At 71.6% G+C, this 57,671-nt stretch carries 39 protein-coding genes (1 of these 39 running past the window's edge); 12 read left to right on the top strand and 27 right to left on the bottom strand.

The window, feature by feature from the left end:
* The 15 genes from QC385_RS12100 to QC385_RS12030 all read right to left on the bottom strand — a co-directional run.
* Positions 1–10,807 carry the 5' portion of a non-ribosomal peptide synthetase gene (locus QC385_RS12100; RefSeq protein ID WP_279541292.1) on the bottom strand. The gene continues 1,019 nt to the left of window position 1, outside the view, so only the first 10,807 of its 11,826 coding nucleotides appear in the window; its start codon is at positions 10,805–10,807; the stop codon falls past the left edge of the window.
* A gap of 212 nt (positions 10,808–11,019) precedes the next feature.
* The gene (locus QC385_RS12095) at positions 11,020–11,727 is read right to left on the bottom strand and encodes a 2-hydroxychromene-2-carboxylate isomerase (RefSeq protein ID WP_279541291.1); all 708 of its coding nucleotides are present in this window, start codon (positions 11,725–11,727) and stop codon (positions 11,020–11,022) included.
* 15 nt (positions 11,728–11,742) lie between these two features.
* Positions 11,743–12,489: a 3-oxoacyl-ACP reductase FabG gene (gene fabG / locus QC385_RS12090; RefSeq protein ID WP_279541290.1), complete on the bottom strand. Its 747-nt coding sequence runs from the start codon at positions 12,487–12,489 to the stop codon at positions 11,743–11,745.
* On the bottom strand, positions 12,490–13,590 hold the full coding sequence (locus QC385_RS12085) for a beta-ketoacyl synthase N-terminal-like domain-containing protein (protein ID WP_279541289.1): 1,101 nt from the start codon (positions 13,588–13,590) through the stop codon (positions 12,490–12,492). It abuts the gene before it with no gap.
* Complete coding sequence (locus QC385_RS12080) at positions 13,590–14,822, bottom strand: beta-ketoacyl-[acyl-carrier-protein] synthase family protein (protein ID WP_279541288.1); 1,233 nt, start codon at positions 14,820–14,822, stop codon at positions 13,590–13,592. Before QC385_RS12080 ends, QC385_RS12085 begins: the two co-directional genes overlap by 1 nt.
* 45 nt (positions 14,823–14,867) lie before the next feature.
* Positions 14,868–15,125, bottom strand: coding sequence for an acyl carrier protein (locus QC385_RS12075; protein WP_279541287.1), 258 nt, complete (start codon positions 15,123–15,125; stop codon positions 14,868–14,870).
* Between the two features lie 78 nt (positions 15,126–15,203).
* The gene (locus QC385_RS12070) at positions 15,204–16,193 is read right to left on the bottom strand and encodes a LysR family transcriptional regulator (protein ID WP_279541286.1); all 990 of its coding nucleotides are present in this window, start codon (positions 16,191–16,193) and stop codon (positions 15,204–15,206) included.
* A 147-nt stretch (positions 16,194–16,340) separates the two neighbouring features.
* Positions 16,341–17,072 (bottom strand): AfsR/SARP family transcriptional regulator, encoded by a 732-nt coding sequence (locus tag QC385_RS12065; RefSeq protein ID WP_279541285.1) that lies wholly within the window; start codon positions 17,070–17,072, stop codon positions 16,341–16,343.
* A gap of 277 nt (positions 17,073–17,349) precedes the next feature.
* Positions 17,350–19,596, bottom strand: a complete 2,247-nt coding sequence (locus tag QC385_RS12060) for an MMPL family transporter (RefSeq protein ID WP_279541284.1) — start codon at positions 19,594–19,596, stop codon at positions 17,350–17,352.
* A 177-nt stretch (positions 19,597–19,773) separates the two neighbouring features.
* Entirely contained in the window at positions 19,774–19,950 is a 177-nt protein-coding gene (locus QC385_RS12055) for a hypothetical protein (protein WP_279541283.1), read from the bottom strand.
* Positions 19,947–20,888, bottom strand: a complete 942-nt coding sequence (locus QC385_RS12050; protein WP_279541282.1) for a hypothetical protein — start codon at positions 20,886–20,888, stop codon at positions 19,947–19,949. Before QC385_RS12050 ends, QC385_RS12055 begins: the two co-directional genes overlap by 4 nt.
* A gap of 68 nt (positions 20,889–20,956) precedes the next feature.
* Positions 20,957–23,212 (bottom strand): pyridoxal-phosphate dependent enzyme, encoded by a 2,256-nt coding sequence (locus tag QC385_RS12045; RefSeq protein ID WP_279541281.1) that lies wholly within the window; start codon positions 23,210–23,212, stop codon positions 20,957–20,959.
* A 48-nt stretch (positions 23,213–23,260) separates the two neighbouring features.
* Positions 23,261–24,118, bottom strand: a complete 858-nt coding sequence (locus QC385_RS12040; protein WP_279541280.1) for a GHMP family kinase ATP-binding protein — start codon at positions 24,116–24,118, stop codon at positions 23,261–23,263.
* A gap of 71 nt (positions 24,119–24,189) precedes the next feature.
* Entirely contained in the window at positions 24,190–25,728 is a 1,539-nt protein-coding gene (locus QC385_RS12035; protein ID WP_279541279.1) for an argininosuccinate lyase, read from the bottom strand.
* Positions 25,729–25,736: 8 nt separating this feature from the next.
* Positions 25,737–28,907: a non-ribosomal peptide synthetase gene (locus QC385_RS12030; protein WP_279541278.1), complete on the bottom strand. Its 3,171-nt coding sequence runs from the start codon at positions 28,905–28,907 to the stop codon at positions 25,737–25,739.
* Between the two features lie 402 nt (positions 28,908–29,309).
* Here QC385_RS12030 and trpC point away from each other — a divergent pair, with 402 nt between their 5' ends.
* Entirely contained in the window at positions 29,310–30,098 is a 789-nt protein-coding gene (gene trpC / locus QC385_RS12025; RefSeq protein WP_279541277.1) for an indole-3-glycerol phosphate synthase TrpC, read from the top strand.
* Positions 30,099–30,311: 213 nt separating this feature from the next.
* Here trpC and trpD read toward each other — a convergent pair whose 3' ends face one another.
* A complete protein-coding gene (gene trpD / locus QC385_RS12020; protein WP_279541276.1) occupies positions 30,312–31,388 on the bottom strand; it encodes an anthranilate phosphoribosyltransferase in 1,077 nt (358 codons plus the stop codon).
* A gap of 134 nt (positions 31,389–31,522) precedes the next feature.
* Here trpD and pdxR point away from each other — a divergent pair, with 134 nt between their 5' ends.
* Positions 31,523–32,911 carry a MocR-like pyridoxine biosynthesis transcription factor PdxR gene (gene pdxR / locus QC385_RS12015; RefSeq protein WP_279541275.1) on the top strand — a complete coding sequence of 463 codons (1,389 nt, stop codon included), beginning with the start codon at positions 31,523–31,525 and terminating at the stop codon, positions 32,909–32,911.
* Here the strand turns inward: pdxR and QC385_RS12010 are convergent.
* Both QC385_RS12010 and QC385_RS12005 read right to left on the bottom strand, forming a co-directional pair.
* Positions 32,898–33,503: an anthranilate synthase component II gene (locus tag QC385_RS12010; protein ID WP_279541274.1), complete on the bottom strand. Its 606-nt coding sequence runs from the start codon at positions 33,501–33,503 to the stop codon at positions 32,898–32,900. The genes pdxR and QC385_RS12010 overlap by 14 nt on opposite strands.
* Positions 33,500–35,017, bottom strand: coding sequence for an anthranilate synthase component I family protein (locus QC385_RS12005; RefSeq protein ID WP_279541273.1), 1,518 nt, complete (start codon positions 35,015–35,017; stop codon positions 33,500–33,502). Before QC385_RS12005 ends, QC385_RS12010 begins: the two co-directional genes overlap by 4 nt.
* A gap of 196 nt (positions 35,018–35,213) precedes the next feature.
* On the opposite strand from QC385_RS12005, the gene QC385_RS12000 reads away from it, so the two are divergent.
* Positions 35,214–36,593, top strand: coding sequence for a class II 3-deoxy-7-phosphoheptulonate synthase (locus QC385_RS12000; protein ID WP_279541272.1), 1,380 nt, complete (start codon positions 35,214–35,216; stop codon positions 36,591–36,593).
* 17 nt (positions 36,594–36,610) lie between these two features.
* Positions 36,611–37,168, top strand: a complete 558-nt coding sequence (locus tag QC385_RS11995; protein WP_279541271.1) for a hypothetical protein — start codon at positions 36,611–36,613, stop codon at positions 37,166–37,168.
* Here QC385_RS11995 and QC385_RS11990 read toward each other — a convergent pair.
* Together QC385_RS11990 and QC385_RS11985 are read right to left on the bottom strand one after the other, a co-directional pair.
* Positions 37,134–37,967, bottom strand: a complete 834-nt coding sequence (locus QC385_RS11990; RefSeq protein WP_279541270.1) for an alpha/beta fold hydrolase — start codon at positions 37,965–37,967, stop codon at positions 37,134–37,136. The genes QC385_RS11995 and QC385_RS11990 overlap by 35 nt on opposite strands.
* Before the next feature lie 95 nt (positions 37,968–38,062).
* A complete protein-coding gene (locus QC385_RS11985) occupies positions 38,063–38,902 on the bottom strand; it encodes an alpha/beta fold hydrolase (protein ID WP_279541269.1) in 840 nt (279 codons plus the stop codon).
* A 450-nt stretch (positions 38,903–39,352) separates the two neighbouring features.
* Between QC385_RS11985 and QC385_RS11980 the strand changes: the two genes are divergently transcribed.
* From QC385_RS11980 to QC385_RS11970, 3 genes are read left to right on the top strand one after another with little or no spacing between them, the layout of a single operon-like run.
* Positions 39,353–41,698 (top strand): sensor histidine kinase, encoded by a 2,346-nt coding sequence (locus QC385_RS11980; protein ID WP_279541268.1) that lies wholly within the window; start codon positions 39,353–39,355, stop codon positions 41,696–41,698.
* Positions 41,695–42,369, top strand: coding sequence for a response regulator transcription factor (locus QC385_RS11975; RefSeq protein ID WP_279541267.1), 675 nt, complete (start codon positions 41,695–41,697; stop codon positions 42,367–42,369). The genes QC385_RS11980 and QC385_RS11975 overlap by 4 nt, the downstream gene beginning before the upstream one ends.
* Positions 42,370–42,410: 41 nt before the next feature.
* Positions 42,411–42,722 (top strand): SCO4225 family membrane protein, encoded by a 312-nt coding sequence (locus tag QC385_RS11970; protein WP_279541266.1) that lies wholly within the window; start codon positions 42,411–42,413, stop codon positions 42,720–42,722.
* A 77-nt stretch (positions 42,723–42,799) separates the two neighbouring features.
* Here QC385_RS11970 and QC385_RS11965 read toward each other — a convergent pair whose 3' ends face one another.
* On the bottom strand, positions 42,800–43,948 hold the full coding sequence (locus QC385_RS11965) for a serine hydrolase domain-containing protein (protein WP_279541265.1): 1,149 nt from the start codon (positions 43,946–43,948) through the stop codon (positions 42,800–42,802).
* Positions 43,949–44,306: 358 nt separating this feature from the next.
* Here QC385_RS11965 and QC385_RS11960 point away from each other — a divergent pair, with 358 nt between their 5' ends.
* From QC385_RS11960 to QC385_RS11950, 3 genes are all read left to right on the top strand, one after another.
* Entirely contained in the window at positions 44,307–44,756 is a 450-nt protein-coding gene (locus QC385_RS11960; RefSeq protein ID WP_279541264.1) for a DUF5707 domain-containing protein, read from the top strand.
* Positions 44,757–45,075: 319 nt separating this feature from the next.
* Positions 45,076–48,207, top strand: a complete 3,132-nt coding sequence (locus QC385_RS11955) for an AfsR/SARP family transcriptional regulator (RefSeq protein ID WP_279541263.1) — start codon at positions 45,076–45,078, stop codon at positions 48,205–48,207.
* A 337-nt stretch (positions 48,208–48,544) separates the two neighbouring features.
* Entirely contained in the window at positions 48,545–49,126 is a 582-nt protein-coding gene (locus tag QC385_RS11950; protein WP_279541262.1) for a sigma-70 family RNA polymerase sigma factor, read from the top strand.
* 28 nt (positions 49,127–49,154) lie between these two features.
* Here QC385_RS11950 and QC385_RS11945 read toward each other — a convergent pair whose 3' ends face one another.
* The 6 genes from QC385_RS11945 to QC385_RS11920 form a co-directional block, all read right to left on the bottom strand.
* Positions 49,155–50,063 (bottom strand): helix-turn-helix domain-containing protein, encoded by a 909-nt coding sequence (locus QC385_RS11945; RefSeq protein ID WP_279541261.1) that lies wholly within the window; start codon positions 50,061–50,063, stop codon positions 49,155–49,157.
* 365 nt (positions 50,064–50,428) lie between these two features.
* Positions 50,429–50,821, bottom strand: coding sequence for a type II toxin-antitoxin system death-on-curing family toxin (locus QC385_RS11940; protein WP_279541260.1), 393 nt, complete (start codon positions 50,819–50,821; stop codon positions 50,429–50,431).
* Positions 50,818–51,012 (bottom strand): ribbon-helix-helix protein, CopG family, encoded by a 195-nt coding sequence (locus QC385_RS11935; RefSeq protein ID WP_279541259.1) that lies wholly within the window; start codon positions 51,010–51,012, stop codon positions 50,818–50,820. Before QC385_RS11935 ends, QC385_RS11940 begins: the two co-directional genes overlap by 4 nt.
* 214 nt (positions 51,013–51,226) lie before the next feature.
* Complete coding sequence (locus QC385_RS11930; RefSeq protein ID WP_279541258.1) at positions 51,227–52,555, bottom strand: class I SAM-dependent RNA methyltransferase; 1,329 nt, start codon at positions 52,553–52,555, stop codon at positions 51,227–51,229.
* 126 nt (positions 52,556–52,681) lie between these two features.
* The gene (locus tag QC385_RS11925) at positions 52,682–54,733 is read right to left on the bottom strand and encodes an APC family permease (RefSeq protein WP_279541257.1); all 2,052 of its coding nucleotides are present in this window, start codon (positions 54,731–54,733) and stop codon (positions 52,682–52,684) included.
* 299 nt (positions 54,734–55,032) lie between these two features.
* Positions 55,033–55,947, bottom strand: a complete 915-nt coding sequence (locus QC385_RS11920) for an adenosine kinase (protein ID WP_279541256.1) — start codon at positions 55,945–55,947, stop codon at positions 55,033–55,035.
* A gap of 248 nt (positions 55,948–56,195) precedes the next feature.
* On the opposite strand from QC385_RS11920, the gene QC385_RS11915 reads away from it, so the two are divergent.
* Entirely contained in the window at positions 56,196–56,867 is a 672-nt protein-coding gene (locus QC385_RS11915; RefSeq protein WP_150483447.1) for a potassium channel family protein, read from the top strand.
* Positions 56,867–57,544 carry a potassium channel family protein gene (locus tag QC385_RS11910; RefSeq protein WP_010035052.1) on the top strand — a complete coding sequence of 226 codons (678 nt, stop codon included), beginning with the start codon at positions 56,867–56,869 and terminating at the stop codon, positions 57,542–57,544. Before QC385_RS11915 ends, QC385_RS11910 begins: the two co-directional genes overlap by 1 nt.
* The last annotated feature ends 127 nt before the right edge of the window (positions 57,545–57,671 follow it).

Here is a 57,671-nt window from a genome sequence, read left to right as displayed (position 1 = left end):
GGGACTTCATGCTGTCCATGCCGGCGTCGAAGACGCTCTGCTCGACCCCGATCCGTGTCAGCCCCAGCACCTCGGTGACGACGTCGTGCAGCACGGCCTCGGTCTCGTCTCGCGGTGCGGTCCCGGCCGTGTCCCGCGCCGCCTCCGGGGCGGGCAGCGCGGCCCGGTCCACCCGGCCGTCCGCGGTCAGCGGGAGGGCGTCGAGCACCACGAAGGCGGAGGGCACCATGTACGCGGCGAGCGCCGAGCCCGCGGCCCCGGCGAGCGCGGCGGTGTCCACGACGGCCCCTTCGGCGGGAACCACGTACGCCACCAGCCGGACGTCGCCCGGACGGTCCTCACGGGCCACCACCGCGGCCCGCTCCACCGCGGCCTGCGACGCCAGCACCCGCTCGACCTCGCGCGGGGCGACCCGGAAGCCGCGCACGCGCACCTGGTCGTCCGAGCAGCCCACGTACCGCAGGTCGCCGTCCGCGCCCCACTTCACCAGGTCGCCGGTGCGGAACATCCGGGAACCGGGCGGGCCGTACGGGCACGCCGCGAAACGCTCGGCGGTCGCCGCCGGGCTGCCGGCGTAGCCGCGGGCCAGGCCGTCACCGGCGAGGTACAGCTCGCCGGCCACACCGGGGCCGACCGGCCTCAGCCAGGGGTCCAGTACGTACGCCCGTACGTTGCCGATCGGCCGGCCCAGCGGCAGGACGCCGGTGCCGGTCCGCTCGCCGGGCTCGACGGTCCGGGACAGGGCGCCGACCGTGGCCTCCGTCGGGCCGAACTCGGTCACCACCCGCACCCGCGGGTGGGCCGCACGCCACTCGTCCAGCCGCTGGGCCTGCACGGGCTCGTCGGCGAGGACCAGTTCGCCGGCCGGCGAGCAGCCGTCGGGCAGTGCGCCCAGCAGCGCGAGGTGGCTCGGGGTGCCCTTGAGGAACGCGGCTCCGGCGCGCGCCGTGGCGTCGTCCGCGGTCAGTTCCGCCAGGCGCACCGTGCCGCCGGTGATCAGCGGCAGGAACAGGCCCGTGACCGAGACGTCGAAGGACAGCGGGGTGGCCAGCAGCGCCTCGTCGCCGACGCAGCGGTAGGTGTCCCGGGCCCAGCTCAGGTAGTTGACCACCGCGCGGTGCTCGACGACGACGCCTCGGGGGCGGCCGCCCGCGCCGGCGGTGTGGACGACGTAGGCCGGATGCGCCGAGCGCAGGGGGTCCGTTCGGTCGGCGTCGGTGAGGCCCTCGGCCGACGCGGCCTTCACCGCCGGTCCGTCCACCACCACCGGGGTCGTCCCGGTGGCCAGCATCCGCCGGGCGAGAGCGCCCGTGGTGACCACCCTGAGCGGCGTGGCCTCGGCGAACATCCGCTTGATCCGCTCGACGGGTTCGTCGGCCTCGACGGGGAGGTAGGCCGCACCGGACTTCAGGACGCCGAGCACCGCGACGACCGCCTCCGGCGACCGGGGCAGGGCGAGCGCCACGACCTTCTCCGGGCCGGCGCCGGCCTCGATCAGGTGCCGGGCCAGCTGGTTGGAACGGGCGTCCAGCTCCGCGTAGGTGAGGGAACCCGACTCGGACAGGACCGCTGTGGCGTCCGGGGTGCGTGCCGCCTGCTCGGCGAGCAGCTCGGGCAGCGTGGCGTCGGGCACCTCCCGGGCGGTGTCGTTCCACCCGGTGAGCACCTGGGCCCGCCCTTCCTCGCCCAGTACGTCCAGCCCGCTCAGCCGGACGTGCGGGTCGGCGGCCACCGCGCGCAGCAGTCGCACGAAGCTCTCCGCGATCGCCTCGGCGGTGGCCCGGGTGAACAGGTCGGTGCTGTAGCCGAGCAGGCCCCGCATGGAGCCGTCCTCGGGCCATTCCAGCAGTTGCAGGGCGAGGTCGACCTTGATCCGGCCGGACTCGACGAAAGCGGGGCGCACGGTGAGTCCGGGCAGCACCAGCGGTGCGTCGTCGTTGTTCTGCAACGTCAGCAGCACCTGGAACAGCGGATGCCGGGCGAGCGAGCGCGGCGGGTTGAGCGCGTCCACGACCTGCTCGAACGGCACGTCCTGATGGGAGTAGGCGGCCAGGTCGCTCTCCCGGACCCGGGCCAGCAGTTCGGCGAAGTCCGGGTCGCCCGCGGTGTCGGTGCGCAGCACCAGGGAGTTGACGAAGAAGCCGACCAGGTCGCCCAGGGCGTCGTCGGTGCGGCCGGCCACCGAGGTGCCCACCGGGATGTCGGTGCCGGCGCCGAGCCTGGTGAGCAGGGCCGCGAACGCGGCCTGCAGCACCATGAACTCGGTGGCGCCGGCCTGCCGGGCGATGGCCACCAGGGCGGCGTAGAGCTCGGCGTCGAGCTCGAACATGACCTCGCCGCCGGAGTTGCCGCTCACGGCCGGCCGCGGAAAGTCGGCGGGCAGGGCCAGTTCGTCGGGCAGCCCGGCCAGCGTCTGCTTCCAGTACGCCAGCTGCCGGGAGAGATGGCTGCCCGGGTCGTCCGCGGAGCCGAGCAGGTTGCGCTCCCACAGCGCGTAGTCCGCGTACTGCACCGGAAGCGGCGCCCAGTCGGGGGCCCGGCCGGCGCACCGCGCGCGGTAGGCGGCGGACAGGTCGCCCAGCAGCGGCGCCATCGACCAGCCGTCGAAGGCGATGTGATGGAAGACCAGCACCAGCACGTGCTCGTCCTTGCCGAGGCTGAACAGCCGTACCCGCAGCGGCGTCTCGCGGGTCAGGTCGAAGCCGAGGTCGTACTCGGCGGCGAGGGCGGCGTCCAGGCCGTCCTCGGACAGGGCCTGCACCTTCAGCTCCGGACCGGCGCCGGCGCCGTCCAGCACCCGCAGCGACGGCACGCCGTCGGCCTCCGGGATCACGGTGCGCAGCACCTCGTGCCGGCTCGCGACGTCACGCAGCGCCGCCTGGAGGGCGTGGGCGTTCAGCCGCCCGGTGAGCCGGAAGGTCATCGGCGAGTTGTAGGTGCCGGTGGAGCGCCCCTCCCGACGGTTGAGGAACCAGAGCCGCTGCTGGGCGAAGGACAGCGGCCGGGCTGCGTCCGCGGGGGCCGGTGCCAGGGCCGGGCGGGCCGCGTCGACGGTGTCCAGCTGCCCGGCCAGGGCGGCCACCGTGCGAGCCTCGAACAGCGCCCGGATGGGCAGTTCCACGCCCAGCGCCGTGCGGGCCCGGCTGACCAGCCGGGTCGCCAGCAGCGAGTGGCCCCCGATGTCGAAGAAGTCCTCGTCGATGGTGACCCGGTCCAGGCCGAGTACGTCGGCGAACAGACTGCAGAGGATGTCCTCCACGGGGTTGCGGGGCTCACGGCCCTGCGCCGCCGAGTGCGCGCTCGGCGCGGGCAGCGCCTTGCGGTCGAGCTTGCCCTGGGGGGTCAGGGGCAGCTCGGGCAGGGCCACGACCGCGGAGGGGACCATGTAGTCGGGCAGTTCGCCGGCCAGCCGCTCGCGCAGGCCGTCTGCGACGGCGTCCGCGTCGGCCAGGACGACGTACGCCACCAGCCGCCGGTCCCCGTTCTCGTCCTCGCGCACGGTCACGGCCGCCTGGGTCACGCCCTCCTGGGCGAGCAGCGCGGAGGAGACCTCGCCGAGCTCGATACGGAAGCCGCGCAGCTGGACCTGGTCGTCGGAACGGCCGACGTAGTCCAGTTCGCCGTCGTCCAGTCGGCGCACCAGGTCGCCGGTGCGGTACATCCGCTCGCCGGGAGGGCCGTACGGGTCGGCCACGAACCGCTGGGCGGTGAGGTCCGCACGGCCCAGATAGCCGCGGGCGAGACCTCCGGACACGTACAGCTCGCCGGTGACGCCGACCGCGGCCGGCGCCAGGTCGCGGTCCAGGACGTAGACACGGTGCGCGGAGGTCGGGCGGCCGATGGGGGGCCGGCCGGCGCCGGACAGCGGGCCGGCGACCGTCGAGCTCACGACGGCCTCGGTCGGGCCGTACCCGTTGTACAGCCGCACGCTCGACGCCCAGCGTGCGACGATCTCGGCGGGAACGGCCTCGCCGGCGACCGCGAGGCGCAGATCGGCGGGGAGGGTACTGCCCTCGGGCAGGCGGCCCACCACCACCGGCGGCAGACCCGCCAGGTTGACACGGGCCTTGTCGATGAGGTCGACCAGCGGCCTGCCGGGCGTGCGGCACTCCTCGTCGGCGATCACCAGCGTGCCGCCGTTGAGCAGCGCCAGCATGATCTCCCAGACCGACGCGTCGAAGCTGAACGAGGCGAACTGGAGCACCCGGGTGTCGCTGTCCAGCCCGAAGCGCTCGGTCAGGCTGCTGACCATGGCGAGCAGGCCCTGGTGCGCCACGGCGACGCCCTTGGGGCGGCCGGTGGATCCGGAAGTGTAGATGACGTAGGCGAGGTGGCGGGCGTCCAGGGGGGTGCGGCGCTCGGCGTCCACGACGTCGTGGTCGTCGTACGTCGGTCCGCCGGGCGGGCCGACGTCGACGGTGACGACGGCTGCCTGTGTCGGCGGGAGGACGGCCGCGAGCTCCTCCGTGGTCAGCACCGCCGCCGGACGGGCGTCCTCCAGCATGTACGCGATGCGGTCCGCGGGGTAGGCGGAGTCGACCGGGAGGTAGCCGGCGCCGGCCTTGAGGACCGCGAGCGCGGCCACCACCATCGTGGCCGAGCGCGGCAGCGCCACCGCGACCAGGTCCTCGGGGCCGGCACCGCGGTCGATCAGCAGGCGGGCCAGCCGGTTGGCGCGGGCGTTGAGCTCCGCGTAGGTGACCTCCTGGTCGCCGTCGACGACCGCGACGGCGTGCGGTGTCCGGGCGGCGTGCTCCTCGAAGACGTCGGTGGCGGGGCGCGCCGCGACCGGCGCCGCGCGGCCGGCCCAGGTGTCGAGCAGGAGGCGACGCTCCTCGTCGCCCAGTGCGTCCACGGTGCTCAGCCGTGCGCCGGGCGCGGCGACCAGCGCCTCGAGGACATGCACGAAGCGCCTCACGATCGCGCCGACGCCCTGGGCGTCGAACACGTCGGAGCGGTACTGCGCCTCCAGCCGCAGGCGGTCGCCGGGGAACACGCCGAGCGCCAGCGGGTATTCGGCGATCACCCGGGCCTTCCAGTCGAGCATCGACAGCCCGGGGACGTACTCGCCGATGCGGTCGAGCACACCGGTCGGGTAGTTGTGGAAGCTCACGACGGTGTCGAAGAGTTCGCCCGCGCCGGCGAGTTGCTGCACGTCGGCCAGGCCCAGGTGCTGATGCGGTTCGAGGGCGAGCTGGCGGGACTGGAGGTCGACCAGCATCTCCTCCAGGGTGGTCTGCGGGGTCAGGGTCACCCGCACGGGCAGCGTGTGCATGAACGAGCCGACCATCTGTTCCACGCCCGGCAGTTCGGCGGGGCGCCCGGAGACGACCGCGCCGAAGGTGACGTCCCGGCGGCCGGTCAGCCGGCCGAGGGCCACCGCCCAGGCGCCCTGCGCGACGGTGTTCATCGTCAGGCCGCGCGCATGGGCCCAAGCGGTCAGCGCCTGTGTCAGGTCCTCGGGCAGCTCCGCGGTCCAGGTCTCGGGCAGCGACTCGACCCGGGCGCGGTCCGCGGGGCCGAGCCGGGTGGGCTCGTCCACCCCGGCCAGCTCCTGCCGCCATGCCGCTCGGGCGGCCTCCTGGTCCTGCGCCCCGGCCCACTCGAGGTAGCCACGCACCGAGGCGACCGGTGGCAGCGCCGAGGTGTCCGCGCCGTTGGACCACAGTGTGACCAGCTCGTGGGCGAGGACGGCCGACAGGGACCAGCCGTCCACCAGGATGTGGTGGGCGGTCCACACCACGCGGTGGCGCTGCGGTGCCAGTGTGTAGACGGTGAAACGGGTCAGCGGGGCCTGTGCCACGTCGAACCGGCGCAGCCACTCCTCGTCGGTCAGCCGGATCATCTCGGCCTCACGGCCGTCCTCCGCGACGCCGGTCAGGTCGACCTCGTGCCAGGGCACCTCGGCGGATCCGGGGATCACCTGCACGGGGTCGCCCGCGTCCCGGTCGCGGAAGCAGGCCCGCAGGGCGTCGTTGCGCTCCAGCAGGGCCACCACCGCCCGGCGCAGCGCGGCCTTGTCCAGCGGCCCCTGGACGTCCATGAGGACCTGGAGGGTGTAGGCGTCCATCCCGTGCCGGTCGAACTCGGCCTGGAACAGCAGACCGCGCTGCAACGGCGACAGCGGCAGGATGTCCGTCAGTTCCCCGACCTCGTGCTCGTATGCCTCGATCTCGTCCTGGCCGACGGCGACCAGCGGGAACTCGGAGGGGGTGCGGCCGCCCGTCCCCGGGCGCCGGGCGTGTTCGGCCAGCAGGCGCAGGGCGCGGAACCAGCCCTCGGCGAGGTCCCGGACGTCCTCCTCGCCGAGCAGGCCGCCGGCGTACGTCCAGGTCGCCGAGAGCACCGGGCCCCCGGGGCGGTCCTCGGTGACCGAGACGACCTCGACGGCGTGGCGCAGCGGGGTGTCCGGGTGCGCGCTCTGGCCGGAGGCGCCGGACTCCATCTGCCAGGCCTCGCCGGCGCCGGCGGTGAACCGGCCCAGGTAGTTGAAGCCGATCTGCGGGACCGGCCGCCGGGAGAGCACGCGGGCGGTCTGCGGGTTGACGTGCCGCAGCAGGCCGTGGCCGAGGCCGTGGCCCGGCACCGCGCGCAGTCGTTCCTTGACGCGCTTGAGCGCCCTGCCGCAGCTCGCGCCGGCGTCCGCGAACTCGCTCCAGTCGATGTCACCGACGTCCAGGGCGACCGGGTACACGCTGGTGAACCAGCCGACGGTGCGGGAGAGGTCGAGCTCGCCGGGGACGGGTTCGCGGCCGTGTCCCTCCAGCTCGACCACCGTGCCGGCGGCAGCGGCGCCGTGCCTCCGGCGCCGTTCGGCCACCGCCAGGGCCAGGCCGGTCAGCAGGACCTCGTCGACCTCCGCGTGGAAGGCCGCCGGGACGGTGGTGAGGAGCTCGGCGGTCTGCTCGGCGGACAGCTCGAGCGTGACCTCGCCGGCAGTCGCGTGGGTGTCCCGGGCCGGGTCGAGGGCGCGGCTGCCGAGCAGCGGCTCGTCGGCGCCCGACTGCTCGGTCCACCAGGCCAGTTCACCCGCTCGCCGGGCGGTGCGGGCCTCCTGCGACAAGGCCTGTGCCCAGCCGCGGTAGGAGGTGACGACCGGGTCGAGCCGCACCGGGCGGCCCGGCGCCGCCTGGTTCCACGCGGCCTCCAGGTCGGGCAGCAGTATGCGCCAGGAGACCCCGTCCACGGCCAGGTGATGGATCACGATCAGCAGACGTCCGGTCCGGTCCGGGCCCGCGTCGAGGAGCACGGCCTGCACCATCAGCCCGTCCTCGGGCCGCAGCCGGCCGCGGGCGGCGGCGAGTTGGGCGGGCAGTGGGTCCTCGGCGGCGCCGGAGACGTCGACCAGGGTGACGGCGTCCGCGGCGGACACGGCACCGACGGGCAGTGTTTCGAGGGACCAGAGCCCGGGGGCCGGGACGGACAGCCGCATCCGCAGGGTGTCGTGCGTGTCCAGCAGCGCCTGCACGGCGGTCGTGAGCCGTTCGGCGTCCGTTCCGGCCGGTGTCGTGACCGTCACGTACTGGCTGAACTCCCGTGCGGGGTCCGGGAGTCCGGCGAGTTCCTCGCGGAGCTGGTCGACGATCGGGGTGGGCTCGATCTCACCGACGCCGTCCTGGGCGGCCGCCGGAGCCCGGTCCTCGACGGGCCGTGCGGCCGCCGCGATGGCCGCCGGCGTGCGGTGCAGGAAGACGTCGCGGGAGGTGATGACCAGCCCGGCCTTGCGGGCCCGGCTGACCACCTGAATCGAGCTGATGCTGTCGCCGCCGAGGGCGAAGAAGCTGTCGTCCGGCCCGACCGAGGGCAGCCCGAGCACGTCGGCCAGCACCTGGGAGACGACCTGCTCCGTGTGGCTGCGGGGGGCCTCGGACGCGGCGGCGGTGGCGGTGGCGGTCGGCGCGGCGAAGTCGGGCACGGGCAGGGCCTTGCGGTCCACCTTGCCGTGTGCCGTCAGCGGCAGCCGGTCCAGGGCCACGAGGGCGGCCGGGACCATGTAGCCGGGCAGGACCCGGGCGAGACCGTCACGGACCGCGTCGGCGCTCGGGACGTGCTGCCCGGCAGGCTGTTCCGCGGTCTGCTCGGGCACGTAGTAGCCGATGAGTCGCTTCTGGCCGACCTGGTCGGCGCTCGCGGTCACCACCGCGTCCGAGACGCCGGGCAGCGCGCGCAGCGCCGCCTCCACCTCGCCCAGCTCGATCCGGTGGCCGCGGATCTTGACCTGGTGGTCGCGGCGCTCGATGAAGTCCAGCTGTCCGTCGGCGCGCAGCACCACCCGGTCACCGGTCCGGTACATGCGCGCGCCCCGGCCCACGAACGGGTCGGGCACGAACGTGGTGGCCGTACGGCACGGGTCGGCGAGGTAGCCGCGGCCCACGCCGGCGCCGCCGATGAAGAGTTCGCCCGGTACTCCCTGCGGCACCGGCCGCAGTTCGTCGCCCAGCACGTACAGGCGGGTGTTGCGCAGCGGCCGGCCGATCGGGACGTACGCCCCGTCCAGGACGTCGCCGTGGCGGACGTAGGCGTGCGTCACGTCGTCCGAGCACTCGGTCGGGCCGTACATGTTGACCAGCGGGATCGCCGGGTAGCGGGCGAACCAGCGGTCGCACAGACCGGGGGCGAGCGCCTCGCCGTTGGAGATCATCCAGCGCAGGGCGGGCAGCCGCGGGGCGCTGCCGGTGGTGTCCCAGGCGTCGAGGGTGGCGCGCAGCAGGGAGGGGACCACCTCCAGTACGGTCAGGCCCTCGTCGCCGATGACTCCGAACAGCGCGTCCGGGTCGGCCGCGGTCTCCCGGCTCACCACACGGACCCGGCCGCCGACCAGCAGGGTGGTCAGGGTCTGCCACACCGTGATGTCAAAGGTCACCGGCGCGTTGTGCACGAGGCTGTCCGCCCGGGTCAGGGAGAGCTCCTCGACCTTGGCCAGCAGGTGGTTGATCATGCCTCCGCGCTGCACCATCGCGCCCTTGGGCTTGCCCGTGGACCCGGACGTGAAGATGACGTACGCCAGGTCCTCGGGGCCGCCGGCGACCGGCGGCAGGTCCTCCGGCGCGTCCTCCGCATCGTCCAGGACGAGCAGGTCGAGCTCCCGCCCGGCCTCCGCCGTGAGCCGCTCCGCCAGTTCCCGGTTGGCCGCGTCGGCCAGCAGGCAGGTCGCCGAGCTGTCGTTGAGCAGCGCGGTCAGCCGGGCGTGCGGCGAGCGGGCGTCGAGCGGCAGGAAGGCGCGGCCGGCGCCCAGCACGCCCAGCTCAGCGACCACGAAGTCCCGTCCGGGCTCGACCAGCAGGGCCACCGGACCGGATCCGGTGAGACGTCGGGAGAGCGCGCCGGCCCGGCCGGTCAGCCGGGCGTAGGTCAGGCTGCCCGCGTCGTCGGTCACGGCCACGGCGTCCGGGCGCTCCGCTGCCCGGGCGCGTACCCGCTCGACGACGCCGACGTACGGTTCGGGCCGCTCGGGGCCGGTGAGAACGCGGGTGAGCCGCGCCTGCTCGCCGGGCGCCAGCAGGTCCAGGGCACCGAGCCGGTCGTCGGCACCGGCGGTCACGAAGCGGTCGAGCCAGGCGATGAACCGCTGAAGGTGGTCACGGGCCTCGTCGCGGTCGTAGCGGCTCTCGTTGGCGCTGAGGTCGACGCCGACGCCGGCCGTGCCCTTGTCGGCGACGGTGAACTCCAGGTCGTCCACCAGACCGGTGGAGGGGCTCTGCAGGACGGCCTCGCAGGGCCCGATGGTCAGCTTCTCGATCTGCGGCATCATGTTGAGGAACGGGCCGAAGGGGCGCCGGTCGTCGCTGGCCAGGCCCATTGCGCGCCGTACCTTGCTGACCCGGTGGCGCTGGTGTCTGAGTGCCCCGGTGACCTCCTTGTGCGCGGCGGCGAGCAGTTCGCCCCGAGTCGTCCCCGGCCCGGTCCGCAGCCGCAGCGGCAGGTAGTTGACGACCATGCCGGGGATGTTCTGCAGGGTGCCGCCCACCCGGGCGGTGACCGGCAGCGACAGCATGACCTCGTCCGTCCCGGTCATCCGCTGGGTGTAGGCGCCCAGCGCGGCGACCAGCACGGTCTGCCAGGTCACCCGGGCGTCCCAGGCCACGGCCCGCAGCCGCTCGGCGAGGTCGTCGGCGAGGACGGTCCCCTCACGCAGGAACGACTGGGCCGGCTCGGCGTCCCGGCGGGCCAGGGTCACCGGTTCCGGGGCGTCGGCGAAGTGCTCCTGCCAGTAGGCCCGGTCGCGCTCCCGGCGCGGGGAGCCGACGTAGGCGGCCTCCGCCTCGATCAGTGTGCTCAGCGGGGCGAAGCGCCCCTCGTCGAGCGAGGTGCCCGCCGTCATCGCCTCGTAGATGGCGGACAGCCGCTGCCAGTAGATGACGTAGCTGAAGCCGTCGGACGCCAGGTGGTGGTTGAGCAGGCAGAAGATCGTGCGGTCCGCGGCGAGCGTGAACACGCTGAAGCGGAACAGGGGCGCGTCGCCGCCCACCGTGAAAGGCACCCGCAGGTCGGCCCGGATGGCGTCGTTGGCGGCTGCCACGGGGTCGGCGGCGCCGCTGACGTCGGTGACGGTCAGCGGCAGTTCGGCGAGGTCCTCGACGACCTGGCGGGGCTCGCCGTCGACCTCGAAGAAGCGGGCCCGCAGGCACTCCGACTCCTCGGCGAGGCGGGCCAGCGCCGCCGTGAACCGCTCATGGTCCAGCGGGCCCTTGATGTCCCAGTAGATCGCGGTGTTGTACGTGGCACCGCCGCCGGTGAGCTTCTCGTCGAACCAGATGTCCTTCTGGCCAGCGGTGAGCGGCAAGCCGGCCGTCGGCACACGAGTCATTGCAATCCCCTCGGAAAGGTTCACCAGGTCCATGCAGCCGTCCCGGCCGTCGCAGCGCGGTCAGCGCTCGGCACTCAAGGGCTTGGGGCCATGCATGAAGCGCTGCCTCCGGGCCGGCTGTCGTAGCGGGCAGGGCAGCGTCGTGATCGATGGTGGCCGAGTGCGCTGACAGCGCACTGACCGAGAACTGACGGTTCGCGGCGGCGGCTCGGTCAGCCGCAGCCGCCCGCGTGGCCGTCGTCGGCCGAGCGGCCGATGCCCACCGCGCCGGCGGTGACGGGTGCCAGGGACGTCGCGGAGAGCGCCTTGGCACGCAGGTGTTCCACGAAGGCGTCCAGCCGGTCGAGCCCCCAGAAGCGGGTGAAGCCGTGCACGAGGAACGGCACTCCGAAGACACCGTCCTTGCAGACCTCCATAAGGATGTCCGCACCCCGCTCGCGCAGTTCGGGGTCCTCCGCGGCGCTGGAGATCACCTCGGGATCGATCCCGAGCTCGCGGCCGACGTCCGCGATGGTCGCCGGGTCGCAGATGTCGCGCCCCTCGCCGAACCGGGCCCGGTAGACCGCGGCGATGTAGTCGTGGCCCCGGCCCTCCCGGGCCGCCACCAGGTAACCCAGGTGCGGGACCTCCCAGACGGGGTCGACGTCCACGGGCCAGTTCACGGTGATGCCGCGTGCCTTGGTGATCCGGCCGACGTCCTGGAGGACGTACCGGTTCTTCTCCCGTGACATGTCCGAGTACGGGAACCGTCCGCCGCGTTCTCGCAGCATCCGCGCGCTGCTGTCGTCCGGTTCGAAGAACGGCAGCCACTCCAGCCGTTCCACCAGGTCCTTGTGATGCTCCGTCAGGTCCTGGTACGCGAGCCAGGAGTACGGGCTGCGCAGGGAGAAGTAGAAACGTGGGGTCTTGTTCTTGGGCATGGAGCTCCTTACCGGTCAGACGACCAGGCCGCCGTCGACGCCGAAGACCTGTCCGGTGACGTAGGCGGCGCGGTCGGATACGAGGAACGACACGAGGTCCGCCACCTCCCGGGGGTGGCCGAGGCGGCCGAGCGGGATGCGCTCGGTCATCTTCCGTGTGTGCTCCGGCGCCAGCCCGGAGAGCATGTCGGTGTCGATGAAGCCCGGCGCCACGGCGTTGACGCGCACGCCGTAGCGTCCGGACTCCTTGGCCAGTGCCTTGGTGAAGCCGATGATCCCGGCCTTGGACGCCGAGTAGTTCGTCTGTGTCGCGTTGCCGTACACCCCGGCGACGGACGACATGGTGACGACGGTGCCCGCCCGGCGCTTCATCATGGAGAAGACGGCGGCCTTGCACAGGTGGTAGGTGCCGTCCAGGTTGGTGCGCAGAACGGCGTCCCAGTCCTCCTCGGGCAGCATCACCAGCGGGTTGTCGCGGACGATGCCGGCGCACGAGACGGCCGCGTGCAGCGGGCCGAGCGCGTCCTCGGCGTTCCGTACAAAATCCCGTACGGCGCGGGCGTCGGCGACGTCGACGCGGGCGGTGAAGACGCCCGCGCCCTCCTTCTCGGCCTCCTGGGCGGCCTCCCGGGCCGCCTCCTCGTCGGACCGGTAGCAGAACGCGACGTCGAAGCCGTCCCGCGCGAGCCCGGTCACCACGTGCCGCCCGATGCCCCGGGAGCCCCCGGTCACCAGCGCCAGCCTGCGGGCGTTCGTCTCCACTCAGCTCTCCTCGTTCGTCGCGGCGGCGAGCAGCGCACAGCCGGCCGTGCCGTCCCGGTCGACCGCCGTCACGAGGGCGAGCGCGCCGGGTGGGGTTTCCTGGTCGTCGAGCACCGACAGCACCGACGCGAGTTGCAGGCTCGCGGTCGCCGCGGAGGTGTCGCCCAGCAGCGTGCGGTTGCCGAGCAGGCGGGGCGCGGTCGGGCCGAGTACGTCCCCGATCGCGGCCTCCTCGACGCCGGCCAGGCTCCCGCCCGTTTCGGCAGGGGCCGCCACGCGCACGTCCTCTGCGCGCGCACCGGCCTGCTTCAGGGCCTCGCGTACGCACTCCGCCAACGCCGCGCGGGCGTCGGCCGGTTCGGCGAAGGCACGGAACCGGGTGGTCAGGAGGCGGGCTCGCACACGCCGGCCGGCGGCCCTGGCGTCCTGTGCGGTCTCCAGGAGGAACACCGCGCCGCCCTCGCCCAGCGGGGACGTGCGGTCGTCACCGTCCCGGCCGTGCCATTCCAGCCAGGCGCGCTGTTCGGAGTACTCCTCGGCCGCCCCGCACAGCACCCGCGCGCAGTGGCCGCCGCGATGCAGCCGGGTGGCGTAGCTCAGCGCGGTCAGCCCGGTCAGGCGGCCGCCGGCGATGGTGGTGTTCGGCCCCTTGATGCCGTGCCAGATGGCGCTCTGCCCGGCGGCCCGGTTCATCACGGTGTTCGGGAAGCGGGCCGGGTCGACGTGGTACGGACGCTCCCCCGCGAGTGAGTCGCGGGTGAAGTCCATGATGCTCTGCACACTGCCCGAGCCGGTGCCCAGCACCAGCCCGGTGTCCTCGGGCCGGGACGTCAGCTCCGGTCCGCCGTCGGCCAGCAGCAGACCGACGGCGGTCACCGCGATGGCGGTGACCCGGTCCATGGTGCGGGTGCCCTTGCGGCCGATGTGCTCGGTGACGTCGAAGTCCGGCACCAGCGCGCCCTCGGTGAACGGTCCCGGGCAGGCCTCCCGGTCGAGTGCGGTGATCGCGCCGCGGCCGGCCCGGATGCCCGTGCGGAAGGGCTCGCTGCCCACGCCGTACGGGGACACCGCCGACCAGGAGGAGAAGACCAGTGCGGACATCAGGCGGCCTCCCGGTGCCGGCCCAGGATGAGCACGGCGTTGTTGCCCGCGAAGGCGAGCGCGTTGTTCTGCACCACGGACAGCTCGGCGGGACGCGCCTCGTTGGGCACGCAGTCCAGCCCGCAGTCCGGGTCGGTCTGCCGGTGGTTGATGGTGGGCGGGATGAAACCCTCGGCGATGGACAGGGCGCAGGCGGCCGAGCCGAGGGCACTCGCCGCGCCCATGCTGTGCCCGACCATCGACTTGATGGAGACGGTGGGCGGCGGGGCGTCGAAGACCTGGCGGATGGCGCCCGCCTCGGTCACGTCGTTGGCCTTGGTGCCGGTGCCATGGGCCGAGATGAAGTCGACGTCCGCCGCGGTGATCCCGGCGTTGCGGTGGGCCAGTGCCATGCAGCGGGCGAGGCTGTCCTGGTCGGGTGCGACGGGATGGTGGGCGTCGCAGGTGAGCCCGTACCCGAGGACCTCGGCGTAGATGCGGGCGCCGCGTGCCCGGGCGGACTCCAGGCTCTCCATCACGAGGATGCCCGCGCCCTCGCCGGTGAGGATGCCCTTGCGGTCCCGGTCGAAGGGCTGGCACACCTCGGGGGCGATGGTCCCGAGCCGGTAGAAGCCGGCGAAGGTCTTGCGGCACACGGCGTCGGCTCCGCCGCACAGCGCCACGTCGACGTCGCCGGCCCGGATCGCGTCGTAGCCGCTGCCGATCGCGTAGTTGCCGGCCGCGCAGGCGGTGGGGATGGTCAGGGCCTCGACGTCGGTCAGGCCGAGCTCGCGGACGATGCTCGAGGAGAGCCTGGCGGCGTGGGCCCGTCGTACGACACCTGGGGAGAGGTGCTCCGGGCCCTTGTCGAGCTGTTCGCCGGCCAGCAGGTCGAGGTCGCGGGACTCCGCGTCCGTGGTGCCGACCGACACCATGGCCCGCCGGCCGCGGAGTTCCTCCGGGTCGATCCCCGCGTCGGCGACCGCCATGTTGGCCGCCGCCACGGAGAACTGGGTCGCCCGGCCCAGTTCTTCCGGTTCGATGGTGCGGATCCATTCCGCCGGGTCGAAGTCGGCGACCTCGCACCCGTAGGAGTGCGCGAAACCGGTGGTGTCGAAGGCCGTGATGGGCTTGGCCCCGCTCCGGCCGGCCCGCAGTCCGGCCAGGAACTCCTCGGCCCCGAGGCCGATGCTGGTGACCAGGCCGAGTCCGGTGATCACCACCTGGCGCGGCCGCTGATCGTTGTCGTACACCCTGTACTCCAGTCCCTCACGCCCGGCCCGGCCGGGCAGTGCCGGCTACTTGTCGGCCACGGCCTGGTCGACGACGGCGACGACCGCGTCGAGGTGGACGAGGCGGGGCAGCACGCTCTGGTCGAGGTCGATGCCGTACGTCCGCTCAAGCGTGGAGAGGATCTCGATGGCACCCATCGAGTCGGCTTCGTGGTCCTCCTTGAACCGGCTGGTGCCGGTCATGTCGGACGGCTCGATCTCGAGGATGTCGCAGATGATGCCCTTGATCTCGGTACGCCGTTCGGCGTTGGTGGCAGTAGTCATGCACACGATGCTGGAGCAAGCGGCTGACAGCCCACTGACCGCGAACTGACGCGGTGTGGCGGGGAGTTCCGAAGCGGCTCAGCCCGGGCCGGGCAGGTCCTGGGGAGGATCCGTCAGAAAGGGCTGGACCTCCCGGAAGCCCTCGGGATGGGCGACCATCCACGACCAGTAGCGCGGTATCGTGCGGGCGTAGGCGCAGTAGTAGCTGCGTACGCTCTCCAGCAGCGTCCCCACGGTCGACCGGCTGATCGACCCCGTGCGCCACACCAGCAGCAGCTCGCAGGTGTGGGCGTCCAAGATCGGGACGAGGCTGACGTCCTTGGTGGCACCGGTCGGAACGGTCAGCGCGGCCACGCCGGCCTCGCGGACCCAGCTCATCGCCTCATGGTGCCCGCGGACCCGGTGCACCGACTCGGGCTGCTGGTCGAGGAGATCGGCGAAGGCCGCCTTCTCGTGGTCGTGGAACCAGTGGCCGCGCGCGTAGCGGACCCAGGCGAGCGAACGCAGCTGGGCCGCGCCGACGGGTTCCTGCCCGGCCAGCGGGTGGTCGGTCGGCAGGGCCAGCCACATCGGCTCACGGACCACGACCGCCGTGCTGAGCGGCAGTTTCTTGACGTCGATCGACTGACGGTTCGGCGGGCTGGGCACGAGTGCCAGGTTGAGCAGCCCCTCACCGACCGCGCTCATCGCGTCGGCCGGGTCGACCGTCTCCGTCTGCACCTCGACGGAGGGCAGGCACGCGGCGATCGCGTCCCTGAGGGCGGGCGGCGTCCATTCCACGTTCCCGACGCGCAGCGTGTTGGTGTTCTGCGCGGCCACCTCGGCGAGGAGGGCGTCACCGCGCCGGGCCAGGTCGACGAGCATCGGGATCAGCCGTTCGCCGAGCGGAGTGGGCACCACGCCGCTGTGCGACCGTATGAAGAGTTCTCCTCCGAACTCGCGCTCAAGGCGGCGTAGTTGGGAGGAGAGGGCGGGCTGCGGAAGACTGAGCTGGATTGCGGCGGCGGATATGCTCCCGGCGCTCGCGATGGCGGCTACGAGTCGGGCATGCCGTAACTCGACGCGCATAGCGGACCCAGCCCTCCCCGTTCCCCCGTACACAGCACCGCGCGTTTCACCCCGGGCAGGGGCGCACGCACGACTCACCGTAACACCGGCGTTATTGAATCACGGTGTTGACGGATGGGGCGGGAATTTCTGCTTCCGGTCGATGGATCAGCCGGCGAGCATCAGGGAGCCGTGGGGCCGCCCGAGGACGTCGTCCTGATGGAGGATCGCCTCGTACACGGCGTGCAGGGAACGTCCCGGCTCGACGCCGAGGTCCTCGGCCAGGCGGCGGCGGGTCCGGTGGAACACGTCGAGCGCCTCCGTCTGCCGTCCGTCTCGGTACAGGGCCAGCATGAGCAGTTCGCTGAGGCGTTCGCGGCCGGGATGCTCGGCGGCCAGCTGACGCAGCTCCGGCACCGGCACGCGTTCCACGCCGACCGCCAGTTTCGCGGTGACCAGGTCCTCGTAGGCGGTGAGCCGGCGCTCCTCCAGACGCACGGACGCCGTCCGGCAGCGGAACCCCTCGCTGACGTCCAGCAGGGCCGCGCCCCGCCACATGCCCAGTGCCTGTTCCAGCACGCGCACCGCCATCGCGGGATCCTGGCCGACCAGGGCGGCGCCCCGGTCCGCGAGGGCCATGAAGCGGTGGGCGTCGACCGACTCGGGGGCCACGTCGAGCAGATAGCCGGTGCCGACGGTGCGCACGAGCTCCCGGCCCTCTCTCCCGGCCACGGACGCCAGGAGTCTGCGCAGCCGGGTCACGTTGGCCTGCAAGGCGTTCTTCGCGTTGGTCATGCGCTCGTCGCCCCACAGTTCGTCCACGAGCTGGTCGAACGGAACGGGCTGGGCCGGGGCCAGGGCCAGCAGGGCGAGCACCGAGCTCACCCGCTTCGATGTCACGCCCCAGCTCTGTGCGCCTTGAGTGAGGACAAGTGATCCAAGTATGTGGATCTCCACGTTTTTATACCCCCGTCGTCGTCTGATCCAATCCTTGCCCGCCTGGAGGCCGATGAGAAATACCAACCCTGCGGTTTTGCCATACCTGGCAGATATGACTGCGGAATGCGTCATTCCAAAACATGGTGCTGGGCCGCTCAGCAGGTGAGCGGCCCAGCACCTGGCCTTCCCGGGGGATTAGAAGGCCGTTCGGACGGCTGCCGGTGAGGGCAGCCATGGTTCAGACGCGCCCGGATTCCCGCATTCCATACGAGGAGATACTCACAGAATCAGCCGCTCCGGTCTGATTCGGTTGTGCCGACCGCATCCCGCGGGACGGCCACCAACTCGCCTTGCCCAGCAGGGTCAGGACCGACGGGAGGATCATGATCCGCACGATGAAGGCGTCGAGCAGGACCGCGGCGGCGAGGACGAAGCCCATCTGCTTCATCTCGACCAGGCTGAGGAAGACGAAGCTGGCGAAGACGGTGACCATGACCACCGCCGCACTGGTCACCACGCCCGCGGAGCTGCCGATCCCTTCCAGTACGGCCCTGCGGGTGTCCAGACCGCGCATGACCGCTTCCCTGATCCGGCTGACCACGAAGACCTGATAGTCCATCGACAGCCCGAAGAGGATGACGAACAGGAACAGCGGTACCCGGGCCCCGATCGCTCCGGTGGAGTGGAAGTCGAGGATGCCCTCCGCCCATTGGCCCTGGAAGACCAGCACCAGCAGGCCGAAGGCGGACGCCGCCGAGAGCAGGTTGAGCAGGGTGCCGATGACGCCGATGACCACGGAGCGGAAGGCCAGCACCGTCACGGCGAACGTCACCAGCAGCAGGAAGCCGACGACCAGCGGGAGCTTGGAGTTCTGGTGATCCAGGTAGTCGACGTCGCGGGCGATGTCACCGGTGACGTACGCCTCGGCGCCGGGCAGTTCGCCGACGGTCGCGGGCATGAAGTCGTCGCGGACGCGGTCGAGCGACTGGAGCGCCTGGGGCGAGCTGGGCCTGAACGGCACGGAGAGCATCAGGCTGGTGATCCGCCGGTCGTCGGACGTGCTGACCTTGAACTCGACGTCCTTGGCGAACAGCGGGTCCGCCTGGGCCCGTCGGCGCAGGTCCTCCACCGCCTTCACCACCTGCGGTGAGCGGTCCGCGTCGGCGCGCACCACCACTTGGTGCTGGACGAGCCTCTCCGGGAAGGCGGCGGTCAGCCGGTCGTAGGTCTGCACCGAGGGGATCTCGCGGGAGAAGGTGTCCCTCCCCAGCACGCTCAGCTTCAGGTCGAGGGCGGGCGCCGCCAGGCCCAGCATGATGAGTACCGAGACCAGCAGGGTGACCCCGGGGCGCCGGGTCGCGGGCCGCAGCAGCGCGTTCCACGTCCTGCTCGTTCCACCGTGGTCCCTGGTCCGCTTGCCATGGGCCGCGCGACGGGCCGCACGGCGTTCGGAGCGGTCACCGAGCTTGGCCAGCAGGGCGGGCAGCACCGTCAGCGAGCTGGCCATGGCGACCAGGACGACGATGATGGCGCCGGTGGCGATGGACGAGAAGATGACGTCGGTCGCGAGGTAGAGCGTCGCGGTCGAGACGATCACCGCGAAACCGGAGACCACGACGGCCCGGCCGGCGGTGGCCGAGGCGAGTTCCACGACGGCCTGCGAACTGAGCCGGCCGCCGGCCTTGGCCCGCTCCTCACGGTCCCGCTTCAGGTAGAAGAGCGAGTAGTCGACGCCGACGGCCAGGCCGATCAGCAGGATGATGTTGTTGCCGACGCCCGCATCCGGTAAGAGGTGCGAGGCGAGGCCGGACAGGCCCATGGCCGCGGCGATGGAGGAGAGCGCCAGCAGGACCGGAACACCTGCCGCGATCACCGAACCGAAGGCGATCATCAGGGTGATGACGGTGACCGGCAGAGTGAGCATCTCGGAGAAGGCGAGGTCGTCACTGCGCTGCTGGTCGAGGCCCTTGCTCATCGAAGGGCCGCCGGTCTCCTCCACCCGTACGCCGGGGTGGGCCTTCTGCACGGCCTCGGTCTGCTCGACCAGCGGACCGACCTTCTTGCGCGCGGCCAGTTCCTCGCCCGTCATGACGACCTGGACCATGAGGACCTTGCCGTTGCGGGAGAGGACCGGCTCCTCGACCCGGTCGACCTCCTGGAGCTTCTCCATCCGCGCCGTGACGTCGGCGGCCGCGGCCCGGGCCGCGGACACGTCCAGCGCGCCGGACGGGGAGTCGATGACGATCTGCTCGACGGGCCGGCGCTGAAGGCCGCCCTCCGTAGCGATCGCCTCCGCCTTCCCGGCCTTGCCGACCCGGTAGTCCTCGGTGGTGGCGCTGTTGGTCCCCACGGCGGCCGACGCTCCGAGGCACAACGCGACGAAGACGAACCAGCCCACGATGGCGCGCCAGGGGTGAGCCGCGCTCCAACTCGCCACCCTGACGGTGACCGAGCGTTTCTCCACTGTCTCCAGCCCCTTACTCACGTCGGCAATCTCTTCTACATGTAAGTCCGAGCTTACAGGCGTAAGAGCGTGCGTCAATCGCTCTTCACGCCATCTCCCCCTCGCCGGACGGCAGTTGGGCCACATCCGGCCACACGACACGGAACCCCGCCCCCCGGATTCGGGGGCGGGGTCCGTGTCGGCATCCGAAAGGCCAGGTCAGGCAGCCGTCGGGAGCTTGGCGAAGAAGTAGCTACTGGACGACGAGGTTTCCTTGGAGCCAGCGACCCACAGGGCGCCGTCCGGGCCTGTCGCCAGCGCCCCCACGGTCAGCGGAGCTGCCGACGGGCCCTCCGCCTGGGACCAGGCGGAGCCGTTCCAGCGCTGCAACGTCACGCCCGCCCCCGCGACCCAACCTCCGTGGTGCCGTGCGCCGCCAGCTGCGTGACCTCCGAGATGCTGGAGGAAGCCGGGTTCCGGGCGGACCAGGCGCTTCCGTTCCAGACGGCCACGGAACCCCTGTTGGCGGCCGCCCCCGCGGCCCAGCACTGGCCGCCCCTGACGAGCAGCGAGGTCACCTGACCCACCGCGGTGCCGAACGGAGCGGGCAGCACGGTCCACGAGGACCCGTTCCAGCGCATCACCAGCGATCTGCGTGCGCTGCCGGTGCCGACGGAGCCGGCGACCCAGACGTCGTTGGCCGCCACGACCTGAACGGTCATCAGACCGGCGGTGCCGAGCGTGCTCGGCAGGCTCACCGGGGCCCAGCTCGAACCGTTCCGGCGCACCACGGCCGGTACGTCGACCGACTGTGTCGCCGTGCCGACCACCCAGACGTCCCTCCCGGTGCCGGAGACCTGGCGGGGCCGGGCGAAGGACTCGGCTCCGGCCATGCTCTCGGCCCAGGCCGTGCCGTCCCAGCGCAGCAGCTGGGGCACGTCCAGCATCTGCGCCTGGTCCCACTTCTCGCCCACCGCCCAGGCGTCGGCTGCGCCGGTGACCGTGATGCCGTTCAGTGGCCTGGTGTTCGCGGCGAACCCTCTCGCGCTCCACGCCGTCCCGTCGAAGCTCCAGACGAGCGGGTCCTGCTGGATCGGGCCCATGGGGCCGTCCACGAAGTAGTCGACGGTCCCAAGGGCCTTGGCGGTGCCGTTCGGAGCGAAGCTGATCCGGCTGAACCTGTACCACGCGCTCGAACCGGGGGTGACCGGGAAGACCTGCCACCGCGTCGCACGGGTCGCGGCGGACGCCGCGCCGGGCAGCGCACCGCCGATCACCATGGCCGGTAGGACGGCCGCGGCGGACCGCAGAACACCTCGTCTGCTGACTGTCATCGTCTCTTCTCCTTCGCTGATCGGCGCCGGTGGGCGCTGGTGCGCGAGCGGCCGCGAGCCGGTCCGGTTCACCGTCCCCGCAGTTCGACACGGATCAGTGCGACGGCCCGGTCGAGGGCCTCGACGACCGCCGCACGGCTCTCGCCGACGGCGACGACGTGCCCGATCCGCCCGTACGCGTCCGTGGGCGGAGCGATCTGCGTGCCCGCGGTGGCGGTGACCGTCACGCGCTCCACGCCCGGGACCGCCCGGGCCTCCTCCAGCCCGGCCACGCGCTCCAGCACGCCCTGCTCGGTGGGCAGGACGAACTGGATGCCGGCATGGCGCGCGAAGCCGTCGGGCAGCAGCGGTGCGGTTCCGCCCGCGTAGGTCACCTGGGCTGCGAGCAGGTCGACACCGGTGGCGAGGCGGTAGAGCTCGGGGATGAGGCCGCCCGCGAGCCTGGGATTGATCTCGACGACGGCACTGCCGGCCGGGGTGCGCTTCACCTCGGTGTGGCTCGGCCCGCGGCTGAGGCCGGTCGCGGCCAGTGCGGCCGACACCGTCCCGGTCATCTCCCGCGCCGCCTCGGCGGACAGATCGGCGGGCACGAGGTGCCGGGATTCCACGAAGTGCGGTGCGCCGGTCACGGTCTTCTCGGTGATGCCGATCAGCCGGTGCACGCCCTCGACGCCGAACATCTCCACGCTGTACTCGGGCGCGTCCAGATACTGCTCGACCAGTGCGCGACCCGCCATGGCCTGCCCACGTCCGTTGGTGGTCCGGGCCGTGATCTCCTCGGCCAGCTCGGCGGCCTGCCGCGCGGAGTCACAGCGGCGCACGCGCGTCGAGCCCGAGTCGTCGACCGGCTTGACCACGCAGGGCGTCCCGAGCCGGTCCGCCGCCGCGGCGGCGGTCGGTCCGTCCTCGACCACCTCGAACCGCGGCTGTCCGATCCCCGCCCGCAGCAGGGTCTCGCGCAGCCGCCCCTTGTCCCGGCAGCCGGCTATCGCCTCGGCACGCTCCGCGGGCAGCCCCACCGCGTTGGCCAGCGAGGCCGCCGCCACCAGGTAGAACTCGCTGGTCGTGGACACCCCGGCGATGCAGCCGGGCTCGAACGCCTTGGTCACCGCCCGGACCAGCGCGCCGGTGTCGTTGGTGTCGCAGTCCACGACGGTCGCGCCGGTGTCGGTCAGTCCCGCGTACCGGGTGGAGTCGCCGGTCACGAGCACCGGCTCGTAGCCGGCTTCCGCCGCGATCCGCAGCGCCAGCATGCCGGTCCCGGTGGTGTTGGACTCCACGAAGACGAACGCCGGTCGCGGCGCGTCCGCGCGGTTGCGGCGGAACGACCAGCTGTGCACCTCCGTGCCGTCGAGGACCTGACGCGGCACCGTGGCGACCGGCAGGCGCAGAAGCTCCTTCTCGGTCCAGTGCGCGTCACTGTGGACGGTGTCGGCGTAACGGTCCCCGCGGTCCGGGAAGATCCCGACGACGGTCGTGCCCGGCGTGGCCCGGGCGGCCATGGCGCCCAGCACCCGGTACACCGATCCGGAGGTGTTTCCGGCGAACAGCTTTTCCTCACGGGCCAGTTCGCGGGTGGCGCCGAAGGCCTCGTGGTCGTTGAGCCAGTGGACCTCGTCGATCAGGGAATGGTCGAGGTTCTTCGGATGCAGGCTGTTGCCCAGCCCGCTCTGGAGCCGCCGGGGCCGGTCGGGCTGGCCGAAGAGCACGCTGCCCACGCAGTCCACCCCGGCCACGTACAGCTCCGGCAGGGACTCGCGCAGGACACGTGAGGTGCCGCACAGCGACCCGCCGCTGCCCACCGCGCCGACCAGGACGTCCACCGTGTCCAGGTCGGCGAGCAGTTCCCCGGCCAGGTACCGGTAGGCCGCCGGGTTCTGCGGATTCTCGTACTGCCGCGGCCAGAACGCGCCCGGGTTGCTGTCCATGATCTCCCGCAGCCGGGTCAGCCGGGCGCCCTGCCAGCCGTGGGCGTCCATCGCGGGCACCACGTGCACCTCGCAGCCAAGTGCCTCCAGCTTGGCCAGCGTCGTACGGTCGATCCGCGGGTCGGTGACGATGTGCACCGGATGGCCGAGTGCGGTGCCCACCAGGGCGACTCCGAGGGCCATCGTGCCCGAGGAACTCTCCACGATCGGCGCGCCCTCGGCCAGCTCCCCCGTCCCGCGCGCCTCGGTGATGATCTGCTTGGCCACCCTGTCCTTCATCGCGAACAGGTTGTTCATCTCGAGTTTCGCGTAGACGCGGACGTCCCGGTCGGCCCCCAGCCCCAGACGCACCAGGGGTGTATGGCCGATGGCCTCGATCACGTTCTGGCTCAGCATGTAGCTCTCTCTTCCCATCCGTGCGCCGGGCCGGCGAAGCGCCGGATTTCATCGGTCGAAGCTCAAGGTCCGGTACACCGTGACGTTGCCGACCAGCTCGGAGCACGCGCTCGCGGCGGCCACCAGCCGCTGCGGATACGAGGGGTCGGCCGTGTCGAGGAGCACGCCCAGGCAGGTCCCGCTGTGGCCGACCACCACGCCCAGCCCGCCGACCTGCCGGCAGACGCCGATCATGTCGTCGAGCGTCCTCTTGGGGCGCAGCACCTGGTTCATCAGGGCACTGCGCGTGGCCACCGCCCCCACCTCGGCGAGGTTCGCACCGGCCACGGCCCCGGCCATCCGCGCCAGCAGCCGCGCGTACTCCGCCCGGTCCGCGGCGGAGAAGGGCTTCGGAATGCGGTTGAAGGCGATGGTGTCGATCTCGCCGCCCTCGTCTACGCCCACCACGGTCATCGACGGCAGGGACCCCAGCTCGGTGTGCAGTGCCACCCGGCGGTGGTAGAACGCCACGATGCCGGGGTACAGCACGCCGTCGGTGGGCTCGATCCGCGCCAGCAGCGACTCGATCCGCCGGGGCGGCATCGGTTCGCCCAGTGCGTTGGCCACTGCACGCGCCGTGGCCACGAGGTCCGCGGACGAGCTGGCCAGCCCCTTGCCCTCGGTCAGCGTGCTCGCGATGGTCAGCACCCCGCCCATCGGCGTCGCCGAGGACTCCATGATCATCTTGGTGAGCCGGAGCGCCTTGTGCTTGTGCGCCGGCTGCACCTCCAGCACGTCGGTGCCGGGCATGCCGTGGAAGGTCACCCGGGCCCAGCGGGCGATGGGCAGGGTGACGAGGAAGTCGCTGTCCTCCTCGGGCAGTACGCCCTGAAGCAGCTCGCCGAACGTGCCGGACGCGGTACTCATCCCCGTCATCGCGGCGAACGGCGCCGGGGGCCGCCCCGGGACGTCCTGCCTCAGGACGGTGTCAGGGGACCTCACCACTCCCGCCGCCCCTCCGGGCCGGCGAGCAACCGGTCGACTTCGACCGCCGCCGCCTCGATGTCCGCCCGCCTGCCGTCCCAGCGCTTCTCGAGCGCGTCGAACGCCGTCTCCTGTTCGGCCAGCAGGGACCGCACGGCGTCCGGGTGGGCCGAGCCGTCCGAGCGCTTCGCCGTCAGCCCGCCCGGCACGCTCATCGCCTCGGCGAGCAGGCCCGCGGCGTCCTCGGCCGCGTGCCCCTCCGCGGCCAGCACGGTGTCGAGCAACGCGCCGTCGGGCTCGGCGGGAGGCAGCCCGCGCTCGACGGCCAGGACGATGTAGCGCCCGGCGACCACCTGGGCGGTGCGCCAGGGAACCCCGGCGCGCAACGTCAGCAGGTTGGCGAGCGTGAACCCGCCCAGGTACTCGCTCTCACAAGCCTCGCGCATCCGGTCCTCCCGGAACCGCAGGTTCTCCAGCACCGCGCCGAACAGCCGTAGTACCGAGCCGACGGCGTCGAAGGCGGCGGGCACTCCCGCCCCTGCCTCTTTGGAGATCTCGACGGAGTTGCTGTAGGGGGTGGAGCGCTGCCCGGTGGCGATGGCCGTGTAGGCCGCACCGAGATGCGCCGTACGGGCCCGGATCCGCTCCAGCACCGGGTAGTTCTTCTTCTGCGGCATCGCCGAGGAGATGCCCGACCAGTGGTCCGGCAGGTCGATGAAGCCGTATCCCGCGCTGCCCCAGGACATCAGGTCGGTGACGAAGCGGCTCAACGCGACGCCCAGCAGTGAGAACTCCGCGCACGCCTCCAGCGCCCAGTCCCGCTGCGCCACCGCCCGCAGCGCGTGCGTACGGACGCCGGTGAAGCCCAGCAGGGAGGCCATCCGGCCCCGGTCCCAGGGGAGTTCCTGCCCTGCCATCGCTCCCGCGCCCATCGGCGAGGCGTCGGCGGTCCGGTACACCGACTCCAGCCGCTCCAGGGTGTGCAGCACCTGATCGCACAGTGCGGCGAAGTAGAACCCGGGGCTGATCACCTGGGCCGGCTGCATATGGGTGTAGCCGGGCATGGCCAGTCCGGCGCCGCGCCCGGCCGATCGGTGCGCGGCGCGGCCGAAGGCGATCAGCTCCTCGGCGCACTCCAGCAGTCGCGCACGGCCGTGCATCACCTGGGCGGTTGCCTGGAGGTCGTTGCGGCTGCGGTCGACGTGCCATGCCGGCGGCACCGCGGCCAGCCGGCGGGTGACATGGCGCTCCAGGGTGAAGGCGATGTCGCTCATGCTCTCCTCGGCCTCCCGGGCGATGGCCTCGGGAGTGACCCGGTCGAGCAGGTCGGCGATGGCGCCGACCTGGGCGCCGTCCAGCAGGCCGAGCCTGCGGTACTCCAGCAGCAGCACCTTCTCCAGTTGCACGTACCAGGGCAGCAGGGCGTCGATCTCGAAACGGAGCTGCGGCTCCAGCACCTCGGCGCGCAAGAGCGCGTCGGGGCCGGAGGCGATCCGTCCGGTCAACCCGCCCGGACCACTGGAACTCACCGTCGTCACATGGTCGTTGGGCATGCGTTTCCTCACGGGGACGAAGGGGCGGTTCGGTTCAGCGCGGTCAGCACCGCGTCTTTCACGTCGGCCGCCCGCGTGCGCGGGAAGTGCGCTCCCCCGCCCGGCAGCCGGCGGTGCGTCACCTCGTCGCAGAGGAGCCGCCAGTCCCAGTGACCGTGGCCCGGCTCTCCGGCCGCCGCGTCCGGGCCGTCCTCGACGACGAGTTCGATGCCCGCCTTGACGCGGTGGGCCTCCGGGTCCTGCCGGGCAGCCAGCAGGAAGGCTCCGGACGATCGCACGTCGTGCCGGTAGGCGGGCCCGAGTAGGCGGGCCCGCTCGTGCTTGAGCCCGTCGAACTCCACGTACGCGCCCTCACGCAGCAGGCCGGCGGCGACGTCCTGGTCGCTCATGGCACGGGACCGGTCCATGCGCGCCCGCGCCCCGGCCGGCCAGCCCGTGTCGACACCGCCGAGGAGGACCCGGCGTGGTGCCGACGGGCCGTCTTCCAGCAGCCGGGCCAGGGCGAGCGCGGGCGCCGCTCCCTCGCGCTGGCCCCACAGCACGAGCGGTACGGCGGTCAGCCGGCCCAGCTCATGCGCCACCCGACGCGCCACCTCCGGCACCTCCGCCAGGTCCTGCGCGCCGGGGACGAAGTCGTGTCCGGGCAGCTCCACGCCGTACACCTCGACGCCACTGGGAGCGAGTTCCCGGGCCAGTGCGAGGAAGTTGACGGCGTTGCCGCCCGCGCCGGGGAAGCAGACCAGGCGGCCCTTGGGCACGGCCCGGTCCGTGAGCGCACCCGTCAGCGGGCGGAGCAGGCCGGCTCCCGGCTCCTCGGGTGCCGCGCCCCGGCCCGCGTCGACGACGGCGGCGAGGTCGGACAGCATGGGGTGGGCGATGATCTGGGCCAGCGAGACGAGCCGGTCCAGCTTCACGACGAGCCACGTCGCCGCGAGCGACGTACCGCCGAGCGAGAAGAAGTCGTCGGCCCGCCCGATGCTCTGCAACGGGACGTTGAGCGCCTCCGCCCAGGCCATCGCGAGGCGCTGTTCGGTGGGCGTGGTGGGCGCCGTGCTGGGCACGCCGGCGTGCCCGAGCGTGGCGGCCAGCTCGGTGAGCACCTTTCGGTCCACCTTCCCGTTGTCGCTGACCGGTAGGGCGTCGAGCCAGTGGCAGTACGCGGGGATCATGTAGTCCGGCAGATGGTGGGCCAGGGCGGCCCGGACGCTGTCGGCCTCGCGGCGGACGGTGCCGACCAGGAAGGCGACCAGGATCCGGTGCCGGTCGTCCGTCCCCGAAGTGACGACCACCGCGTCCTTCACGTCGTCCAGGGCCAGGAGCCGGTTCTCGACCTCACCGGTCTCGACGCGGAATCCGCGGATCCTGACCTGCTGATCGCGGCGGCCGAGGAACTGGAGCCGGCCTCCGGGCAGCCAGCGCCCGAAGTCACCCGTCCGGTACATCCGCTGTCCCGGCCGGAACGGATCGGGCACGAACGCGGCCCGGGTCCGCTCGGGGTCGTTGACGTAGCCACGGCCGACCGCGACACCGGAGAAGACGATCTCTCCGGTCGCACCGAGCGGCGCCAGCCCGCCCTGCTCGTCCAGCACGTACCCGTGCACGTTGCGCCGCATCCGTCCGAGCGTGACGGGCCCGCGCTCCGGCATCCGGTCAAAGAACTCGTGCATGGTGTCGTCGGAGACCTCGGTCGCGCCGTACGCGTTGACCACCCGGATGCCCGGACGACACGCGAACCAGCGTCGCAGCAGCGCCGGTTTCAGTTCCTCCCCGGTCACCGAGACGGCGCGCACCCGGCCGAGGCCGCGAGGGCTCCGCTCCAGGGCCGTGATCAGCGCGTCGAAGTAGGACGGGACGAACTGTGCGACGGAGACCCGTGACGCGGTCAGTTCCGTGATGAAGCGGTCCACGTCCAGGAGCACGTCGGTGTCGACGATGCGTGAACTGCCACCGGTCAGGAGGGGGGCGATCAGCTGCCACAGCGAGATGTCCAGGGACTGTGCGGCGGTCTGCGCCACCACGTCGCCGGAGCCGAGTTCCAGGTCCGCGACCTTCATCAACAGGTGGTTCAGCAACCCCGCGTGCTCGCACATGACGCCCTTCGGCGTGCCGGTGGAGCCGGACGTGAAGTAGATGTAGGCGAGCCCGCGGGGCGCGAGTTGCCGGTCCGGGTTGCCGGTGGCCCGTGCGTCGGGACCGTGGCTCCCGGCTCCGGCGCACAGGGCCGCAACGTCCAGGGAGCGGGGCGCTTCCCCCTCGCTCCCGGTGGCATCGGGGCTTTCACCGTCTTCGAGCACGAACCTGCACCCCGCGCCGTCGAGTTGCGCGGCGATCCGGGCGGCCGGGAGGTCCGGCTGCACCGGGAGGTAGCAGCCACCCGACTTGAGCACGCCTATCGTGGCCGCCGCCCACTCCAGACCGCGCTCCATGACGACGGCCACCACGTCCTGGTCGCGCAGACCGTCCGCCAGGAGCGCGTGGGCGATGCGGTTGGCGCTCGCGTTGAGCCGCTCGTAGGTCCATGACCGGCTCCCGTGCGACACCGCGACCGCGTCGGGCGTCGACCGGACCTGTTCCTCGAACCGCTCGACGAACAGCCCCCCGTCGAAGGGCTCCGCCCGGCCCGCCAGCCCGTAGACCTGGAAGTGACGTTCGTCCTCGGCGAGCAGGCTGCGTTCGCCCGCCGGTGCGTCGGGATGGGCGGCCAGCAGTTCCAGGGCCCGTCCGTGGTAACCGACGATCCGGGCCAGGTGCTCCTCGGACATGACGTCCGTCCGGGACCGGGCGCTCACGGTGACACGGCCCGCGCGCAGGGCGATGCGCACCCACAACGGCGGTGTGTCCTGCGGGGCCGGATCCGTGGACGACACGTCCAGGACGGATTCGTGGTACGGCCCGGAGGCCATGCCCGGTGACGGGGCGCGCCGGCTCGCCTCCGCGGCCTGCCGGACGAGTTCGTGCCAGCTGTGGCGCAGCACGCCCCTGACGCCCAGCGAGCGTGGCGCGGCGGGGTCGCCGCCGGCGGGCACATACCCGGTGACCGGGTTCTGGTCGGAGGTCAGCGCCGCGACCACCCTCAGGTGCGCGGCCAGGAGCACGGCGTCCAGCGGGGCCGCGCACGCGGCGGCCACCGTGCGCAGCCGCGCGGTCAGGTCGGGGGGCAGGACGAGTCCGGCGGTCACTTGGACCCACCCGCCCGTCTCACCTGTGGTCCATCGCGGAACGCGTACGGCCGCCCCGACATCCCCCGCACCGCGCTCGTCCGTCGTCCCGACCGCGACTGAACAGCCCAAAGTCTTCGACACCGTGATCGCCAACCTACCGAGGAATGGACGGAAGAATGTGTTGCTCGGCATTGCCTTCGTGACCATGCTGTCGACAGGCACTGACAGGCCACTGACGTACCGCCACCGGCGTTCCCCCAGCCGGCCGTTGGCGGTGTCACGGTGACCGGAACGACTCGCCGCGCCGTTCGCGCGCCCTCACGTCGGAGTTTTCGCCGCTGCTTAAGGACGTGTTCCCGGCCTGGTCCGAACGCTTATCGTCCGGTCGGAGCCCGCAGGTCAGGGAGGGAACAGACAGCGATGAACGCTCTGGACGACATCCTCAGGGGCGTACGCGAGGACGTGGCGTCACGCCGGAAGCACAGGCCCGAAGCAGAGGTACGGGAGCAGGCCCTGGCACGGGGTGCCGGGCGGGACTGCGTGCCGCTGCTGCGCCGCGGGCCGCGGGTCCGTGTCATCGCGGAAGTGAAGCGCGCCAGCCCCTCGCGGGGACCGCTCGCCGAGATCCGTGACCCGGCCGCCCTCGCCGCCGACTACGCGGCAGGCGGCGCGGCCGCGGTCAGCGTCCTGACCGAGGGGCGCCGGTTCGCGGGCTCCCTGGCGGACCTGGAGGCGGTGAGCGCCCGGGTGGATGTCCCCGTGCTGCGCAAGGACTTCGTCGTGGACCCGTACCAGGTGTGGGAGGCGCGTGCGTACGGCGCCGAGTTGGTGCTCCTGATCGTCGCCGCCCTGGGCCGGACCCGGCTGGCCGAACTCGTCGCACTGTCGCGCGAGGCCGGCCTGACGCCGCTGGTGGAGGTGCACGACGAGGCGGAGGCGGAGCACGCGGTGGCCGTCGGCGCCAGGGTGATCGGCGTCAACGCGCGCGACCTGACGACGCTGGAGGTGGAGCGCGGCACCTTCGCGCGGGTCGCGCCGCACATCCCCGGGGACCTCGTGCGGATCGCCGAGTCCGGTGTCCGGGGGCCCGGGGACGTGGCGGCGTACGCCCGCGCGGGCGCGGACGCCGTCCTCGTCGGCGAGGCCCTGGTCACCCACGGCGACCCCCGAACGGCGGTGAGCGGACTCCTGTCCGCGCCGTGCGTCTAGGGGCTGGTCGGCTTGCGTGGCCAAGGGTGGTCGGCGGGTTTGGGACCCGGTGCGCGCGTCCTCGCGGGCGCGCCCACCGCACTTCGCTCACCCGTGCTCCTCGCGCGGCGCCGCGTCCCGCCAGTCGGGCGGTCCGCCGGGGCCCCGAGCCCCCGGGTGCCGCGGGGCGGAGCCCGGGTGCCGCGAGGCGAGACCCCGGACGCCGGCCGGGGTTCACCGGTGCGCCGGCTCCGCCGCTTGCGCCCGCTTGGTCGTTACGGCCGCCCACCGTTCCAGCACGGCTGCCGCCGTCCCCGAGTCGACCGACTCCGCCGCCCGCTCCATCCCCGCCGCCAGTCGTTCCGTGACCGACCGCGCACCGCCTGGCTCCAGCGCGGCGAGACCGGCCGCCGCCGACAGCAGCACCGCGTCGCGCACCGGGCCGCGCGCACCGGCAAGAACCTCACGCGCCACCCGGGCGTTGTGCGCCCGGTCGCCGCCCCGCAGGGCGCCGGGCGCGGCGAGCGCGATGCCGACGTCCCGCGGATCGAAGGTCTCCCTGCGCACACCGGAGTCCGTGACCGACCAGATCGTGGAGGTTGTGGTGACCGTCAGTTCGTCCATCCCGTCGTCGCCCCGGAACACGAGCCCGTTGGACCCGCGCCGGGCGAGGACCCCTGACAGCAGCGGCCCGAGCCGCGCCTCCGCCACCCCGATCGCCGTACCGGTGGGCGAGGCCGGATTGAGCAGCGGGCCCAGGGCGTTGAAGACGGTGCGCACCCCGAGTTCGCGGCGCGGCCCCGCCGCGTGCCGCATGGCGGGGTGGAACGCCGGCGCGAAACAGAACGTGATGCCGACCTCCTCGGCGACGGCGGCGGTGTCGTCCGCGGGCAGCTTCAGCGCCACCCCCAGCTCCTCCAGGACGTCGGCCGATCCACAGGCGGAGGACGCGGACCGGTTGCCGTGCTTGACGACCCGCGCACCGGCCCCGGCAGCCACGATCGCCGAGAGGGTGGAGATGTTGACACTGTTCGAGCCGTCCCCGCCCGTGCCCACGATGTCCACCGTGGGGCCCGGCACGTCGAGCGGTACCGAGTGCCGCCGCATGGCGCTGACCAGACCCTCGATCTCCTCGACGGTCTCGCCCTTCGCCCGCAGCGCCACCAGGAGCCCGGCCAGCCGGACCGGCCCCGCGACGCCGGACATCACCTGATCCATCGCCCAGTCGCTCTCCCGCGCGGAAAGGTCCTTCAGGTCGAGCAGCGAATTCAGCAATTCGGGCCAACTGAAACTCTGCGGTCCAGCTGTCATGTGAATTCTCCTCGGACGTCTGCGGGGCGAATCGAACGTCGATCGGTGCGACCAGTTTCGCGTCCGGTCGCAGACCGCGGCCAGACCACTGGCGCATGAGAGATGCAGTCCAATTCAGAAGGAGAGAAAAGGTCATGTCCCTGCACATGGCGGTCGCGGTCGTCCGGGATTCCGAGGTCTCTCTGACCGCCCAGATACAGAGCTTCATCAAGAGCGAGATAGCGGCGGGCAGCCTGCACGCGGGAACGCGTCTGCCCTCCAGCCGCCGTCTCGCCGGCGACCTGGACGTCTCGCGCAGCGTGGTCGTGGAGGCGTACGGCCAACTCGTCGCCGAGGGATACCTGGAGGCCGTCCAGGGCGCCGGCACCCGGGTCGTCGGACACGTGACCACCCCGGCGGTCGTGCCGACGCTCCTCGGGGCGGACCGGGTGCCCGAGGTCCGCTGGGACCTGCGGCCCGGCGGCGGCAACCTGCCCGACTTCCCGCGCCGCGAGTGGCTCACCTGCTATGAGCGCGCGCTGCGGTCGGCCACCCCCTCGGCGCACGCCTATCCGCCACTGGCCGGAGCCCCCGCGCTGCGCCTCGAGCTCGCCCAGTACCTGGGCCGGACACGCGGCGTACGGACCACGGCCGAGCGTCTGGCCGTGGTGGGCGGGTTCTCCCAGGGGCTGGACCTGCTGTGTTCGGTGCTCCGCCGGGACGGGGGCGTGGCGATCGGCGTGGAGGACCCGGGCCATCCCGGACAGCGGCAGTTCCTCCAGGAATGCGGAATGCGTCCTGTGCCACTGCCCGTCGACGAGGCGGGCCTGGACGTGGCGGCGCTGGCCGCGACGGACCTGCGCGCCGTCCTCGTGACCCCGGCGCATCAGTTCCCGACCGGCGTGACCCTGAGCGAGGACCGTCGCGAGCAGCTCGTGCGCTGGAGCCGGGACGTCGACGGCCTGATCATCGAGGACGACTACGACGGGGGCCTGTGGTACGAACAGGGGCCCCGCCCCCTGGCGCTGCAACGCCTCGCCCCCGAACGCGTCGTGTACGCGGGCACCGCGAGCAAGTCCCTCGCCCCGGGGCTGCGGCTCGGCTGGCTGGCCGCACCGCCCGACCTGCTGGACCGGCTGCTGCGTGAGCGTGCCCGGCACGACCTGGGCACCGAGACCCTCACCCAGCTGGCCTTCGCCGAGCTGCTGCGCAGCGGACTGCTCGACCGTCACCTGCGAAGACTCAACTCCCGGGCGGGCAGCCGCCGTCACGCCCTCGAAGAGGCGGTCCGCCGGCATCTGCCCGGCGCCGACGTGCTCGGCCGGGCGGCGGGGCTGCACACGTACGTCAGGCTGCCCCGGCACACCGACGAGGCGGCGCTGGTGGCCGGGGCGCTGCGCCGCTCCGTAGCGGTGCGTGGTGGCGCGGCCTTCCACGCCCGTCCAGGACGGGGCGCGCCCGCACTCGTCGTGGGCCACGCCCATCTGCCGCGCTCGGGCATCACCGAGGCCGTCCGGGTGCTGGCGGACGTCAGATCCCGCTGAGCGGCCGCTGCCGGCCGCGGTCATCCGCTGTCATGGCCAGGAAGTTCTCCATCAGGGTCAGGCCCCCGGTGGTCATCACGGACTCGGGGTGGAACTGGACGCCCTCCACGGGCAGGGTGCGGTGCCGCAGGCCCATCACATAGCCGTGGTCGACGGCGACGGCCGTGGTCACCAGGGCGTCCGGGAGCGGCTCGGCGACCACGAGGGAGTGGTACCGGGTGGCCTGGAGCGTGTGCCCGAGCCCGGTGAACAGGCCCGTGCCGTCGTGCTGCACGGTGCTGATCCGCCCGTGCATCACCTGGTCGGCCACCTCGATCCGCCCTCCGTACGCCAGGGCGATGGCCTGGTGCCCCAGGCACACGCCGAGCAACGGCACCCGGCCGGCGAACTCGTGCACCAGCTCGACGTGGCCCGAGTCGGCCGGATGCCCGGGCCCCGGCCCGAGCACCACGGCATCCGGTTCGTACCCGGCCAGTTCGGCGGCGGAGCGGGTCATCGAGCGCACGACCCGCGTCTGCGCGCCGAGGTGGCGCAGATACTGGTCGATGATGTGCACGAAACTGTCGTACGCGTCGATCAGCAGGACCTTCATCGCAACTCCTCCCCGGTGAGCGCCCAGTAGGCGGCACCCATCTTCGCCAGCGTCTCGCGCCACTCGGACTCGGGGTCCGACTGGGCCACCAGGCCGGCCGAACTCTGCGTGGAGTACGTGGCTCCGTCGTACTCGATCGAGCGGATGCACAGCGCGAGTTCGCTCCACCCGCGCACGTCCACCAGGCCCACGGCGCCCGCGTAGCTGCCGCGGCGCTCCCCTTCGAGACCGTCGATGATCTCCATGGCCCGCACCTTGGGCGCGCCGGTCATCGTCCCCGCCGGGAAGGTCGCGCACACGGCGTCCCAGGTGCCCATGCCCTCGTCGAGACGTCCGGTGACGGTGGAGACGAGATGGAAGACGTGGGAGTAGGACTCCACGGCCATCAGCCGGTCCACGGGCAGGGTGCCTGGGCGGCTCACCCGCCCGATGTCGTTGCGGCAGAGGTCGACGAGCATGACGTGCTCGGCTCGTTCCTTCGTGCTCTCCTGCATCTCCTTGACGCGGCGCGCGTTCTCCTCGTCGTCCGGCCCGCGGCGGGCGGTGCCCGCGATGGGCCGCATCTCGAGTTCGCCGCCCTCGATCCGGAAGTACAGCTCGGGGCTCGCACCGATGAGCAGGTTGCCGGCGCGGGGCATCAGGTACATGTACGGCGAGGGGTTGCGGCCGCGCAGCCGCCGGTACACCTTGATCGGGGTGAGCTCGGTGCTCACGTCGATGCGGTGGCCGATCTGGATCTGGTAGATGTCCCCGACCCGGATGTGCTCCAGGCACCGGTGGGCCCACGACAGGAAGGTCTCGCGGCTGACGGTGTCGTGCACGGACGAGGGAGTGGGCGCGGCGGGCACGGCGGCCGGGCCGACCGGCTCGCGGGCCACCCGCACGGCCAGCTCCGCGACGGACGGGAGGTTCGGTGAGCGGTCCCCGAACTCCGCGCTCTCGGCCGTGAGATGACGCACCGTGGCAGTGGTCAGGTCGTACCACACGGCATCCCGGAAGAGCGTGAGCGTGATGTCGGGCCCGTTCGCCTCCTTGGTGCGGGGCGGCAGCGTCTCCATGTGCCAGACGGACTCATAGGCGAGCGAGGTCAGGAACCCGAAGGCGTACGACGTCTCGGGTACGTCGGTCTCCACCCGGAACACCTGTTGTGCCAGGGGCAGCAGACGCCAGACGGCAGCCGAGTCGGTCATGCGCAGCCTGAGGGTGCCCGCCGCGGTGCCGTGCGGCGGCTCCTCGGGAAGCAGGCCTGCCTCCTCCGCGGCCCGGGCCAGAACCGGCGCCACGCCGGACACGCCGTCGATCTCCACGTGTTCGGCGAAGACCCGGATCTCGGCGAGGCGGCCCAGACCGAGGACGGCGGACCGGCGGTCGGGAGCGGCGCCGTCCCTGCTCTCGAAGAGGAAGACGTCCTCCGCCCGGCACACGTCGCGCAGCCGCTCGTACAGTTCGAGTGGGTCGTGGTGCGGTAGTTCGGCAGCGGCCACCCGCACCTTGATCCGTTTCTGCATCGACATGGCAAACCCCCTGTGAATTCGGTGTTGTCGACTGGCCGACGAGCCGTTCGCTCACCACGCTCAGAAAATCAGCCGCTTTCCTTCGGGAGCCAGACCAATTGGTCCCGGCGCAGCCGGACCACTTCGAAATCGCTTGACCCCGGCACCGGCTTGGGATTGAGCTGAGGCAAGTTCCCGACCACGAAAGGGACGTGCGATGACTGATTCACCTGACGAGTCGTGGCGCCGTTTGTCGGCGGCCCAGCAGCCCGTCTGGCCCGCCACCGAACTCCGTTCCGTGACAGATCGGCTGTCCGCCGCTCCGCCGCTCGTGTTCGCCTCCGAGTGCGACCTGCTCAAGCGCAAGATGGCGGCCGTCTCCCGCGGGGAGGCCGTCGTGCTACAGGGCGGTGACTGCGCCGAGACGTTCGACGGTCTCACCGCCGACAACGTTTACGGGAAGATCAAGACACTGCTCCAGATGGCAGTCATCCTCACCCACGCCACCGCCCTGCCGGTCGTCAAGATGGGCAGGATGGCGGGACAGTACGCCAAGCCGCGGTCCAGCTCCGTGGAACGGCGGGGCGCGGTGGAACTGCCCTCCTACCGGGGCGACGCCGTCAACGCGGTGGAGTTCACCGCCGAGGCCCGCCGGCCCGACCCCTGGCGGATGAAGCAGATGTACGAGAGTTCGGCGACGACGCTGAACCTCGTTCGGGCCCTCACCAAGGGCGGCTTCGCCGACCTTCGCCAAGTGCACGCGTGGAACCAGGGTTTCGTGACGAACGCCGAAGCCGGCGAGCGCTACGAGACGCTCGCCGACGAGATCGACCGCAGCCTTGCCTTCATGGACGCGTGCGGTGTCGACACGAGTGAGTTGTCGACCGCCGAGTTCTTCGTCGGGCACGAGGGCCTGTTGCTGGACTACGAGGCGGCACTGACCCGTACCGAGCCGGCCAACGGACGTACCTACGCCACCAGCGGCCACCTGCTGTGGATCGGCGAACGCACCCGGGACCTGGACGGGGCTCACGTCGAGTACTTCTCGCGCATCGCCAACCCCATCGCCGTCAAAATCGGCCCCAGTGCGACCCCGGACGACCTGCTCGGCCTCATCGACCGTCTCGACCCCCAGCGCGAGCCTGGCCGGCTCACCCTGGTGATCCGGGCCGGAGCCGACCGGATCCGCGACATGCTGCCCACTCTGGTGGAGAAGGTGACGGCCGAGGGCGCCCCGGTGTGCTGGATCAGCGACCCGATGCACGGCAACACCTTCACCGCGCCCAGTGGCCACAAGACCCGGGACTTCGAGGCGATCGTCGACGAGGTCCGTGGCTTCGTGGAGGTCCACCGGGCCCTGGGCACCCACCCGGGCGGAGTCCACGTCGAACTCACCGGAGACGATGTCACCGAATGCGTCGGCGGCGGCAACGCCGTTCTGGAGGGGAACCTGCACCACCGGTACGAGACGGCCTGCGACCCCCGCCTGAACCACACGCAGTCGCTCGAACTGGCCTTCCTGCTCGCGGAGATGTACCAGGGAGACCGCGGCAGGTCGCCTTCGAGTACCCGGAGCGCCATCAGCCGCCCCAAGTGAGCACGCATGAGCGGCCTATGGCCACCTGCTGCCGCTTCTCCCCCTGGAGAGGGCGGCCCGCCGGGCCGGTCACACCACCGCGTTCCTCACCCACTCCTCGCTCGGCGGGCGCGGCTCTGGAGGACACGCTGGGCGCGTTCCAGAGGCAGACCGGGACGAACGCCGCCACCGACATGAGTCCGGCCACCGCGGGCGAGCTCTTCGGCGGCACCCGCGTGGACCTGGGCACCGACGAAGCCCTGGCGGCGGCCCGCGACTTCGGCCCCGACCTGGTGATCGCCGAGACGGCCGACTTCCTCGGCCCGTTGGCGGCCTCCCGGCTCGGCGTGCCGTGGGCGTCCCACGGCGTGGGTATCGCGCCCGAGGAGCACGAGTCCGAGGACGGCACCGGCTGGCGGGCGCCGGTCTTCCCCGGCCGTGAGCACCTGCCCCGGGTCCTGGTGACGCCGCGCGATCACTCCTCGCGTGTGCCCGGGAAGCACCCCGCCGTCGTGGGAACGACGGCGGGCGCGCACGGTTCACGGCGCCATCGGCCGTCGGTCACTTGGCCAGGAAGGCGAGGAGGGCCTGAGTGACTTCCTGGGCGTGGGTCCACAGCAGGCCGTGGGGGGCGCCGTCGATGACGACGTAGTCCGCCTGCGGGAGTGACCGGTGGAAGCGTTCTCCGGTGGCCTCGATGGGCAGGATGCGGTCGGCGGTGCCGTGCAGGATCAGTGCCGGGACGTCGATCTTGGGCAGGTCGGCACGGAAGTCGGTGGACCAGGTCGCCACGCAGGCCAGGGAGGCGTACGAGGAGGCTCCGGCGGCGACGTTCCAGCTGTTGCGGACGGCTTCCTCGCTGATGCGGGTGCCGAGGTTCTCGTCGAGGTTGTAGAAGTCCTCGTAGAACGCGGTGAAGTAGGCGTAGCGGTCGGCGGTGACGGCCCCTTCGATGTCCTTGAAGATGGTGCCGTCGACGCCGCCGGGGTTGTCGTCGGTCTTGAGGAGGAAAGGCTCGAGAGAGGCGAGGAAGGCTGCCTTGGCTATCCGGGCGGAGCCGTAGGTTCCCAGGTAGCGGGCGACCTCGCCGGTACCCATGGAGAAGCCGACCAGGACGACGTCGTCGAGGTCGAGGGTCTCCAGGACCGTGTTCAGGTCGGCGGCGAAGGTGTCGTAGTCGTAGCCGGTGGTGGGCTGGCTGGAGCGGCCGAAACCGCGCCGGTCGTACGTGATCACGCGGTAGCCGGCCGACAGCAGGGCGGCGGACTGCTTCTCCCAGGAGTGGCCGTCGAGCGGGTAGCCGTGGATCAGTACGACCGGCTGCCCGGTGCCGTGGTCCTCGTAGTACAGCTCGATGCTGGTCGAGTTCTCCTGGCCGACGGTGATGAACGCCATGCTGATTACTGCCTTTCGGTGGAAACGCGTCTGGTGGTGAAGTGCCCGGACGGGCAGGACTGCGGGGATCCGCGATGCCGCGGCGGAAGTGTCGGTCAGCGGACCGTGCGGGCCGCCTGCTCCACGATGCGGGCGACGGCCCCGGGGCGGGACACGGACACCGCGTGCGATGCGTCGATGACCGTGGTGCGAGCCCCGGCACGGGCCGACATGTAGCGCTGGGCGGCCACGGGGATGTTGAGGTCCTCGGTGGTGACCAGCGACCAGGAGGGGATCGTCTTCCAGGCGGCCTTCGTCGACTTCTCCTCCAGCGCGGCGGCGGCGATCGGACGCTGCCCCGCTGCCATGAGTCTGGCCTTGTCGGCCGGCACGTCCGCAGCGAACTGGTCGCGGAACTTCTCCGGCTTGATGTACACGTCTGCGCCCTGACCACCGTCGGGCAGCGTGTAGTTGACGGACTCGATCGCCTGGCCGAGGGTGCTGCCGGGGAACTTGTTGGTCAGTCCGAGCGAACTCTCGCCCGTGTCGGGCAGGAACGCGGCGATGTAGACCAGCGCCTTCACCTTGCCCTCCAGGCCCGCGGCGGCCTGGCTGATGACGGTACCGCCGTAGGAGTGACCGACCAGGACCACGGGCCCGTCGATGTGGTCGACGACGCTGCGCAGGTAAGCGGCGTCAGTCGCCGGACCACGCAGCGGGTTGGCGGCGGACACCACGGGATAGCCAGCGCGTTGCAGCCGAGTGACGACACCGTCCCAGCTCGCGGCGTCGGCGAACGCCCCGTGCTCCAGCACGATCGTCGGACGTGTCGGGTGGTGGGACGCCGCACCGGCTGCACCGGGCAGGGTGACGGCGGCCGCAGACAGCCCTACGGCCGCTGTGACACCGAGCAGGGCGGATCTGCGGCTCGGACGGGCCAGGCGGGTGATGTGCATGCGTGAAGGTCCTTTTCCTTGGTTGTCGACCGAGTTGATGTGCGTTCCGTCCGCGCCAGGCGGTCGGCGCGGATCGGATGGAGGGTGGGCGACACGCGACAGCGGCCCGGAGAGCGGCTGCCGGGCTGCGGTCCGGCCTGGCCCTGGAACGTCCCGGCCTCAGCCGCCGGGATGCGGCGCCTTTCGTCCTGTCCAACGATGCGAAGACGGGACCGGTTCAATCCCAGACCGCTGTTCCTTCGTGGGCATCGTGCGTGGTCACTTGGGGCACGGGTCAGCCGCTTCCCGATGTGATCGAGCCTATGGTCCAGGGGACTTCACGGTCCTCACGCTTCGTGATGATCACCGTGTCCAACCGTGGGTGCAGAACCTGCACCCCGGGTAAGAGACCGGGCTCCGCCTCCAGCCGGACGACGGTCGCTCACCCGCAGTCCTACTCTTGCGTCCGTTATGAATCGAACCGACGACCGACTGCTCCCGCTCCTGTTGATGGGCGCCCAGGCAGCGGTGTGGCCGGGGGCGGACCTGGTCCGTGGGACGGTCCCGCCCGGTTGGGCCTTTCTCGTGGCGGCCCTCGTCAGCGGACTCGTGACGGCCGCGCTCTCCCTCCGCCGTGCGAAACCGGTGCTCACCCTCGTCGTCGTCGCCGCCGTCTGTGCGCTGGGGGCCGGGCCGCTGCCCGCGGGGGCGGTGGCGGTTCTGGGGACCGCGGGCGTCGCACTGGCCCTGTTCACCGTGGCGAGTGAACGCGACGCCTTCACCGCCCTGTTGTGCGTGGTGGCACTCACCCTGTGGCAGGTCCTCTACAACCTCAACCTGCACGGACTGAAGGAGCGCGACGGACTCGATGTCGCCCTGACAGCCGTGCTGTACGCCGCCACGTACACGGCCGGGCTGCTGGTGCGGCGGACCCGTCTCGTGCGACGGGCGGCGCGACAACAGCTGAAGCGGGCGGAGATCGAGCGGCACCGGCTCCCGGCGGTCGAAAGGCGTCGGATGGAAAGGGAACTGCACGATGTCAGCGCCCACCATCTGACGGCCGTGGTGGTCACAGCGGGCGCGGCGCTCGGGCTGCGCGACCGTCGTCCCGAACTGGTGGGTGAGGCACTTCGGTTCGCGGCCGAGACCGGCCATGAGGTCACCCAGGCACTCGGTGCGGTGAGGGCGCCGGCGCCCTCCCGGGAGCAACTCCCTTCGCCGAGAGAACGACTGCTGGAGCTGGTCGCCGGGTTTTCCCAGCTGGGCCAGAGCGCGCAGTGTGAGATCGACCCGATGCCGGACGGTGCTGTCGCGGACGCGGCGTACGGCATCGTGCGCGAGGCTCTGACCAACGTGGCGCGGCACTCACCGGGTGCGGCCACGACCGTGACCTGCCTGTACGGCGACGCCCGCACGGAGGTCGCGGTCACGAGCGGTCCGCCGCCGTCCGGGTCGGTGGCGCACGGCGCGGGCCTCGGTTCAGGGCGCGGCCAGGGCTTTCTGCGGTCGCGGGCACGGGAGGCGGGTGGCACGCTGACCAGCGGCCCGACAGCCGAGGGCGGTTGGGAGGTACGCGCGACCCTGCCCGGCCGGACCGCCGCCGCCTCGGCGGGGCGGTCCGTTCCGTACACCTATCGCCTCGCTCAGGTGGTGACCGCTGTCGGCCTCGTCCTGCAACCGCTGCTTCCCCTGCTGGTCGTCCGGGAGGGCAGCGTGTCGAACACACAGCGGGTCTCGGCAGGCGTGCTCTTCGCGTTGCTGGCCGCGGCGCAGGCACTCGCACTGCTGTGGCGGCGTCGTGCTCCCGGCGCCGCCCAAGGCGTCGTCATCGGTCTGGTTCCGCTCTGGCCGGTGGCGATGACCATGGGCGAGTACACCGGCTGGGTGCTCCTGCCGCCTTTGCTGAGCATGGTCGCCACGTGCGCGGTGGTCGCCTCCGCCGCGGTCCGCGCGGCCGCCACCGGCCCGCTCGGCGCCCAAGGCCGCCCGCGTATGCCGCTGCCGGCCGAGGCGGTCGCGGCCGCGGCCGTGGTGGTGCACGCGGCGGCCACAACGGCCGCCGTCCTGCACCGGGGTACGACCGTCCCCCTCTGGGCACTCGCCGCGGGGGCGACGGCCCAGGCGGCCCTGGCGGTGGGTGCGGCCTGGTGGGGCGGAGTCCTGCGCGGGCGTCGCGACCGGGCCGCCCGCAGCGCACAGGCGAAACACCTCGCGGCCTGGACCGAGGAGGCCGTCCGGGACGCGTGGGCCGAGCGCCGCCGGATCGCCGACGGGCTGGAGACCACCGTGCTGGCGCGCACTGCCGACATGGTGGCGCAGGCCGAGGCGGGCCGACTCGACGCGGTCGCCACCCGCGCCCGCGAAGCCCTCGCCGCGATGCGTGCCCTGCTCGACACCGTCCGCGAGGCGGAGACGAAACCCGCCCTGGGGCCGCAGCCCACCCTCCAGGCTCTCGACCTCCTCGCCCTCCAGATCCGGGCCACCGGCCGGGAAGTCGAGATACGGTTGGCCGACCGTGTGCCGAGACGGCTGCCCACCGCTGTGGATCTGGTTGCCTACCATGCCTGCGAAACGGTTCTCGCGGCCGGCGGCGACAAGCCCATGGTCGTGGAACTCGGCGCGGACGAGGCCGCGTTGACGCTCGCGGCGACCGGTGTGCCGGACACCGTCCGTCGCGCCCTGGGTCAGCAGCTGGCGGCGCGGGCCGCGGTGATCGGCGGGACTGTCACCACCAGCCCATCGGGCCCAGTGCGCGTCCGGCTGCCTCTGACCGTGCCACCGGCTGCACGGCAGGACGACGAGGAAAGACAACGATGAGTCTCAGAGTGCTGGTCGCCGACGACCAGGGCATCGTACGGGCGGGGTTCGCGGCCGTGATCGACGCCGAGGAGGACATGACGGTCGTCGGCGAGGCCGCTGACGGGGCCGAAGCGGTACGCCTCGCCGAGGAACTGGCGCCCGACGTGGTCCTCATGGACGTCCGCATGCCCGGACTCGACGGCATCGCTGCCACTCGGATCATCACCGGGCGCCCCGACGCGCCCCGCATCCTGGTGCTGACCACCTTCGACCTCGACGCGTACGTATTCGACACACTGCGCGCCGGCGCTTCCGGCTTCCTCCTCAAGGACATAGAGCCCGCCGAACTGCTGGACGGCATCCGGGTGGTGGCCGCGGGTGAGAGCGTTCTCGCCCCGTCCGCGATCCGCCGGCTCATCGACCACTACGCATCCGGACCAGGCACCGGACTCCCGGGCAGCGACACCCCCCGCGAGCTGAGCAGCCTGACCAGCCGCGAGCACGGCGTCCTCACCCTGATCGCCTCCGGACTGACCAACACGGAGATCGCCGAGCACCTCGGAGTCAGCGTCGGGACGGTGAAGTCCCATATCAACGCGCTGCTCCGCAAGCTCGGGCTACGCGACCGGGTACAGGTGACGATCCTCGCCTACGATCTCGGGCTCGTCCACCCGAACCCGCCCCGCTGACAGGCCGCTTCACAGCCGCCCTCACCCAGGAGTCCACCGCAATGGCCCGTCAAGGTTTCTCTCCCCTTCGCTCCGCGCGCCGCGCCCTGGGCACGCTCGCCGCGCGCCTGTATCTCATAGTCTGCGCGCTCCTGCTCGCTTGGACGCTGCTGGCGGCCTCCGAGGAATCCATGGCAGCTGTCTTCCCGCTCTTCGCCACCTTCCCGGCCGGCACCGTGCTGCTGTTCGTCCTGCCCCTGAGCACCTTGACGTTCTACCTCTCCATCGTTCTCGGAGCACTGATCAACGCCCTGGTCATCGGGTGGTGCGCCCTCGCACTGCGCCGGGGGCACCACACGGGAACGGCACCCTGACGGGCGAGCTGAACCGGTGAGTCACGGCTGCCCACGGAGCTCCCGGTCCGGGCCTGTCGGGGTGGAGCGGGCGGGCCTCAGCCGGTGGAGTCCAGGACTTCGTAGACATGCCTCATGTAGCTGAGGGTGCGCTCCGAGCCGAGGATTCCGTCGCCCAGCCGGTTCATCGTGTACGAGAACGTGACGCGCCGGTCGAGGTCCATCATGACGATCGAGCCGCCCCGGCCGACCCAGAAGCAGACCCTCCCGGTGGGCATGTGCGGCATCGTCCTCGCATCGGCGAGCGCGAACCCGATGCCCCAGCGCACGGGAACGCCCAGGAACAGGTCGATTCCGTCGGCCTGTACGTCGAGGGCCTTGTCCACCGTGTCCGCGGAGAGGAGCCGGTGGCCGTTCACCTGGCCTCGGCGTGAGATCACGGAGAGGGCACGGGCCATGCCTCGTGCGTTGCCGTGCCCGTTGACGGCTCCCAGTTCGGCACGGCGCCACTGCGGGGTGTCGACGTGCTCGTCCCGGGCGGGGCTTCCGAGCAGCGTCTTGGTGAAGATCCCCTCGGGATCGAGGCCGGCGGGCATTCCGGGGAGCTGCGACGGGGCCACCAGCTCGGCGATACGCGGCCAGTCCTCCTGCCGCGCACCGATCTGGACGTCGGCTTGTGACGGCTTGGCGATCTCGGTGTCGACGAACTCGGTCAGGGTACGGCCGCTGACCCGCCGGACAAGCTCTCCCACCAGCTGTCCCTGAGTCTGCACGTGGTAGCCCGAGGCACTGCCCGGCTCCCACCAGGGCGCCTGCGCGGCCAGCCGGGCGCTCGCGGTCGGCCAGTCGTACAGATCGTCGATGGTGAAGGGCTGCTGCCAGCCGGAGAGCCCCGAGGTGTGTGCCAGGACATGCCGCACCTCGATGTCCTGCTTGCCCTGAGCGGCGAATTCGGGCCAGTAGTGCGCGACCGGGCGGTGCAGATCCAGCGCACCCCGGTCGACGAGGACGAGGGCCGCCAGACTGCTGAGGGTCTTGGTGGTCGACCACAGGCTGACCAACGTGTCCTGGTGCCACGGAACGGTCCGTGCTTCGTCGGCATGCCCACCCCACAGGTCGACTTCCATGACTCCGTCGACATCGACGGCGATCGACGCCCCCAACTCCTCGCCGGACTCCAGGTGAGCTGCCAGCGCCGCTCGGACCGGTTCGAACCGGGCGGTGCTCGTTCCTTCGACGATGACCATGACTTTTCCCCACTCCTGACGACGACCGTTCGATCACCCAACGGAAAGAACGTCACGCCGGTTCACGCTTCGTCGCGAGTGAGAGGCAGCTGTGTGGATGCCGCACCTGCGGTTCTCCCGCAGCGGTGACCGGTCGGTGGACGGTCAGGAGGCGCCCTGCACCTCTGGTTGGACCCGGCAATCATCCAGCCGCCCGAGGACCGGGCCGTGCCCCGGGCCCTAGTCTCGAATGCATCGGGAAAGCGGCCCAATACCGGCTCCACCAGCGCTTTCTCCGCTCTGTGACGCCTTTCGCGCCTCCCGCTCCAGCCCGCGGGTGCATCAACGCCTGCTCCGACACGAATCAGGAGAACCTCCCATGTCCAAGCGTGTCCTCATCCCGTCCCTCGTCGGTGTCGTCGTCATCGGCGGAGTGACCGCCGGCGGCCTCGCCATGGCCTCGACCGCCGCGGAACCGACGCTGGAGAAGAACTCGGTCCGATACGTCGCGCCGGCCGGCAGCAGTACCGGCTCGCTCACCTTCACCGCCGACGTGCGGGACGATTCGGGTGTCCGCGGCCTCAAGGTCATCGCATGGCCCGCGAGTTCGAAGCTCGATCCGACCGAGGCGGAGATGCGTGACGTCGAAAGCGCCACCTGCCGCGGCACCACGGACAATACGTCCCGCTGCACCTACACGCTGAAAGTCACGGCGAAGGACGCGGCCGAGCTGGACCCAGGCACCTGGTACATCTCGGCGCTGGCCACGGCAAAGGACGGGGGCACGGTGTTCCTGCCCCGCGCCGCCACCTTGGACCTCGCCCACTGAACGCCGGCGAAGACGCCCCTGTCACCGCGGTGTATCCCGCCGCCGGTGAAGTCCTCGCGCCGGGTGGCGTCCTGCTAATGTCCTGTCCGGTATGCGGGAAGCGGACGACGAGGTCCTCGCCGCTCCGATCACCTGCTCCGGCCCCCCACCTCGCCGGACAGGTCGCCGTGACCAGCGTCGCGCGGGTGCCCGGGTGTGCCGGCGCCCGGTTTTCGTCACCGCGGGAGCGGGTCACCCACATGTCCGCGGGTCCAGGTCGTGCATGTGCCCCCGACGGTGGCGCCGTCGAGCGGGATTCTGAGTGGGTACGGTGACAGTTGTGAGGCAGGGTCTCGACTTCGGACTGCTGGGTCCGCTGGTGGTACGACGGGCGGGCACGGTACTTGATCCGGGTCGGCGCAGGCAGCGGCTGCTGCTGATCCGCCTGCTGCTCGCCGACGGCCGGGCGGTCGGTCCGCAGACGCTGTGCGAGGAACTGTGGCCGCAGCAGCCGGGACGGACACCGGGCGGAGCGATGGGCTCTCTGCACGCCCACATCAGCAAGGTACGCGCGGTCCTGGAGCCCCGGCACCTGCGCCGGCAGGGCGCCTTCGAAGTACTGGTCACCGAACCCCTGGGCTACGCCCTGCGTGTGCCGCCCGAGAGCCGTGACACCGTGCGCTTCGAGCGGTCCCTTGCCCAGGCACAACGGTTCATGGACCAGGGCCGGCCCGAACGCGTCGTGGAGGAGGCCGGAAAAGCCCTGGAGATGTGGCGCGGCACCCCGTTCGCCGACGCCGCGCACCACCTGTTCGCCACCCACGAGGCAGCCCGCCTGGAAGAACTGCGGCAGACCACCCGCGAGATCCGCACCACTGCCCTGCTCCTGCAAGGACGGATCACCGAAGCCCTGGACGCGGCACAGGAATTGACCACGGAGCATCCCCTGCGGGAAACCGGCTGGGCCCTGCTGCTGCGCGCCCTGTACCTCGCCGGCCGGCACCCCGAAGCGCTTCAGCGCTACACCGACCTGCGCCGGCACCTCGCCGACGAACTCGGCCTCGAACCCGGCCCGTCCCTACGCGCCCTGCACCACGGCATCCTTCACCACGACCTGCCACCCCTTCACTCAGCCGATGAACTGAACAGAGTCGGCGCGGCATCCGTCCCCGGCGGAGGTGCCGGGCACGGCCACGATCCGATCAGGCCGGTCATGTCCGGGGTGCCGGACGAGGGCGAGGCGACCGCGCCCGTCGGCCCGGCCGCCTACGAACCGGCCGACGCGGCCGATCGGTCGGATGCGCGTTGCGACCCGGCCACGAATGATGGGGCAACCACGTCGCCGGCCCTGGCACGTCCGGCACAACTGCCGCGCAGTCTCCCGGTGTTCGCCGGGCGGGCGGCCGAGGGTGCGTGGCTGTCGGCCGTGTGCGGTGGTGCACCGGGCCGGCCCGGACCGACCGCTGCCCCTGTCGTCGTCATCAGCGGTGCTCCCGGTGTCGGCAAGACGACCTTCGCCGTCCACCACGCCCACCGCATCGCCCCCTCTTTCCCCGACGGACAGCTTTTCGTCAACCTGTGCGGATTCCACCCCCACGCACCCGCCGTCGAACCCGGCAACGCCCTGCACGGCTTCCTCACCGCCCTCGGCGTTCCCGCCCAGCGCATCCCCGAAGACACCCCCGGCCGCAGCACACTCTTCCGCAGCCTCCTCGCCGACCGGCAGATCCTCCTCGTCCTGGACAACGCCCGCGACGAGCAACAAGTGCGCCCCCTGCTCCCCGCGGGAGCGGGCTGCCTCACCCTGATCACCAGCCGCAACCAGCTCCCCGGCCTGATCACCACGGACGGCGCCAAACCCCTCACCCTCCCACTGCCCTCACAGACCGAGGCCCACCAGGCCCTCGAACGACGCCTGGGAACCGAACGACTGGTCGCCGAGCCCACCGCCACAGCCGACATCATCCGCCTGTGCGGACGACTTCCCCTGGCCATGGCCGTGGTCGCCGCCCGCGCCGAACTCGATCCCTCCTTCCCCCTGCACGCCATCGCCGACGAGCTGCGACACACCCACGGCGGCCTCGACGCGTTCACCGGCTTCGACACCACCACCGACGTACGCGCCGTCTTCTCCTGGTCCTACCAGTCCCTGGACGAGCCCACCGCCCGGCTCTTCCGCTTAATGGCCCTGCACCCCGGCCCCCACATCACCGCCCCCGCCGCGGCCGGTCTCGCCGGCCTTCCCCTCCCCCGAACCCGCCGCGCTCTCGCCGGCCTGGTCAGTTCCTGCCTCGTGGAGCAGCCACTGCCCGGCCGCTACAGCCTGCACGACCTCCTGCGCGGCTACGCCGCCGAACTGACCCACACCCACGACACCAGCGACGAACGCCGCCACGCCACCCTGCGGGTGCTGGACCACTACATGTTCACCGCCTACGAGGCCAACCAGCTCCTGAAACACGACACAACGCCCGAGCTCGACCTCGGCGCGCCCGACCCGGGCGTCACCCCGGAGAACCTCACCACCATCCAGCAGGCAACCCGATGGCTCACCGCCGAACACCGGGTGCTGACCGGCCTGCTCCACACCGCCGTCAGCCAGCAGCTGGACCACCACACCACCGGGCTGGCCTGGTCACTCAAGGACTATCTCTACCGCCAGGAATTCTGGCCCGAAGCCATCACCGCACTGACCCCCGCCCTCGAAGTGGCCCGGCGCCGGAACAACCGCCTCGAAGAAGGCCGTTGCCTACGCCACCTCGGCGGCGTCCACGGCTATCTCGGCCATCAGGAACAAGCCCTGCACCACCTGCGACTCGCCACCACGATCTTCGAAGAGCTCGACGCAACCGGTGACCTGGCCCGAGCCCACTACGTCACGGCGTGCGCGCTGTTCCTGTTCGGCCGGATACAGGAGGCCGTGACGTCCTCCGAGCGGGGACTGGAACTGTCCCGGGAGACAGGTGAAGAGTTGTGGCTGGCCGAGTGCCTCGTCGAACTCGCCTGGTTCCGCTCCAACCTGGGGCAGCTCGAGAAAAGCCTTCAGTACAGCGAGGAGGGCATCGCTTTGTTCCAGCGCCTGGACGCACCGTGGCAGCTGGCCCAGGCCTGGGACATTCTGGGCTACAACCTTCGTATGCTCGGCCGTTACGAGGAATCGGTGGCCACCTACCAGCGGGCGACACGGGCGTTCGAGGAACTGGGCGACCACAGGAACGCCGTCGGCTCACTGATGCGGCTGGGCGACACCCGGCTGGCCATGGGCGACCGGGAAGGCGCACGAGCGGACTGGGTCCACGCCCTCCACAGCGCCGACGCGCGAGCCATGTCCCACAGCGCGCAGCAGATCCGTGACCGGCTCACCGCCCTGGACATGGACGCGGACCCCACGCCCACCGTGCCGGAGAGGGCGGCCGGGGGCCATGAGCTCCCGGTTCCGAGGAGTGGTGATCCTGCGCGCCAGGTGCATTGATCACGAGCGTTGTCAGCACCACGAAACGAAGAGCACGTGCTTGCCGAGCAACATCTCGATGTTGTTGCCGGAGGTGACCCGCGAAACGTTGGGAAGCTCGGGAGCCGCCCGCGTCGCGAGCACGCGGTCCGGTTGCCGTCGTACCAGACCTTGACCAGGTCCGTCCGGTCGCCGCAGGGGGACTGATCAACCGCGGCGACGGTCAGCGAGAGACGCCAAGGGGCACGACAAGGAGACGGCAAGGTTTGGCCAAGGGGTCCCTACGAGGGTTGAGCCACTCGCCCGCGCATGCGGGAGAGCACGTCACTGAACCCTTGAACAGGATTGGGCGCCACCCATGAACGGGATCATGGAAGCGGGGACCACCGCCCTCGCTCCGGCTCGGGCGCATGCCCGGCACGTCGCTTCGGACACCGACTGCGACGCCTTCATCCGAGACATCTACGAGCAGTACGGCCCTCTGCTCGTCCGGTACGCCGCGCGGCTGCTCGACGGTGACTGGCACAAGGCGGAGGACATCCTCCAGGAGACCGCGGCCCGTGCCTGGAAACACGCCCGGCTCCTGGGCACCCGCGGCGACCAGGTCCGGCCGTGGCTGTTCACCGTGGCCAGGAACCTCGTCATCGACCACCACCGGGCTCGGCAGATCAGGCCGCTGGAGCTGATGCGTGTCGAGGACCTGGACACATCCTGGGACGGCATGGGATCCACGATCACCTCCCACGCAGTGCTGGAGGCACTGCGAGAGCTGAAAGAGCAGCATCGGACCATCATCCGCCTCATGTACTACCTGGAATGCAGTGTGGCCCAGGCAGCCGCGCACCTCGGCATCCCGCCCGGCACCGTCAAAAGCCGCGCCTTCTACGCCGTGCGGGCACTGCGCAAGGCACTGGAGAAACAAGACGTACTCGGCGAGTAGCCATGGCCCTGCCGGGCGCTCCGCGCAGTCAGGTCTGATCCGCGGCCCGCAGGGCCCGCGCCAGCCACTCCAGCTCCTCGGTCGCGTCGGGCGACGAATACTGCCCGCGCACACGGGCGACGAGCCTCCGGTAGCGCTCCGCCTCTGCCTCGATCCCGGCCTCCAGACTGCGCAGCACGGCGGCCCGATCGGCGTCGCCGAACAGCTCGGACAGCACCTCGGCGGCTGCCGGCCCCTCGGGGGCGATTCCGCGTCCTCTGACCTCCGCGACGGTCCGCGTGACCTGCCTGGCCCACCAGATGGACGCCCCGGCAGGACGACTCTGCCCCGGTGCGGGCGTGTTGAGCTCCAGCCATGTGCGCAACCGGGCGCGAAAGCCGGGGTCCCGCACCAGTTCCGCCAGTTCGATCCAGGCGTCGACCTGCTCAGGTGTGGGATCGTCGGGCAATTCGATGCTGTAGGTGCGCATGCGGTCACGCAGGCGCGGGTCGACGGTACCGCCGAACACCTCCTCCTTGAACTCGTCGATGATCTGCTCGCGTTCGGCAGCGGAAAGCCGCGCCAACCGGTTCATCAGTGCCGTCTCCTCAGCGGTGGAACCACGTTTCGCCACGGTGGACAGAACGGCCCGGCTCACCTTGAGTGAGCGGATCTGCGCGTCGAGCGCGGCCACATGGGCGTCGGCGGCCTCGGCGACCGTGGTCCGACCGCTCAGCACCCGGCACACGTCGTCGAGTCCCAGACCCAGCTCCCGCAGGGTGCGAACCAGCTCGACGCGGGCCACGGACTCGGCGTCGTACAGCCGGTAGCCGCTAGCGGAGCGGGCCACGGGCGGCACCGCTCCCTCGTCCGACCAGAAGCGCAGCGTACGCACGGGAAGTCCGGTGCGCTGTGCGAGTCGGCCGATGGTGAGCACGTCGGGGCGTTCGTCGTCCATGGGCGACATCCTGGACCTTCCAGCCGCTGGAAACTCAAGCGTCTCGGTGCGGCAACCCGTGAGTTCTCCGGAGCTGCGCCGAGTTGCCGACGTCCAGCCCGAGGAAGACGTCGATGCCCTTCCGGCCCGGGTGAAGCCGATGCTCAAGCCCCGCGTTATCGGTCGCCGCCAGCACCGCGACCCGAGTCCGGGTGGGATCGAGTACGGCGAAAGCCGCATCCGACGTGTCATGGTGGAACCCGTCCGTGAACGCCACGAAGCGCAGCCACCGGTGATCCGACGGCGCGCCGCACCGCCTCCAGGAACGGTACGTCGGCGGGCAGTCCCATGAGCTCATCTCGTCCTCCACCGCACGACGTCGAACGTCAGGAAATGGGGAACCAGGTCGAGAGGCGCTTGGCGATGACCGGTACATCGATGTTGTCCTGTGCGACTTCCTCGACGAACGGGCCGGCAACGGGGACGGGCGGCGGGACGGTACTGGCACTCACGCCGTTGAACCGCAGGAAGACACGCATGGCGAGCCAGGCGGTGCGCTTGTTGCCGTCGATCAGCGCGTGATTGCGGGCGACGGAGTGCAGCAGTGCCGCAGCCTTCTCGTGCAGCGTGGGATACAACTCGGCTCCGAACACGTTCGTCCGGGGTCGCTCGATCGCCGACACCAGAAGGCCCATGTCACGCACGCTGTGCTCGGTACCGTTGACCGTGCGGGCGATGGCCAGGATCTCGTCGATCTGGATGTAGCGCACGCCTGTCACTTCAGGTAGTCCAGGATCTCCGCATCGCTGCCCATGAGCTCGGCCAAGACGTCATCGACCTTCAGCTCGGCCCGGTTCTGGGCGTCACGGATGGCCTCAATGGCAAGTTCCTGCTTGCTGCGGCCCTCCCGGCGAGCCCGCTCGGTGAGCTTCGCGTCGAGGTCGTCGGGGAGTCGGAGTGTCATAGCCATACGGAGATGATACCAGGCAGGTATCAAGGTGTGCGGCCGCTCTCTCGGCTTCAAGGAGCGTGGAGCCGGGATGGTCGCTCGCGCCGCCACTGCGGAGGTGCAGCAGAGAGATCCGCTTCGAGCGTCATCCGAGCGTCAAAGATCGACCGTCCGCTCGAACCGCTACACGGAGGGAAACAGGTCGAGCAACCCACCCGGACAACGAAACCGCAGGTCAGGCACCTTTGCCCGCAGGCTCAAGGATCGCGACGCACTCCACATGCGATGTCATGGGAAACAGATCGAACGCCCGAAGCGTCCGCACCCGATACCCCCCATCCCGGAAGTACCCCAAGTCCCGCGCCAACGCAGCAGGATCGCACGCCACATACGCGATCCGCCGCGCCCCCAGCGACGCAAGATGCTCCACCGTCTTGCGCCCCGCCCCGGCCCGCGGCGGGTCCAGGACGATCAGGTCGACCTCCGTGATCCCCGTGCGCGGCAGCACGCTCTCGACCTTGCCCTGCTCGATCCGCACGCGGTCGAACTCGGCGAGGTTGTGCCGGGCGTCCTCCACCGCCCGCTTGCCGGACTCGATGCCGAGGACCGCGCCCTGCTCGCCGACCCGGTCGGCGAGGGCGCCCGCGAAGAGGCCGACGCCGCAATAGAGATCGAGGGCCATGTCCCCCTTGCGGGGCAGGAGGCCCTGCATGACGGCCGTCACCAGGGTGTCCGCCGCCTGCGGGTGGACCTGCCAGAAGCCGCCGTTGCCGACGCGGTAGGTCCGGCCGTCCGCGCGCTCGCGGACGAAGGGACGGCCGTGGACGCGGTGGACGCCGCCGGAGCGCTCGTCCACGCGCAGCACCGATACCGGGCGGTCGAGCTCTACCAGCGGGAGGCGCGCGCCCGGCTTCGGCGTGAGGATCACCTGGCGGTCCTGCGAACCGGTCGCCGCGATCGCCTCGACGGAGTCCATGCCGGTCCAGACCCGCTTCTCGATGCCCAGCTCGCTGACGCCCTCCGCGGCGATCATGCAGTGGTCGATCGGCTCCACCTCGTGGGAGCGGTGCCGGCGCAGGCCCGCGCGGCCGTCGGCCGTGACGGCGTACTGGACACGGGTGCGCCAGGACGGGACCTGGCCCGCGGGCACCTTGTCGCCCTCGGCGGGCACCACCGTGCCGTCCCAGCCGGCCTCCTCCGGTGTGAGCCCGGCGAGATGCTGGAGCTGTTCGGCGATGACGTCGGCCTTCAGGCGCCGCTGCGCGCCCGGCTTGGCGTGCTGCCAGTCGCAGCCGCCGCAGCGGCCGGGGCCGGCGAACGGGCAGGGGACGTCGATCCGGTCCTTGGAGGCGTCCAGGATCTTCACCGCGTCCGCACGCAGGAACCGCGCGCCCTGCTCGCCCTCCGTCACCCGCGCCACGACCCGCTCACCGGGCAGCGCGTGCCGGACGAACAGCACCTGGCCCTCGGACGTGCGTGCGATGCAGTGGCCGCCGTGGGCGACGGGGCCGATCTCGACCTCGTACTCCTCTCCCACCAGCGACTTCCTCGGTTCTGCCTGCATGGTGGGGTGACTCCAAAAACGTGAGGGGAAAGGGCCGAAGAAAATCGGCCGGACAACAGCCCACCAGTCTACGTGGGTGCCGCCCGGCCGATTCACGCCCGTTTCGACACAAGCCGCCGGCCGCCCTCAGGCCTTCGGGTCCGAGGACTCCCTCGGCCGGTCCTGAGCGGGACCTCGCCGCACCGAGCCCGGCGCGTTCCACTCCTGCTGCCTGCGGGCCCGCCGCTTGGCCGCCTCGGAGGACTGGAGCTGGTAGGGCACCGAGGTCACCATGATCCCCGGCGTGAACAGCAGCCGGCCCTTCAGCCGCAGGGCGCTCTGGTTGTGCAGCAGATGCTCGTACCAGTGCCCGACGACGTACTCCGGGATGATCACGGACACCGCGTCCCGCGGCGACTCCTTGCGCAGGCCCTTGACGTACTCGATGATCGGCCGCGTGATCTCGCGGTAGGGCGAGTCCAGGACCTTCAGCGGTACGTCGATGCCGCGCCGCTCCCACTCGTCGCGCAGCGCCTTGGTCTCCGCGGGGTCGACGTTGACGCTCAGTGCCTCCAGGGTGTCCGAGCGCATCAGCTTGGCGTAGGCCAGGGCCCGCAGCGCCGGGCGGTGGATCTTGGAGATCAGGACGACGGAGTGGACGCGGGAGGGCCGCACACTGTCGTCGCTCGGGCCCTCGGGGGCGGCGATCTCCTCGGCGACCCGGTCGTAGTGCTTACGGATGGCCGTCATCGTCGCGTAGAAGATCACCATGCCGAGCAGGGCGACCCACGCGCCGTGCGTGAACTTGGTGACGAGGACGACCACCAGGACGAGGCCGGTGAAGAAGGCGCCGAAGGCGTTGATGGCGCGCGAGCGGATCATGTGGCGGCGCTTGGCCTGGTCCTGCTCGGTGGCCAGGTGGCGGTTCCAGTGCCGGACCATGCCGGTCTGGCTCAGTGTGAAGGACACGAACACGCCGACGATGTACAGCTGGATCAGGCGGGTGGAGTCGGCGCCGTAGATCCCCACCAGCAGGGCGGCGGCGCCCGCGAGGAGCACGATGCCGTTGGAGAAGGCCAGGCGGTCGCCGCGGGTGTGCAGCTGGCGCGGCAGGTAGCGGTCCTGGGCGAGGATCGAACCGAGCAGCGGGAAGCCGTTGTAGGCGGTGTTGGCGGCGAGGAACAGCACCAGCGCGGTGGCCGCGGCCAGCACGAGGAACAGGAGGCTGCCCTTGCCGAAGACGGCCTCGGCGACCTGGGAGATCACCGGGTTCTGGACGTAGTCCGGGCCGAGCGGGACGCCGTTGTGGAAGAGGTCGCTGGCCGGCTTCTCGGCCATGCGGACGTCGGTCGCGGCGGCCAGCGCGATGATGCCGCAGAACATGGTGACGGCCAGCAGGCCCATCAACGCGAGCGTGTTCGCGGCGTTCTTGGACTTGGGCTTGCGGAAGGCAGGGACTCCGTTGGAGATCGCCTCGACGCCGGTGAGCGCGGCGCAGCCGGAGGAGAAGGCGCGCAGCAGCAGGAAGACCAGGGCGAAGCCCGCCAGGCCCTGGTGCTCGGGCTTGATGACGTAGTCCGCCGTCGGTGCCCGCATGGTGTCGTCCAGGACCAGCCCGCGGAAGGCGCCCCAGGCGATCATGGTGAAGACGCCCGCGACGAAGACGTACGTCGGGATCGCGAACAGCGAGCCCGACTCCTTCACGCCGCGCAGGTTCATGAGCGTGAGCAGCACGATCACACCGATCGCGCAGAGGACCTTGTGCTCGACCACGAACGGGATCGCGGAGCCCAGGTTCTCGATGCCGGAGGAGATCGACACGGCGACGGTGAGGACGTAGTCGACGAGCAGCGCGCTCGCGACCGTCAGGCCCGCCTTGGGGCCGAGGTTGGTGTTCGCGACCTCGTAGTCGCCGCCGCCGCTGGGGTAGGCGTGCACGTTCTGCCGGTACGACGCGACCACGGTGAACATCAGCACGACGACCGCGACCGCGATCCACGGACTGAAGTGGTACGCCGTCACACCCGCGATCGACAGGACCAGCAGCACCTCCCCCGGCGCGTACGCGACGGAGGACAGCGGGTCGGAAGCGAAAACGGGTAGTGCGATGCGCTTCGGCAGGAGTGTTTCCCCCAGCCGGTCACTGCGCAGTGCGCGCCCGATGAGGATCCGCTTGGGCACGTCGGTCAGTTTGGACACAACAGAGGATCGTAGGCGTTCGATTGCGGGCTCGCCCACCCGCCACCCCCCATCGGCGATCCGTCTGCTCTCCGAGTGAATTCAGGGGCCCCTGCGGCTGGGGAGTCAGCAGGTCACCCGGCTCCCATGCCTATATGACTGAGCCCCGCCCGTCCCCCGGCCGTTGACGCCCCTGGAGGTCCCATGCACCCGACCGCAGAACTGATCGGCGCCGGGGCCACACTCTTCGTCCTCGTCATCCTCACCGCGGCGAGTGTGCGGAGCATCGGCCGCCGCAAGGACGTGTCGCCGGGGACGCGCTAGAGAGCCCGCTCCAGCTCCGCCACCCCCGCAAGCAACTCCTCCCGCCCGATGCTGTCCGTCCGGGTCGACGGGACCGTGCAGGCGTACGCCCCGGCCACCGTGCCGTGGAGGGCGCAGTGGCGGGGCGGGGCGCCGCTGAGCCAGGCGTGGAGGAACGCGGCGGCGAAGGCGTCGCCCGCGCCGTTGGAGTCGACGACCGGTGCCGGGGGCGTGGCGGCGGGTACGTGGGTCAGCTCGCCGTCGGCCAGGAGGTACGCGCCGTCCGCGCCGGCGGTGGCGACGACGGTTCGGGCGCGGCCCCGCTCGGTGATCCGCCGCATGGTCCGCTCGGGGTCGGCCAGTGCCGTGCTGGACAGGAAGACCAGGTCGGCCTGGTGGGCGAAGGGCTCGTGGTAGGGATCGGACCCGTTCCAGTCGTGCAGGTCGGTGGAGATCGTGAGGCCCGCCTCGCGCAGGACGGGCAGCGCGTGGGCGCAGGGCTGGGTGATGACGACATGGGCGTGCCGGCTGGCCGCGGCCAGCTTCCGCAGTGTGGCCTCGGGCAGCCGGTCCGTCTCCGCCGAGCGGGTGGCGTCGTACAGGGACAGCCGTCTGCCGTCGGGGCCGACGAGGTTGACCGCGCGCTTGGTGCCGAGCGGCTGGGGCACGGCGGTGAGCGCGATGCCGCGGTCGCGGTGCAGGGCGCGGACCAGGTCGCCCTCGGGGTCGTCGCCCAGCATGTCGACGTGGTGCGTGCGCAGCCCCAGCGCGCTCGCGGCCAGCGCGACGAAGTCACCGCTCTGGCCCGCGCGCGTCACGATCCCGGGCCTGATCATGTGGCTGTCGGCGAACGGCACGGGCAGCTCGGGCACGTGCACGATCGTGTCCACGCCCGCGCCGCCCAGGACCAGGACGTCGATCTCGGTGCTCATCGCGGCTTCCTCCCCCCGCCGAGGGCCGGCAGGGCCCTCGGCAACCCCCTCGACTTTGCCGATACGTTGGAGTCGGGCAGTCGAACGCGGCACCGGCCCCGGAAGGCATCATGACGTGATTCCACCGGCATGATGTTGCCTGGCGGCCCGCACTCAGGCCGCGACGTGGTGCCTGGCGAGCCGAAAGAGAGACATGAGCAGGACAATGTTGATGGTCAGAGGGCCCGTAGGAAGCACGGTGTGACGCGATGCATATTGTGATCATGGGTTGCGGAAGGGTGGGCTCCGCCCTGGCCCAGACCCTGGAGCAACAGGGCCACACGGTCGCCGTGGTCGACCAGGACCCCACCGCCTTCCGCCGCCTGGGCTCCTCCTTCGGCGGCCGCCGGGTCACCGGGGTCGGCTTCGACCAGGACACCCTGCGCGAGGCGGGCATCGAGGAGGCCGGCGCCTTCGCCGCCGTCTCCAGCGGTGACAATTCCAACATCATCGCCGCGCGGGTGGCCCGCGAGATGTTCGGCATCGAGAACGTCGCCGCCCGCATCTACGACCCCCGCCGCGCCGAGGTCTACCAGCGCCTGGGCATCCCCACCGTCGCGACGGTCCGCTGGACGGCCGACCAGATGCTGCGCCGCCTGCTCCCCTCGGGCGCCGAGCCGCTGTGGCGCGACCCCACCGGGGGCGTGCAGCTCGCCGAGGTGCACACCTCCACCGCCTGGGTCGGCCACAAGATCAGCCGGATCCAGGAGGAGACGGGCGTGCGCGTGGCCTTCCTGACCCGGCTCGGCGAGGCGGTCCTGCCCTCCTCGCAGACGGTGTTGCAGGAGGGCGACCTGGTGCACGTGATGATGCGCACCGACGAGATCGACAAGGTCGAGGCAGTGTTCGCCAAGGGTCCCGAAGAGGAGGGCGGTCACTGATGAGGGTCGCCATTGCCGGAGCCGGCGCGGTCGGCCGCTCGATCGCGGGCGAGCTGCTGGAGAACGGCCACGAGGTCCTGCTGATCGACAAGGCGCCGACCGCCATCTCGGTCGAACGCGTCCCGCAGGCCGAGTGGCTGCTGGCCGACGCCTGCGAGATCACGTCCCTGGACGAGGCGGCGCTCCAGCGCTGCAACGTCGTCATCGCCGCGACCGGCGACGACAAGGTGAACCTGGTCGTCTCGCTCCTCGCCAAGACGGAGTACGGCGTCCCGCGGGTGGTCGCCCGGGTGAACAACCCGAAGAACGAGTGGCTGTTCAACGAGTCCTGGGGCGTGGACGTCGCCGTCTCCACGCCGCGTCTGATGTCGGCCCTGGTCGAGGAGGCGGTGAGCGTGGGCGACCTGGTCCGCCTGCTCCGCTTCAGCCACGGCGACGCCAACCTGGTCGAGCTGACCCTGCCCGAGGAGTCGGCCCTGGCCGGCACACAGGTCGGCGACGTCGAGTGGCCCGAGGACACGTCCCTGGTCACGATCATCCGCGGCACCCGCGTCCTGACGCCCTCCCGGGAGGACTCCCTGGAGGCGGGCGACGAACTCCTCTTCGTGGCCGCACAGGCCCGTGAGGAGCAGCTGGAGGACCTGCTGTCGGTACGCCGGGACAGCGCGGCGAGCTGAGCGGGTCCCTGCGGGGAACAAGCAGGAAGGGGCGTCCCGGATCTCCGGGACGCCCCTTCCGCTTGGCTTCACCTCTCGGCCGACCGCGTCGGGCGGCGGGTGGGCATAGGCCCTGGGGGTCTGGGGG

This window comes from Streptomyces sp. DH10, from assembly GCF_029813805.1.
Lineage (GTDB): Bacteria > Actinomycetota > Actinomycetes > Streptomycetales > Streptomycetaceae > Streptomyces > Streptomyces coeruleofuscus.
This window is presented reverse-complemented; position numbering and strand designations above follow the sequence as displayed.

What these genes read in the sequence shown, in the direction of transcription:
- QC385_RS12040 (WP_279541280.1), bottom strand. Translation starts at nt 24,118, where the DNA reads ATGAGTACCGCGTCCGGCACGTTCGGCGAGCTGCTTCAGGGCGTACTG.
- QC385_RS11995 (WP_279541271.1), top strand. Translation starts at nt 36,611, where the DNA reads ATGGCCACCTGCTGCCGCTTCTCCCCCTGGAGAGGGCGGCCCGCCGGG.
- QC385_RS12070 (WP_279541286.1), bottom strand. Translation starts at nt 16,193, where the DNA reads ATGCGCGTCGAGTTACGGCATGCCCGACTCGTAGCCGCCATCGCGAGC.
- QC385_RS11915 (WP_150483447.1), top strand. Translation starts at nt 56,196, where the DNA reads ATGCATATTGTGATCATGGGTTGCGGAAGGGTGGGCTCCGCCCTGGCC.
- QC385_RS12095 (WP_279541291.1), bottom strand. Translation starts at nt 11,727, where the DNA reads ATGCCCAAGAACAAGACCCCACGTTTCTACTTCTCCCTGCGCAGCCCG.
- QC385_RS11970 (WP_279541266.1), top strand. Translation starts at nt 42,411, where the DNA reads ATGGCCCGTCAAGGTTTCTCTCCCCTTCGCTCCGCGCGCCGCGCCCTG.
- QC385_RS11990 (WP_279541270.1), bottom strand. Translation starts at nt 37,967, where the DNA reads ATGGCGTTCATCACCGTCGGCCAGGAGAACTCGACCAGCATCGAGCTG.
- QC385_RS11960 (WP_279541264.1), top strand. Translation starts at nt 44,307, where the DNA reads ATGTCCAAGCGTGTCCTCATCCCGTCCCTCGTCGGTGTCGTCGTCATC.
- QC385_RS11910 (WP_010035052.1), top strand. Translation starts at nt 56,867, where the DNA reads ATGAGGGTCGCCATTGCCGGAGCCGGCGCGGTCGGCCGCTCGATCGCG.
- QC385_RS12075 (WP_279541287.1), bottom strand. Translation starts at nt 15,125, where the DNA reads ATGACTACTGCCACCAACGCCGAACGGCGTACCGAGATCAAGGGCATC.
- QC385_RS12050 (WP_279541282.1), bottom strand. Translation starts at nt 20,888, where the DNA reads ATGACAGTCAGCAGACGAGGTGTTCTGCGGTCCGCCGCGGCCGTCCTA.
- QC385_RS11980 (WP_279541268.1), top strand. Translation starts at nt 39,353, where the DNA reads ATGAATCGAACCGACGACCGACTGCTCCCGCTCCTGTTGATGGGCGCC.
- QC385_RS12000 (WP_279541272.1), top strand. Translation starts at nt 35,214, where the DNA reads ATGACTGATTCACCTGACGAGTCGTGGCGCCGTTTGTCGGCGGCCCAG.
- QC385_RS11950 (WP_279541262.1), top strand. Translation starts at nt 48,545, where the DNA reads ATGAACGGGATCATGGAAGCGGGGACCACCGCCCTCGCTCCGGCTCGG.
- pdxR (WP_279541275.1), top strand. Translation starts at nt 31,523, where the DNA reads ATGTCCCTGCACATGGCGGTCGCGGTCGTCCGGGATTCCGAGGTCTCT.
- QC385_RS11930 (WP_279541258.1), bottom strand. Translation starts at nt 52,555, where the DNA reads ATGCAGGCAGAACCGAGGAAGTCGCTGGTGGGAGAGGAGTACGAGGTC.
- QC385_RS11965 (WP_279541265.1), bottom strand. Translation starts at nt 43,948, where the DNA reads ATGGTCATCGTCGAAGGAACGAGCACCGCCCGGTTCGAACCGGTCCGA.
- QC385_RS11920 (WP_279541256.1), bottom strand. Translation starts at nt 55,947, where the DNA reads ATGAGCACCGAGATCGACGTCCTGGTCCTGGGCGGCGCGGGCGTGGAC.
- trpC (WP_279541277.1), top strand. Translation starts at nt 29,310, where the DNA reads ATGAACGCTCTGGACGACATCCTCAGGGGCGTACGCGAGGACGTGGCG.
- QC385_RS12035 (WP_279541279.1), bottom strand. Translation starts at nt 25,728, where the DNA reads ATGCCCAACGACCATGTGACGACGGTGAGTTCCAGTGGTCCGGGCGGG.
- QC385_RS12085 (WP_279541289.1), bottom strand. Translation starts at nt 13,590, where the DNA reads ATGTCCGCACTGGTCTTCTCCTCCTGGTCGGCGGTGTCCCCGTACGGC.
- QC385_RS12005 (WP_279541273.1), bottom strand. Translation starts at nt 35,017, where the DNA reads ATGTCGATGCAGAAACGGATCAAGGTGCGGGTGGCCGCTGCCGAACTA.
- QC385_RS12045 (WP_279541281.1), bottom strand. Translation starts at nt 23,212, where the DNA reads ATGCTGAGCCAGAACGTGATCGAGGCCATCGGCCATACACCCCTGGTG.
- QC385_RS11935 (WP_279541259.1), bottom strand. Translation starts at nt 51,012, where the DNA reads ATGGCTATGACACTCCGACTCCCCGACGACCTCGACGCGAAGCTCACC.
- QC385_RS11975 (WP_279541267.1), top strand. Translation starts at nt 41,695, where the DNA reads ATGAGTCTCAGAGTGCTGGTCGCCGACGACCAGGGCATCGTACGGGCG.
- QC385_RS11985 (WP_279541269.1), bottom strand. Translation starts at nt 38,902, where the DNA reads ATGCACATCACCCGCCTGGCCCGTCCGAGCCGCAGATCCGCCCTGCTC.
- QC385_RS11945 (WP_279541261.1), bottom strand. Translation starts at nt 50,063, where the DNA reads ATGGACGACGAACGCCCCGACGTGCTCACCATCGGCCGACTCGCACAG.
- trpD (WP_279541276.1), bottom strand. Translation starts at nt 31,388, where the DNA reads ATGACAGCTGGACCGCAGAGTTTCAGTTGGCCCGAATTGCTGAATTCG.
- QC385_RS12010 (WP_279541274.1), bottom strand. Translation starts at nt 33,503, where the DNA reads ATGAAGGTCCTGCTGATCGACGCGTACGACAGTTTCGTGCACATCATC.